Consider the following 55,735-nt stretch of genomic DNA (forward strand, 5'->3'; position numbering starts at 1 on the left):
CGAGTAGATCAGCATCGAGCCGTGGCCGTTGGACAGCACGAACCGGTCACGGTCAGCGAACGACGGGTTGCTCGGGTTGTGCTTCAGGTAGTCACGCCAAAGTACCTCGGCGATATCCGCCATGCCCATCGGGGCACCGGGATGGCCGCTGTTGGCTTTTTGCACGGCATCCATGCTGAGGGCACGAATGGCGTTGGCACGCTCACGACGGCTGGGCATCGCTGATCTCCTGGAGTTTGAGTAGAAGAAACGGAAAAAAGGACCGGCATTTTCCCTCAGCCACCGCCTGCGGGCAATGACAGATAGTCACTTGTAGGTGTTTTTCCTGCGGTTTACCCGGCATTGGCTTGCAGAAACAGCCCACCGGTTCGTCTAAAGGTTATAGCGGCTGCTTATAACTACCGATTATCGACCAATATCAAAACTTTTTGATATTGGCCTTGCGGGGATTTCCACCCGTCACTAGACTGCTGGCCTTATGAACCTACCCGTGCCCTCCCTGCGTCCCGACGACGGCGATGAGCTGGCTGCCTTATGCAAGGCCGCTGGTGATCCGTTGCGCCTGAACGTGTTGCGCGCACTGGCCAACGACTCTTTTGGGGTGCTGGAGCTGGCGCAGATCTTCGCCATCGGCCAATCCGGCATGAGCCACCACCTCAAGGTGCTGGCCCAGGCCGAGCTGGTGGCTACGCGCCGCGAAGGCAATGCGATTTTCTATCGCCGCGCCCTGCCCCACACCGAGCTGCTCGGCGGCAAGCTGCACGCTGCCCTGCTCGAAGAGGTAGACAGTTTGGGCCTGCCCAGCGACGTGCAGTCGCGCATCAGCCAGGTCCACGGGCAACGCGCCGCCGCCAGCCAGGACTTTTTCTCACGGGTAGCCGAGAAGTTTCGCGCCCAACAGGACTTGATCGCCGGTTTGCCCCAATACCGCGAAAGCGTACTGGCGCTGTTGGACAAGCTGAGCTTCAGTGATGAGGCGACGGCGTTGGAAGTTGGCCCCGGCGACGGTGGCTTCCTGCCGGAACTGGCACGTCGCTTCAAGCAGGTGACCGCGCTCGACAACAGCCCGGCGATGCTTGAACTGGCGCGCCAGCTGTGCGAGCGCGAAGCGCTGGGCAACGTCAGCCTGCAGTTGGCCGACGCGTTGAATGACACCAGCCTGCTGGCCGATTGCGTGGTGCTGAACATGGTCTTGCACCATTTTGCGGCCCCCGCCGAAGCCCTCAAGCAGATGGCGAATTTGCTGCAACCGGGCGGCAGCCTGCTGGTCACAGATTTATGCAGCCACAACCAGAATTGGGCCAAGGAGGCCTGCGGTGATCTCTGGTTGGGTTTTGAACAGGACGATCTGGCCCGTTGGGCCACCGCTGCGGGACTCGTTCCCGGGGAAAGCCTCTATGTAGGTTTACGTAATGGTTTCCAGATCCAGGTCCGCCACTTTCAGCGACCGACTGGCGACACTCACCATCGGTAAATATCAGGAAAACATCGAGATGAGCGAATACTCCCTTTTCACCTCCGAGTCCGTGTCTGAAGGGCATCCGGACAAAATCGCCGACCAGATTTCTGACGCGGTGCTGGACGCCATCATTGCTGAAGACAAGTTCGCCCGCGTGGCGTGCGAGACTCTGGTGAAAACGGGCGTGGCGATCATCGCCGGTGAAGTCACCACCACGGCCTGGGTCGACCTGGAGCAGATCGTTCGTGACGTGATCACCGACATTGGCTACAACAGCTCCGACGTCGGCTTCGACGGCGCGACCTGCGGCGTGATGAACATCATCGGCAAGCAGTCCCCCGACATCAACCAGGGTGTGGACCGCGCCAAGCCTGAAGATCAGGGCGCCGGCGACCAGGGCCTGATGTTCGGCTACGCCAGCAACGAAACCGACGTGCTGATGCCGGCACCAATCACCTTCTCGCACCAGCTGGTACAGCGCCAGGCGCAAGCACGTAAATCCGGCGTGCTGCCGTGGCTGCGCCCGGACGCCAAGTCCCAGGTCACCTGCCGTTACGAAGGCGGCAAAGTGGTGGGCATCGACGCCGTTGTACTGTCGACCCAACACAACCCGGACGTGTCCTACGCCGACCTGCGTGAAGGCGTGATGGAGCTGATCGTCAAGCACGTGCTGCCTGCCGAACTGCTGACCAAAGACACCCAGTTCCACATCAACCCGACCGGCCAGTTCATCATCGGCGGCCCAGTGGGCGACTGCGGCCTGACCGGTCGCAAGATCATCGTCGATAGCTACGGCGGCATGGCCCGTCATGGCGGTGGTGCGTTCTCGGGTAAAGACCCATCCAAGGTTGACCGCTCGGCGGCCTACGCCGGTCGTTACGTGGCCAAGAACATCGTCGCGGCCGGCCTGGCCGAGCGTTGCGAGATCCAGGTTTCCTACGCGATCGGTGTGGCCCAGCCTACGTCGATCTCGCTGAACACCTTCGGCACCGGCAAGATCAGCGATGACAAGATCGTCAAGCTGGTGCGTGAGATCTTCGACCTGCGCCCTTACGCAATCACCACCATGCTCGACCTGCTGCACCCGATGTACCAGGACACTGCAGCCTATGGCCACTTCGGCCGTACCCCTGCGCAGAAGACTGTCGGCGACGACACCTTCACCACCTTCACCTGGGAAAAAACCGACCGCGCCAACGACCTGCGCACTGCCGCCGGCCTGTAAGCACGCGTTGCACCAAAAGCCCCGCCGGGTTCGCCCGGCGGGGCTTTTTATTGCCTGCGCGATGACTTTCGTATTTTTTGGATCCAATGCTTGCAGGCCAAATAATGGCCCTCTAGAATCCGCGCCCTCTCGGGCCTCTCACCTTATTTGGATATTGCCTTGCGCCAGCCCGGGATAGACCAGCGCGCAAGCAATCGAACATTGAGGTTTTTCATGCGCATTTCCACGCTCGCTCCTGCCGCCCTGCTGTTCTGCCTGTTCGCCCTGCCGGCCCATGCCGCCGACCTGAGTGCATTGGGTGGCGCCTTGAGCACTCAGCTAGGCGGCAAAACCGGCGACTGTCAGCAGCAAGCCAAAGACCTGCAAGCCAAGATCGATGCGGCGCAAGCCAAGAACGACCTGCTGAGCGTCCAGGCGTTTAAAGCGGCTCAGGAGCAGCTCAACAAAGGTTGTAACAAACTGGCAGAATCCCAGGCCAAGGTCGATGCCAAGCAACAAACACAGGAAGCCAAGATGGAAAAGAACGATGCCGTGAAGGCGTTGGGCGGGCTGTTCAAGTAACTGGTAACACCCGGTAAAAAGCCCCGCACTGCCGGGGCTTTTTTGTGGCTGCCTGGATCACTTAGGCTGAGCGTCCCTTCCGAGCAAGGATGCTCATGATGCATTTACTGATTGCCCTTCTACTCAGCGCCCTGGCGTTTCCAGCCTGGGCCGAAGACTGCCCCGAAGAGGCACGCTCACAGGTCGGCACCCTGGCTGAACAGCTCAAGCTCTGGGATGACAGTTACCACCGGCTCGGTCAGTCCCCGGTCAGCGACGAGCTGTACGACCAGGCCCGACAGCGCCTGGCGCGGTGGCAGGCCTGTTTTGCGCAAACGCAGTCGACGGCTGATAACCCGCTGGCAGGTGCACGCGGTACGCAGCCTCATCCAGTCGCTCATACCGGCCTGGAAAAGCTGGTGGATGAAGGGGCCGTGGGTGAGTGGCTCAAGACACGCCAGGACGTCTGGATCCAGCCCAAGGTCGACGGCGTTGCGGTGACGCTGGTGTATCGCAAAGGCCGCCTGAGCCAGCTCATCAGCCGTGGCGACGGCCTGCTCGGTCAGGACTGGACAGCCGCCGCGCGCAAGATCCAGGGCATTGTCCAGCAACTGCCAGAGCCCATCGACCTGGTGCTGCAAGGCGAACTCTATTGGCGTCTTGACGATCATGTGCAGTCCGAACACGGCGGGCTCAGTGCCCGCAGCAAAGTGGCGGGGCTGATGAATCGCCGACAGTTAAGCGATGCCGAGGCCTCCAGGATCGGGCTATTCGTCTGGGCCTGGCCCGACGGCCCGACAGACTTCAGCACGCGCCTGGCCACCCTGGCGCGCTGGGGGTTCACCGATAGCCGCCGCTACAGCCATCCCGTGCAAAACCTCACTGAAGCCGCGCATTGGCGCAGGTACTGGTACAACCATCCGCTGCCCTTTGCCAGCGATGGCGTGGTGCTGCACCAGGCCCGGCACGCACCTGCCAAGCGCTGGCAGGTCAGCGCGCCGTATTGGGCGGTCGCCTGGAAATACCCGATAACCAGGGCTTTGGCGCTGGTACGCAAGGTGCAGTTCAAGATCGGCCGCACGGGGCGTATCACGCCCATTCTGGAACTGGAGTCGGTGCGACTGGACGACCGGCAAATCCGCCGCGTCAGCGTCGGCTCCTTGAAACACTGGCATGCACTGGATATCCGCCCCGGCGATCAGGTCTCCATCAGCCTTGCCGGCCAAGTGATTCCTCGGTTGGAGCAAGTGATCCTGCGCAACGAGACCAGGGTGGCGGTGCAAGTACCGGATGCGCGCAACTTCCACGCCTTGAGTTGTTGGCAACTGGACCCTGGCTGCGAAGAGCAATTGCTCGCGCGCCTGACCTGGCTGAGCAGCAACCAGGGACTGGCCCTGCCTTATATGGGCCGCGAGACCTGGAACGCATTGATCCAGGCCGGTCTAATCGCAGGCATTCTCGATTGGTTAACACTGGATGCGGCAGAGCTTGCTAACATTGACGGCTTCGGTGATCGCCGCCGTGCCCGGGTGCTCGACAGCCTGCAAAGCGCGCGGCAACGGCCCTTTGCACAATGGCTAAAAGCCCTGGGCGTACCGCCTTCGGCGCGCAACGATCTGGAGGGTGGCTGGCAGGCCCTGGCCGCCAAAGACACGCAAGCCTGGCTGGCCACCGACGGCATTGGCCCGGGCCGCGCGGCGCAATTGAGCGCTTTTTTTCGCGACCCGCAAGTACAAGCGTTAGCTGAAACATTACGCGTGGCTGGAATTGACGGGTTTTAAGCCCAACCCGGCCACTTTTACTCCCGGCAGAATTCACCCTGCCATCCGATTGCGACCTTGGAGCCTCACATGAAATTTCTAGCCCCACTTGCCTTGTTGGCCACCGTAAGCCTGGCGAGCATGCCGCTGCTGGCCGCCGAAGAAGTGCCGGAACTCACCGGCTGCGCCGCCAAGCGCCAGGCCATCAGCGCACAAATCGAACAAGCCAAAACCCATGGCAACAGCGAACAACAAGCCGGCCTGGAAAAAGCCCTGAGCGAAGTCACCGCCCACTGCACCGATGCGTCCTTGCGCAAAGAACGCGAGAACAAAGTGCTCGACGCCAAGCACGAAGTCACCCGCCGTCAGGCGGACCTCGACAAGGCGATGAAAAAAGGCGATGCCGACAAGATCAACAAACGCAAAGACAAGCTGGCTCAGTCGCGCAAAGAACTGCAGGAGGCTGTCGACGAACTCGACAAATAAAACCGGTCAGTGGTCGCGAAACTGTTTATGGCAGGCCGTGCAGGCATCTTCGACTTTCTGCACCGCAGGCCCCAGGTTGCTGGCCTTGTAGGGCTGCACCTGGCTTGCGATTACCAATTCACCGGTAGCCGTTTCAAGGTTTCGGGCCAGCTCCTGGAAGCGTGCCTGCTGTTGCCACACAGTATCCTTGGCGCTGGTGTGATCTTCCTCACGCACACTCGGGAAATGCTTCCACGGTTCGTGGGACAACGCATCGAGCTTGACCGCGCCTTCGGCGAACTTCGCGCCGTCGAACGGGATACGCCCACGCAGCATGCCGCCCAGGTCTTCGCCGGTCTTGAGCATCTGTTTGAAGATGGCCTTGCGTTGGCCCAGCGGCGAATTAGGATCGACACCGCCGCAGGCGGACAAGGTCAGGCAGGCCAGCAATGCCACGGTCAGTTTTTTAAAAGTCATGATGGCTTCAGGGTCACGGGAAACGGCGGCCAGTATCCTCGCCCCGCCCGCAAAGACCAATAGCCCTATTAATAATAAGGGTTGCCCGAATGCGCTGCGGCGCAGGCAACCGCTTCAGGAATTACGTGTATGAATGTCACCTTGAAACGCTGGAGCCGCCGAATGGCATGGGCTCTGCCGATAGTTGCGCTGCTGGCCGGTTGCGATGGCGGCAAAGACACCGGCAAAAAAGATGAAGCGGCCAAGCCCCATGCCGTCGCCACCTATGTCAGTGCACCGTGGGAAGCGCTGCCGGCGGTTTCCGACAGCGACCTGCTGGCCGGGTTTGAATCCTGGCGCAGTGCCTGCCAGCGCCTCAAGGCTGATCCGGTGTGGGGCGCAACCTGTGCCGCCGCCGCCACCGTACCGGGCGATGCCGTAGCCGTGCGCGGTTTTCTCAAGGAGCGCCTGGATGTGTTCGGCCTGCGCTCGGCCGACAACACACCCAATGGCCTGATCACCGGCTACTACGAGCCGGTCTACCCCGGCAGCCTGACCGAAACCGCCACCGCCCATGTGCCGGTGTACGGCGTGCCGGACGACCTGATCATCGTCAACCTGGAAAGCATCTACCCGGAACTCAAGGGCAAGCGCCTGCGCGGCCGCCTCGAGGGCCGTGTACTCAAGCCGTATGACGACGCCAGCACCATCAACGGCCAAGGCTCCACTGCCAAGCCGATTGCCTGGCTGACCAACCCGATGGACCTGCAATTCCTGCAGATTCAAGGCTCGGGGCGTATTCAACTGGCCGGTGGGCGCCAATTGCGCGTGGGCTATGGCGACCAGAATGGTTACCCGTACCGCCCGATCGGCCGCTGGCTGGTGGAGCAAGGCGAACTGAAAAAAGAAGACGTGACCATGGGCGCCATCAGCGCCTGGGCCAAGGCCAACCCGCAGCGCATTCCGCAATTGTTGGCGAGCAACCCCAGCTACGTGTTTTTCAGCGCCCGCCCGGACAGCAACGAAGGCCCGCGCGGCTCACTGAATGTGCCGCTGACGGCGGGTTACAGCGTGGCGGTGGACCGCAAGGTGATTCCGCTGGGCAGCCTGTTGTGGCTGTCGACCACCAAACCCGATGGCTCGCCCATCGCACGGCCCGTCGCCGCGCAGGACACCGGCGGCGCGATCACCGGCGAAGTGCGCGCAGACTTGTTCTGGGGCACCGGTGACGCGGCGGGTGAGCTGGCGGGGAATATGAAGCAGCAGGGGCAGATCTGGATGCTGTGGCCCAAGGGCGCGGCGTTGCCCCACGTGCCGGATGCGCCAGCTGGCACCTGAATAACGCTGAAGATCACATGTGGGAGCTGGCCTGTGTGGGAGCTGGCTTGCCTGCGATAGCATCACCGCGGTGTAACTGACATACCGAGGTGCCCGAATCGCAGGCAAGCCAGCTCCCACACAAGCCAGCTCCCACAGGGGATTACGTCAAACCTCTAGATCGACACAAAAAAGAAACTCGCAATCAACGCCATCCCCACCGCCCACACCAGCGAACGCAGCATCGCCCAGTCGGCCAGGTAGCAAATGATGTACAGCAGGCGACTGGTGATAAACAGCACCGCCAGCACATTGATGGTCACCAGCGACGCCGTACCGGCCAGGTGCGCGATGATTACCGCCGCTGCAAAGGCAGGCGTCACTTCAAAGCTGTTGAGCTGGGCATTGTGGGCGCGCTTGGCGACGCCTTCGACGGTATCCAGGAAGGCACGCGGGTCGTGGTTCTGCCGCGGGCCGAACTTGCCACCGCTGAACTTGGCCACCCCCGTGCACAGGTAAGGCAGGAATATTGCGATCAACACACACCAGAAAGCGGCCGTCATGATGGATTCCTTTTTTTGTTTTAAATAGAAATTAGAGTTTTAGCACTATCACTGCAAAATCGCACTCACCGGCTATGAACCGAGGCGCGCCGAAAGGTTCTATCAGGCTTTTAGCCCGTGCCTTGAAACATCCCGCAGCTGGTGCGGTCCATCCCAGCAATAACGACCTTCCCTCACTTCCAAGGACCTCGGATGCTTGAACTTGTCGCCGCCTTTATTTGCCTTACCACCCTGCTCACCTATGTGAACTACCGATTTATCGGGCTGCCGCCCACTATCGGTGTGATGGTCACGGCCCTGGTGTTCTCCCTGATTTTGCAAGGCCTGAGCCTTATCGGCTACCCAGGCCTCGAAGAACGTATCCAGCAGTTAATCGGCCAGATCGACTTCGGCGACTTGCTGATGAACTGGATGCTGTCGTTCCTGCTGTTCGCCGGCGCCTTGCACGTCAACCTCAACGACCTGCGCAGCTATCGCTGGCCCATCGGCCTGCTGGCGACCTTCGGCGTATTGATCGCCACCGTGGTCATCGGCAGCCTGGCGTACTACATCTTTGCCCTGTTCGGCTGGCACGTCAGCTTCCTCTACTGCCTGCTGTTCGGTGCACTGATTTCGCCCACCGACCCGATTGCGGTGTTGGGCGTGCTGCGAACCGCCAACGCCTCCAAACCACTGAAAACCACCATCGTCGGCGAATCGCTGTTCAACGACGGCACCGCAGTGGTGGTGTTTACGGTACTGCTGGGCATCGCACAATTGGGCGAGACACCGACCGTCGGCGCCACGGCCATGCTGTTCGCCCATGAAGCGATTGGCGGCGTGGTGTTCGGCGGGCTGATCGGCTACCTGGTGTACCTGATGATCAAGAGCATCGAGCAGCATCAGATCGAAGTGATGCTGACTCTGGCGCTGGTGATCGGCGGTTCGGCAATGGCGACCGAACTGCACGTTTCGGCGCCGATTGCGATGGTGGTGGCCGGGCTGATCATCGGCAACCTGGGGCGCAAGCTGGCCATGAACGACATGACCCGCCGCTACCTCGACGGCTTCTGGGAGTTGCTCGATGACATGCTCAACGCCCTGCTGTTTGCACTGATCGGCATGGAACTGCTGCTGTTGCCGTTCAACTGGCTGCACGTACTGGCCGCCAGCTTGCTGGCCGTGGCGATCCTGGCCTCACGCCTGCTGACCGTGGCCCCGGCGATCCTGTTGCTGCGCCGCTGGCGCACGGTGCCACGCGGCACTATCCGCATTCTCACCTGGGGTGGTTTGCGCGGTGGCGTCTCGGTAGCACTGGCGCTGGCCCTGCCGCTTGGCCCGGAACGCGACTTGCTGTTGAGCATCACCTACATCGTGGTGCTGTCGTCGATCCTGTTGCAGGGTTTGAGCATCGGCAAGCTGGTCAAGCATGTGACCAAAGATGAGCCTGCACCGCCAACCGAGGCTCACTGATTGAGGCCGGCGGCGGATTCATTTCGCCGCCGGCGCCTGCGATCAATGGGCCTGCACGATGATCTGGCTTTTGAGGTCATTGAACATCGCCTCGATCATCGGCTGCATACTCTTGAACCACTCAGGGCTGCACACCGCTTCGGGGTGGTTAAAGGCAAGCGTGCGGGAAACCAGCACGGTATTGCCGCTGCGCTCATAACGGGCGTCGTAGGTTACATCCGCGCCCTTGAGCGAAACGGTCTTGGGCAGCGCCAGAATAGTCAACGACGCGGGGAACTCGAAGCGGGCCTTTTCAACGCTCTCGCCGGCAAAGCAGGTGAAGTTCTGCACCCGCTTCTTTTCTACCGACAGGGCCTGCACATCCTGGGCGATATAGCTTCCCAGGCGACTGAGTGCCGGTACACCGATCGGCCCAGGCACGTTGACGAGGTTTTCCGTGCGCCCGGCCAACGTGGTGTTGAAGCCGGACGCATCACCGTCCAGCGCATCTGTTTGCAGGGTGCCGTTGCCCGCCTGGCCTGAGCTGCGCAGCATTTTCTGGATCATCTGATCACGCTCCGCCGGCTGCTGAGACCTGATCCAAAAACGCGTCGCTTCGGTACGCCAACCCTCGGCGAGGGACGTTTGCGTAAAGTCTGCCGCGCCCTTGTCATCGACCTTGAACACCAGTTCACTCGATAGCTTGCTCGGCTGAGTGGCCGGGGTACGTGCCATCTCGCCAGTACGCGTCAACAACACCGGCTTGTCCAAGTCCTGCAGTGGCAAGTAACCGGCAGCGATGAAACTGGCGGTGGAGTCCAGGTAGAGGTCCAGGCTTGGCACATAGGTGATCGCATGGTTGAGCACGCGTAACGCCGCCACCTTGGGCAAAACATAGGCATTGCCGGCGTTGATCAACACCGGTGAGCTGTCGATGCCAACGGCCTTGAGCATGGCTTCCAGCAGGGCCACATGGTCCTTGCAGTCGCCGTAACGGTTGTCCAGCACCGATTGCGCCGGGTGCGGCACCACGCCGCCGGCGTCGATGTACACCGCCACATAACGGATGTTCTTGCGCACCCAATCGCTGAGCACCAGGGCCTTGGCCCGAGGCGTTGGCTGGTCGGCGGTGAGCCTGTGCGCCAATTCGGTGATTTGCGGTGTGACCTCAACCTTGGCACGTGCCTCATAAGCCCTGGCCAGGTCTTTGTAGGTTGCAAAGGTCGAAACAGCGAGGAGTTGGCCATAGTCGGTGTAGGCCACCGCGCCTTGTTCGGGCCGGGTTTTGTCGGCCGGCACGTAGTCCCATCGGTACACCTTACGCCCAACCGCTGCGGCCGAAGTGGAGGCTTTGAAACCCCGGGCCTCGGCGTACAAAGGCTTGTCGGCCGGCAAGTCGTAGATCAGGGAGTAATCCAGCGTGGGGCTCAAGCTCGCCGTGGAGAAGTCGGTAAACTCGCCAGGAAACAGCGCCGTGTGGCGTATTCGCTTGTAACGCAAGCTCAGACGATCACCCACTGCCACCTCAGGAAAAATCACCACCTTGACCCGCGAATCCTGAAACATCGGAGCATTGGCCGAGGCCTGCTCCTGTTGCTCCCTGATCTGCGGCGCGGTGACCATTACCCTGCGCCCATCGGGCTTGAGCGTGAACGCCTCGATAATCTCCAGGCTATCCAATGAGCGGTTATAACTGACCGCTTGCTGGGCACTGGACCTGATGGCCCGCTCTTCGTTGATCAGCACGACCTTATCGGCATCCACCACATAGCTGCCGTCGGTATTGATCACGTAGCGCTGAGTTTGCTTTTCGATGGTCACGGAGCGATCCGCAGCATCATCCTTGGCCTGTGCCACGCCGAAAACGCCCACCGCCAATACCAGCGTGCACCAACTGCGCCCCCGCAAAAAAGGGAAAGTCCGCATAAAGATCCTTCTTTCATGAATGGAAAACCGCGCAGCGACTTTGCCATTCATTTATGACGAATCAGCTTACTCGTCCTTGTTCACCCGCTGGGGATGGCGCGGGTCTGCGGGCTTGCCCGGCAAGCTGCTCTCACTGCGAATCTGCGCATGGCTGATCAGCGCAAAAATAAAACTGCCGCCGATGATATTGCCCGCCAGGGTCGGCCCGGCGAACACCAGCCAGAAGTCCTTCCACGGCAGTTCGCCGGCAAACACCAGGTACGACACTTCCGCCGAACCGACGACGATGTGGGTGAAGTCCCCCAGCGCCATCAGGTAAGTGATCAGGATGATGATGAACATCTTCGCGCTTTCCATGGACGGGATCATCCACACCATGGTGGCGATCATCCAGCCGGAAATAATGCCCTTGGCGAACATCTGGCCGGGGTCGTTTTCCATGACCTTGCGTCCGATTTCGAGAAAGGCCATGTCGGTCTTGGTGTCGAAGATCGGCAGGTGCAGCATCACGTAGGCCACCAGCAAGGTGCCGCACAGGTTGCCCACCAGCACCACCGTCCACAACCGCAACAGGCGGCCGGCATTGGCCAGCGTCGGCTTGCTCATCACCGGCAGCACGGCGGTCAGGGTGTTTTCGGTGAACAGTTGCTGGCGCGCGAGGATGACCGCGAGAAAGCCCGCGCAATAGCCAAAGCTGGCGATCACCTTGAAAGCTTCGCCATCCGGCAGGCGCGAGTTGAGCAACCCCATGCCCATCAGCGACAGGCCCATGGTCAGGCCGGCCGCCAACGCCGACCACCACAACGCAGCCACATTGCGTTCCAGTTCCTGATCGCCCTGGGTGCGGATGATTTCGTGCAGCACCGCCGCGCGGGGCGGCTGGTTGTTGTCGACGTCCTGTTGCTCTTCCTGCGACAGGTTGGGGGTTTTGCCGTCTGCTTGAGTCGCCATGGGTGTACCTGAACAGGTGGGTGTTGTTCAGGTACGACCTGTCGCCAGCCGCCAGCGTTCAATGCCCGCCGCCGCTGGGTTCGCGGTTACTCGGTTTCGTCTTTGAACTGGTCTTTGACGTACCTGATTTCTGTACGCCCGTGCGGTGCCGGCAAACCATCTTCGCCCAGGTTGACGAACACCATTTTCTCTACGGTGAGGATACTTTTGCGGGTGATCTTGTTGCGCACTTCACAGGTCAGGGTGATCGAGGTGCGGCCGAACTCGGTGGCGGTGATGCCCAGTTCGATGATGTCACCCTGGCGCGAGGCACTGACGAAGTTGATTTCGGAGATGTACTTGGTCACCACGCGTTGGTTGCCCAGTTGAACAATCGCGTAGATCGCCGCTTCTTCGTCGATCCAGCGCAGCAGGCTGCCGCCGAACAGGGTGCCGTTGGGGTTGAGGTCTTCGGGTTTTACCCATTTGCGGGTGTGGAAGTTCATGGTCACTCCAAAGCGTCTTGCCGAATGATGGGCAACATCATGGCAGAGCCCGCGCCCAAGCTCTATGCACCATTGCCTATCATGCCCATGCACGATCTGCATGTGGCCGACAGAAAGGCTTGGGAAGTGCCGCGCACACGGCTATAATCGCCACCGCTTCAAAACGGTCATCTTCGATTGATACCGTTCTCCCGCCACCTGTCCGAGGGGCGCTGCAGCAGGTTCAACCTGTCAGGCTCGGATGGGGCGTTGTTCGGCCTGGTTAGCCAGCTGGATACTAAACGCACAACGGCGCCCATTCGCACACTACGAATGGAGGCTCTTCATGAGCGCTGTAATCACGCCTGCAGGTTTTACCGACTACAAAGTCGCCGACATGTCCCTCGCTGCCTGGGGCCGTCGCGAAACCTTTATCGCCGAATCCGAAATGCCAGCCCTGATGGGCCTGCGCCGCAAGTACGCCGCTGAGCAGCCGCTCAAAGGCGCGAAGATCCTCGGCTGCATCCACATGACCATTCAGACTGCCGTGCTGATCGAAACCCTGGTTGCACTGGGCGCCGAAGTACGTTGGTCGTCCTGCAACATTTTCTCGACTCAGGACCAGGCCGCTGCTGCTATCGCCGCTGCCGGTATCGCGGTTTACGCCTGGAAAGGCGAGACCGAAGAAGAGTACGAGTGGTGCCTGGAGCAAACCATCCTCAAAGATGGCGCGCCATGGGATGCCAACATGATCCTCGACGACGGCGGTGACCTGACCGAGCTGCTGCACAAGAAATACCCGCAGATTCTGGACCGCGTTCACGGTGTGACCGAAGAAACCACCACTGGCGTACACCGCCTGCTGGACATGCTGGCCAAGGGCGAGCTGAAAATCCCGGCCATCAACGTCAACGACTCGGTGACCAAGAGCAAGAACGACAACAAGTACGGCTGCCGTCACAGCCTCAACGATGCCATCAAGCGCGGCACCGACCACCTGCTGTCGGGCAAGCAAGCCCTGGTAATCGGCTACGGCGACGTGGGCAAGGGTTCGTCCCAGTCTCTGCGTCAGGAAGGCATGATCGTTAAAGTCTCCGAAGTTGACCCGATCTGCGCCATGCAAGCGTGCATGGACGGTTTCGAAGTGGTTTCGCCGTTCATCAACGGCCAGAACGACGGCACCGAAGCGAGCATCGACAAAGCCCTGCTGGGCAAGATCGACCTGATCGTGACCACCACCGGTAACGTGAATGTTTGCGACGCAAACATGCTCAAAGCCCTGAAGAAGCGCGCTGTAGTCTGCAACATCGGCCACTTCGACAACGAAATCGACACCGCTTTCATGCGCAAGAACTGGGCATGGGAAGAAGTGAAGCCGCAGGTACACAAGGTTCACCGTACCGGCGCTGGCGATTTCGACCCGCAGAATGACGACTACCTGATCCTGCTGGCTGAAGGCCGCCTGGTTAACCTGGGCAACGCCACCGGCCACCCAAGCCGCATCATGGATGGCTCGTTCGCCAACCAGGTACTGGCGCAGATCTTCCTGTTCGGCCAGAAGTACGCCGACCTGTCGCCGGCCCAGAAAGCCGAGCGTCTGACCGTGGAAGTACTGCCGAAGAAACTCGACGAAGAAGTGGCCCTGGAAATGGTCCGCGGCTTCGGCGGCGTGGTGACTCAACTGACCAAGACCCAGGCCGACTACATCGGCGTGACCGTCGAAGGTCCGTTCAAGCCGCACGCTTACCGTTACTGATCGGCCCAGTGCCAGCTGCCATAGGGGAGCTGGCTTTTGTAGGAGCTGGCTTGTCGGATCGCCGCACCGCTGCGATAGCATCGCCTCGGTATTGCTGAAAAACCGAGGTGCCTGCATCGCGGGCAAGCCCGCTCCCACACCGGTATTCTGAGTTTCCATAGGTACGACCATGTCCCAAGACCGTCGCTACAGCTTCGAGTTTTTCCCGACCAAGACCGATGCTGGGCATGAAAAACTGATGGCGACTGCCAAGCAGTTGGCCAGCTACAACCCCGACTTCTTCTCCTGCACCTACGGCGCCGGCGGCTCGACCCGTGACCGCACGATCAACACCGTGCTGCAGCTCGAAAGCGAAATCAAAGTTCCCGCCGCTCCGCACTTATCGTGCGTGGGCGACAGCAAGGCCGACCTGCGCAGCCTGCTGACCCAATACAAACAAGCCGGCATCAAGCGCATCGTCGCCCTGCGTGGCGACCTGCCGTCCGGCATGGGCATGGCCAGCGGCGAGCTGCGCTACGCCAATGACCTGGTGAGCTTCATCCGTGAAGAAAGCGGCGATCACTTCCATATCGAAGTGGCGGCTTACCCGGAGATGCACCCACAGGCGCGTAATTTCGAAGACGATTTGCAGAACTTCGTACGCAAGGCCAATGCCGGTGCCGACAGTGCGATCACCCAGTACTTCTTCAACGCCGACAGCTACTTCTACTTTGTCGAGCGTGTACGGGCCATGGGTGTGAATATCCCTATCGTGCCGGGCATCATGCCGATCACCAACTACAGCAAGCTGGCGCGTTTCTCCGACGCCTGCGGTGCTGAAATCCCACGCTGGGTGCGCAAGCAACTGGAAGCTTATGGCGATGACGTCAAGAGCATCCAGGCGTTCGGCGAGCAGGTGATCACGCAGATGTGTGAACAATTGCTGCAAGGTGGCGCACCAGGGTTGCACTTCTACACCCTGAACCAGACTGAACCCAGCCTGGCTATCTGGAATAACCTCAAGCTGCCACGCTAAGGCTTGTTTGGTAATGCCAAGGCCCTCGTTTATACGAGGGCCTTTTGCTTTTAATGCGCCATATCAACTTGCCCGCGAATGCGTGTGCCAGAGCTTCTCTTTAGCGCAGGAGCATCGTAACCTCAGGGGATGCCCGTCATTCTCAAGCTGTTGACCGCTGTGCTTTTTGCTTGCCTGAGCTTCACCGCTTACGGCGAGAAATTGCGCGTTGTCACCGAGCCTTGGGCACCTTATGTGTACGACGACAACGGCAGCATGCGCGGCCTGGATTACGAAACCACGATGATCGTGTTCCAACGCCTGGGGGTGGAGGTGGAGTGGCAATTCCTGCCCTGGAAACGTTGCCTGGCCATGCTGGACCAGGGCCACGCCGATGGCGCACTGGATATTTTCCACAGCCATGAGCGCGATGCTTTGCTGCTTTACCCCAGCGAACCGTTGTCGGCTGTCGAGTTCGTGCTGTTCTATGCCAACGACCGCCCTCATCCGGCCCATACCCTGGATGACCTGCGCGGGCTGACGGTCGGCACGTCGCCGGGTTATCTGTATGGCGAGGCCTTCAGCGAATCCAGCCTGTTCGACCGCGAGCCGGCGCCCAGCCATGAGGCCAACTTCGGCAAACTGTCGCTGGGCCGCATTGACCTGGTGATTACGGACCGTCGAGTCGGCCAGCATGTGATCAAGGCCATGGGCCTGGAAGGCAAGGTCAGCCAGGCGCCGCTGGTGGTCAGCCGCCAGCCGCAATTTTTAGCCGTGCGCCGTGGCGCCGGCATGGACCTGCTGGTGCAACGCTTCGCCGCCGAGCTCAAGCGCTTCAAGCAAGAGCCTGCCTACGCAGCCTTAAGCGCCAAATATGGCGGAATCCAAGCCAATACAGCCCCTGAACACACCGTTGAGCAGCAGGAAAGCGGCGCGCCGTGATTGCTCTGTTATACTCCGGCCTTTCCGCCAGGCTCACGCCCGGCCGCTGAGGTCTTGAAAAAGGCACCTAACCCAGCTACTGCGCAGCTTTCAGCCCGCGCGAGCCGGTGGAGTGCCCGCCAGACGCAGCAGGACCGGACGGGGTTGCGCTCCCCTAAGCGCCATTCACGCCCGGCAAGATTATCCCTTTGGGCCAAGCCCTAACTAAAACAGGATTACTCATGTCCTTTGCTTCCCTCGGTCTCTCCGAGGCTTTAGTCCGCGCCATCGAGGCAGCGGGCTATACCGAGCCTACTCCGGTGCAACAGCGGGCCATTCCCGCCGTGTTGCAAGGTCGCGACCTGATGGTTGCGGCGCAGACAGGTACTGGTAAAACCGGTGGTTTCGCCCTCCCGATTCTGGAGCGGTTGTTCCCCAACGGTCACCCGGACAAATCCCAGCGTCACGGCCCGCGCCAACCGCGCGTACTGGTCCTGACCCCAACCCGCGAACTCGCCGCCCAAGTGCACGACAGTTTCAAGCTGTACGCCCGCGACTTGAAGTTCGTCAGCGCCTGCATCTTCGGCGGCGTCGGCATGAACCCACAAGTTCAGGCCATGTCTCGTGGTGTTGACGTGCTGGTAGCCTGCCCGGGTCGTTTGCTCGACCTGTGCGGCCAAGGCAGCGTCGATTTGTCCCACGTGGAAATCCTCGTGCTGGATGAAGCCGACCGCATGCTCGACATGGGCTTTGTCCATGACGTGAAAAAGGTCCTCGCCCGCCTGCCGGCCAAACGTCAGAACCTGCTGTTCTCGGCAACGTTCTCCCAAGACATCACCGCCCTGGCCGGCAAGCTGCTGCACAACCCGGAACGCATCGAAGTCACGCCGCCGAACACCACGGTCGAGCGTATCGAGCAACGCGTATTCCGCCTGGCCGCCAGCCACAAGCGTTCCCTGCTGGCGCACCTGATCACCCACGGCGCGTGGGAGCAGGTGCTGGTGTTTACCCGCACCAAGCACGGCGCCAACCGCCTGGCCGAGTACCTGGACAAGCACGGCCTCACCGCCGTCGCCATTCACGGTAACAAGAGCCAGAACGCGCGCACCAAAGCCCTGGCCGATTTCAAGGCCGGCACTGTGCGCATCCTGGTCGCCACCGATATCGCCGCGCGCGGCCTGGATATCGACCAATTGCCACACGTGGTCAACTTCGAGCTGCCGAACGTCGATGAAGATTACGTGCACCGTATCGGCCGTACCGGCCGTGCCGGTCGTTCGGGCGAGGCCATTTCCCTGGTCGCTCCGGACGAAGAAAAGCTGCTGAAAAGCATCGAGCGCATGACCAAGCAGAAAATCGCCGACGGCGACCTGATGGGCTTCGACTCCAGCGCCGTGGAGGCCGAAAAGCCTGAAGCGCGCGAGCGTCCGGACGTGCGTAACCCACGCAACCCACGCGGTCCGAAGGGCGATGGCCCGAACGGCGGCGGTGGTGGCGGTGGCCGTCGCGACAAGGGCAAAGACAAAGGCGGCAAGGAAAAAGCGCCTACCAACGGCCGTGGCGAACGCCCAGCCCGTGAGCAGAAGCCCCGTGAAGGCACCCCGGCCCGCGAACAGCGCCAGCCGAGCCAGCCGCCACGTGCCGCTGCCGACCGCGCCCCGGACGAGTTCCTCGACGACGATGTGGATAACTTCGGTAACCGCGTTGACTACGTGCCTCAGGCCAAGCCGGCCCAGGGCCGTGGCCGCCGTCCTGGTGCCCCGGCACAAGGTGCGGGCGCAGGCACGGGTGCTCCACGTGGCGGCCAGCCACAGGGCGGTCGTCAAAATGGCCCGCGCAACAGCAGCGGCGGTACCACCGGTACGCCACCTGCCAAGCGCAACGGCCCGCGTAATGGCGCCCCCCGTGACGGCCAGGCCCGTCGTGAAGACTCGCGCAGTAACAACCGCCGTCCGGCTCGTGACGACCAGCCACGCTTGTCGGAACCCGCCGTGCAGAACCCGCGCGGTGGTCCGGCGCCGAAGATCATCCACAAGGAGTCGAAAGCGGATCGCTTCCCGACACCTGAGCAGCTGGATCAACTGCCAGGCCGCCCTCGTGGTGAAAAACCAGCGCTGCTGACCCGCAACCGCTGAGTTTTCGACGCTAACAAAAACGCCCCGATTAATCGGGGCGTTTTTGCATCCAGGCGTTAGCTTATTGATCAGCCACTTCACCGGCCTTATGAAAAAGCTTGGCAAAGATCATCCAGCGACCGTCAACTTTCATCAGGTTCAAATAATCAACCATCACGTTATTGAACAAGCGCAAGCGCACTTTGACGATGGCCATTTCCGGCGACATCACGTCAATCATCAATACCTCATCAAGCTGCGGAAAACCGCCTTCCTGCGGCGACTTTCGGCCTTGAACCATGGTCCGGTATTCCTCGAACGGCCGCACGACCACGGTCGAGTTCTGTGCGCTGTATAACACGCAGCCACGATGAAAGACTTGATCGAACGTATTCAAATCCTGAGTTTGCAACACACTAAAGTAATCGTTCAGAAACGCTTGAATCTCATCAATCATGGCGCACAACTCCCGACAGTTTCAACACGGTGTTATTTGAATAAATAACTTGCCGCCATTATTGATAGTCCACTCATTTCACGTATAGCGGCTATTATTAGGCTTTTCTGTGAAAGGAATTCACACTTTGAAACTGCCTCCCCTTGCCGCGCTGCGTGCTTTCGAGGCCTTGGCCCGACTGGGCAAAGTGAACCTGGCCGCCCTCGAACTGCACGTGACCCACAGTGCCGTCAGCCATCAGATTCGCGCCCTTGAAGAGTACCTGGGCCTCGCTTTGGTCATGCGCAACAAGCGCACGCTGATGCTGACGGATGAAGGCCGCGTGTATGCCTACCAGATCAGGCAGGGGCTGGGCGAGATCGCCGGGATCACCGAAAAACTGATGGCAAAAACCAGGCACCCACAGCTGACCGCTTCGGTGCTGCCTTCCTACGCCATGCATTGGTTGTTGCCGCGCCTGCATGATTTCAGGGCGGCTCACCCCGAGCTGCACTTGCGGCTGGAGTCGAGCATGGAGTTCGCCAGCTTCGAGCAAGGCCCGCTTGATTGCGCGATTCGCTTCGGTCATGGCCAGTGGCCGGATGTGCATTGCGAAACGCTGATGGGTGACTCATTGCTGGTGGTCGCCGCGCGCGACTTCAACCACGGCGTGCTGCCGGACACGGCGCAAGCCGTCCTTGAGCAGCCATTGCTGCACGCCAGTGAGAGCTGGCCGATCTGGCTGGGCGCCGCAGGTATCGAGGGGCAACGTCCGCAAGCGCCGCTGGAGTTCACCGATTCCACGTTGATGCTCGAAGCCGTGCGGCTCGGGCACGGCGTCGCGCTGACACGCCGCTCGATTGCCCATGCACTGATTCAACGCGGGGAGCTGGTCCGGCTCACCGACATTGAACCGGCGCACACCTCACGCTATTACATAGTCTGGCCTGCGGGCAGCAAACCGTCGGCGCAGTTGACCTTGTTGCACACTTGGCTCAAGGGCCAAGTGACGACGTATCAAGAAAGCCTTTGAACAGCGCACAGCAAAACGCCGACCCTGAGGTCGGCGCTTGGCGTTTGAAACAGCGAAATAATTACTTCGCTTTTACGCCTTCAAAAGTCACGTACAGCTCAACAGTGTTGGACGCTGGGCCCAGGTCCATCTGCTTGCCGAAGTCCTGACGGTTGAAGCTGGTAGTGCCTTCAAAACCGGCACGGTAGCCGCCCCATGGATCCTTGCCTTCGCCCAGGAAAGTGGCTTTGACCACGATCGGCTTGGTCACGCCATGAAAGGTCAGGTCGCCAGTCACGTCGGCAGTAACTTGGCCTGCAGCATTTTTACCGGTGGTTTTGACACTGGTGGAGACGAACTTGGCATCGGCAAACTTGCCAACGTCCAGGAAGTCTTTGCTGGCAATGTGCTTGTCACGTTCGGCGTGGTTAGTGAACACGCTGGCGGTACGGACGTTGAACTCGATTTTGCTGTCTTCAGGCTTGGCGGCGTCAAAGCTGAACTTGCCGTCCAGATCCTTGAAAGTACCGGTGATGAAGCTATAGCCCAAGTGGCTGATTTTGAAGTCAACGAAGGCGTGCTGGCCTTCCTTGTCGACAACATAATCAGCGGCCATCGCCGAACCTGCGGACAGCAGTGCGGAACCGATTGCCAGAGCGGCGAGAGTCTTTTTCAACATGCTTTCTATTCCTTGTGAGTCGAGGTTGAACATCAGGCTTTGCGTCCCAGCATTCGTGTCAGGGTCGCATCACGATCGATAAAGTGGTGTTTAAACGCGGCCACGCCATGCAAACCGGCGAAGACCACCAACACCCAGGCCAGGTACAAATGCACCAAGCCGGCGTTGTCTGCCTGGTCCGGTAGCCCGGAAACCACAGCAGGAATCTCAAACAGGCCAAACACCGGGATACCGACACCGTCTGCGGTGGAAATCAGGTAACCGGCGATCATCACGGCAAACAGCCCGAGATACAGGAACGCGTGGCCAAACGCAGCGCCAATACGCGTCATTCGGCTGTAGCTGGCCAACGGTGGTGGCGGCGGGCTGACAATGCGCCAGACGATACGCACCAGCATGATGGCGAACAGCGTGATGCCAATGCTCTTGTGCAGGTCGGGCGCGTCTTTGCGCCAGGCGCTGTAGTAGTCGAGGCCGACCATCCACAGGCCCAGCGCGAACAAACCGAACACCACCAGGGCTACGCCCCAGTGCAAAACAATGCTGACCCAGCCATAACGGGCCGATGAATTACGTAGCTGCATGTCCCAAATCCCGTAAGAACTGTGCCCAAGACTAGCGATTTACCTATCGAATTAAAGCGGAAAATTTCGCTTTGAAATATCGAGAAATACGATCAAGAGAGTATGCACAGTACGTTAACAATGGATTAAGGACTATTCCTGATAAACGTGACAGATCGTCCTGCCTTTACTGCCAATTCATCCGTAATGGGTTGTGACGCCGCCTGGCATTGCATAGGCTTGCGCGATTGTTTCGCCTGCGCCGGGCGCAGGGCCGCTTCGAGGAGATAACCGATGGGCTTGAATAACCAGTGGATGCAACGCGACCTCGCGGTGCTGTGGCATCCCTGCACCCAGATGAAAGACCACCAGCAACTGCCGCTGATCCCGATCAAACGTGGCGAAGGCGTATGGCTGGAAGACTTCGAAGGCAAGCGCTACCTCGATGCCGTCAGTTCCTGGTGGGTCAATGTGTTCGGCCACGCCAACCCGCGCATCAACCAGCGCATCAAGGACCAGGTGGATCAGCTGGAACACGTGATCCTCGCCGGTTTCAGCCACCAGCCAGTGATTGAGTTGTCCGAACGCCTGGTGGCGATGACGCCTGAAGGTTTGACCCGTTGCTTCTATGCCGACAACGGCTCGTCGTGCATCGAAGTCGCGCTGAAGATGAGCTTTCACTACTGGCTCAACCGTGGCCTGCCGAACAAGAAGCGCTTCGTCACCCTGACCAACAGCTACCACGGCGAAACTATTGCCGCGATGTCCGTGGGCGATGTGCCGTTGTTTACCGAAACCTATAAAGCCTTGCTGCTCGACACCATCAAGGTGCCAAGCCCGGATTGCTACCTGCGCCCCGAGGGCATGAGCTGGGAAGAGCACTCACGCAACATGTTCCTGGCCATGGAACAGACCCTGGCCGAAAACCACGACAGCGTCGCCGCCGTGATCGTCGAGCCGCTGATCCAGGGCGCCGGCGGCATGCGCATGTACCACCCGGTGTACCTCAAGCTGCTGCGTGAAGCCTGCGACAAATATGGCGTGCACCTGATTCACGACGAAATCGCCGTCGGCTTCGGCCGCACCGGCAGCATGTTCGCTTGCGAGCAAGCCGGCATCCGCCCGGACTTTTTGTGCTTGTCCAAAGCCCTCACCGGCGGTTACCTGCCATTGGCGGCGGTCGTCACCACCGACGATGTGTACGACGCCTTCTACGACGACTACCCGACGTTGCGCGCCTTCCTGCATTCCCACAGCTACACCGGCAACCCGCTGGCGTGCGCGGCAGCCTTGGCGACTTTGGATATTTTCGAAGAAGACAACGTCATCGAAAACAACAAGGCCCTGGCCCAGCGCATGGCCACCGCCACCGCGCACCTGGTGGACCACCCGCACGTGTCGGAAGTGCGCCAGACCGGCATGGTGCTGGCCATCGAGATGGTTCAGGACAAAGCCACCAAAACCGCCTACCCGTGGCAGGAACGCCGTGGCTTGAAGGTGTTCGAGCATGCCCTGGAGCGCGGTGCGCTGCTGCGGCCGCTGGGCAGCGTGGTGTATTTCCTGCCGCCGTATGTGATTACGCCGGAGCAGATCGACTTTTTGGCTGAAGTCGCCAGCGAAGGGATTGATATCGCCACCAACAGCACTGTCAGTGTTGCGGTGCCAAAAGATTTTCACCCAGGCTTTCGGGATCCGGGTTAATTGAGTTCACTCAACTGATCGGGCGTCGGGTCCACCGCCATCGCGGGCAAGCCCGGCTCCCACAGGTTTTGTATGATCGTTCCCACGCTCCGCGTCCGCTCTGCACACCACTTCCAGAGAACAGAAATGAGACTGTCCCGCTTTTTCACCGACACCCCGCTCAGCATCGGCGACCATGAATTGCCCGAAGCCCAGGCGCATTACATCAGCCGCGTATTGCGCATGGGTGAAGGCGACGCCGTACAACTGTTCGACGGCTCCGGCCAGGAATTCCTCGGCACCTTGCTGGAAGTCGGGAAAAAACGCGTTACCGTGCAACTCACGGAACGCTTTGCGGGCCAGACCGAATCACCGCTGCACATCCACCTCGGCCAAGGCCTGTCCCGGGGCGAGCGCATGGATTGGGCGATCCAGAAAGCCACCGAACTGGGTGTGAATGAAATCACGCCGATTTTCAGCGACCGCTGCGAAGTACGCCTGAAGGACGAACGCGCCGACAAACGCCTGCTGCACTGGCGCCAAGTGGCGATCAGCGCCTGCGAGCAATGCGGGCGTTCGACAGTGCCAGTGATTCACCCGCCGCTGTTACTGGCCGACTGGTTGAAGCAAGCCGAGGCGGATTTGAAGCTGGTGCTGCACCCGGTGGCCGAGCCGATGGTCAGCCACGCCAAGCCATCGAGCCTGGCGTTCCTGATCGGGCCTGAAGGTGGGTTGACCGACGCAGAAGTCGCAACCGCCCAAGCTGCCGGCTTCCACGCCGCCCGCCTCGGCCCGCGGGTGCTGCGCACCGAAACCGCGCCAGTCGTGGCATTGAGCGTGGCCCAGCAACTCTGGGGCGACTTCTAACCTCGCCCGATCGTTCCCACGCTCTGCGTGGGAAAGCCTCCTGTGACGCTCTGCGTCACGACCTCAAATTGGGACGCAGAGCGTCCAAGGCTGCATTCCCACGCGGAGCGTGGGAACGATCATTGCGGCTATCACTCCACCGGGTCACTCACCGGCTTGGCAATAATCGCCTTCAACTCGCTGGTCATCGGAAACTCCAGGTTCAGGCCCTTGGGCGGAATCGGCTGTTCAAACCAACGCTGGTAAATCCCGTTGATCTCCCCGGAGCGGTACAGGTCGGCGAGCGTTTCGTTGACCACCGCGAGGAACTGCGGGTCGTCCTTGCGCAGCATGCAGCTGTAGATCTCCCGCGACTGCTCCTTGCCCACCACCACCCAGTGGTGCGGGTCACGGGCCTTGGCACGCTCGCCGTAGAGCAACGCATCATCCATGTAGAACGCCACTGCGCGACCGGTTTCGAGCATCTTGAACGCTTCGCCATGGTCCTTGGCACTGATCACAAACATATTGGCTTTGTGGTCGGCGTTGTAGCGCTTGAGAAAGCGTTCATTGGTGGTGCCGGCCGTGGTCACCACATTCTTGCCCTTGAGGTCTTCAAAACCCTGGATGCCACTGTCCTTGGCGGTCAGCAGTTGGCCCTTCACATAGATAAACCCGTAGGAAAACGCCACCTGCTTCTGCCGCTCGGCGGTGACACCGGTGGAACCGCATTCCAGGTCGACGGTGCCGTTTTGCACCAGCGGAATACGGGTCTGAGAGGTCACCAGGTTGTACTTAACATTCAGCTTGGCCACCCCGATTTTCTGCTGGATGCGCTCAACGATCTTGCTCGCCAACTCCACCGAATAGCCCATGGGCTTGCCACTGTTGTCGCTCACGTAGGAAAACGGCACCGAGGCATCGCGATACCCCAAGGTGATCGACTTGGCATTCGCGATTTTGCTCAAGGTGCCGTCCAGCGGGGCTTCATTGGCCTGAACCTGTGCGCCAAACAGCAGCCCCAGAGTGCAGCCGGTCAACAGGATTTTTTTCATTGTTATTCTCCGTTGCTGGTGATGAATCCAATTATGCAGCGCGGGGCGTGAGGCCCTGCATATCAATGGAAGGCGCGTGCTCGCTGATCAGTTCGGCCAGCAATTGCCCGCTGCCGCAGGCCAGGGTAAAACCCAGGGCACCGTGGCCCAGGTTCAACCACAGGTTTCGATAGGCGCTGGCGCCGATCAGCGGCACGCCGGTGGGCGTTGCCGGGCGCATGCCGGCCCATTCGACCGCGTGGGTGTAATCGCCGGCCGTTGGGAATGTCTCCATGGCCTGGCGTTTCATCAGCGCCAGACGCTTGGGCTCAAGGCCTGCATCAAAGCCGACGATATCCACCATGGCCGCGACCCGCAGTTGCTCGCCGATGCGCGCATACAAGATCTTGCGGTCATAGTCGGTGACACTCACGTTCGGCGCCTGGTGATGCGCGCCAATCGGCACGTTCAGGCTGTAGCCCTTGAGCGGATACAGTGGCAATGACAACCCTGGCAAACCCAATTGCGCGCTGCGATGCCCGGCCGCCAGCACCAGTTGATCCACCGCCATCACCTCGTCACCCAACTCGATGGCCTGCACCGCGCCGTCGGCGTGGCGTATGCGAGTAACCTCGCGGCCCAGCAAAAACCTGCAGCGCCCCGAGGCTTCGAGCCGGGCCGCCAGCCGTTGGCAGAAGGCGTGACAGTCAGCCACCTCCTCGTTCGGCGTGTAGATGCCACCGAGAAAGTCGGCGCCCATTAACGCTGGCTCCAAGTGTGCGCAATCGGCCACGGACAACACTTGCTGCTGCACGTTATTGCTGACCTTGCTGCGCGCATGCTCAAAGGAGACGGCGTTACGAAACGTCACCAGTTTGCCGTTGCGGCGCCAATCGAAGCCCTCCAGGCGATCGCCTTCGCGCCATTGCTCCAGCGTGGCCTGGCTCAAGGACGCCAGGCGCAGCAGGTGCGCGGCATTGCGCGTGTTCACCGAGCCACGGCAGGCGCCGATAAAGGCCGCCATCCAGCGCCATTGCTGCGGGTCGAGACGCGGGCGCAGCTTCAGCGGCGAATCACCGCGCAGCAACCAGCCGATGGCTTGCAGCGGCACACCTTTGTCGGCCAACGGCGCGACATAGCGGTAGGACAGTTGCCCGCCATTGGCGAAACTGGTCTCGCTGCCGAGGCTGTCCCGCGTGTCGATCACTGTCACCTCATGGCCTGCACGCACCAGGGCATAGGCGCTTGCCAAGCCGATAACGCCACCACCGATGATGCAAACCCGCTTGGCCATTGCTGCCACCCGCTATTGAATTGACTGGCACCAAGCCTAGGGCCAGGTGACAGGTCGCCGACAATGAATAAAGATGGGTCATCTATAAACAAAGGTTATGGACTTGCCATGCGCCTGCGTCATATCGAAATCTTCCAGGCCATCCGCCAGACCGGCTCCGTCAGCGCCGCCGCGCAGCTGTTGCACGTCTCGCAACCGGCGGTAACCAAGGTGCTGCAGCACGCCGAGTTGCAGCTGGGCTTTGCGCTGTTTTTACGGGTGCGCGGCAAACTGCAGCCCACACCGGAAGCGCTGGCGCTGGAAAGCGAAGTCGAGAAAGTCACCGAAAGCCTGCAAGGCGTGCGGCGCCTGGCCAAGAGCTTGCGCCGCAAGCCGGGCCAAAGTGTGCGTATTGGTGCGATTCCGGCACTGGCCCTGTCGTTGCTGCCGCCGGCCATTCTGGAATGGAAGCGCGACTACCCGGACATTGCCTGTGAGCTGTCCAGCGACCACAGCCGCGAGCTGGTGCAGAAGCTGTTGATGCGTGAGATTGACCTGGCTCTGACGCTGAACTTCTCCGGCCATCCGGGGCTGACCACGCAGGTGCTGGCCAATGGCGTGTTGGTGGCGCTGGCGTCAAAGGGTTATTGGTCGGATGCCGAGCTGAGCAAGCCCCTGCCATTGGCGGACCTGGCGGGTGCGCCGTTGATTGGCCTGTCGAGTGCCGACCCGTTGGCCGCCAAGCTCGACAGCTACCTGGAAAACGTCGACCCACCGCCACGGGTGAGCATTGCCGTACAGACCTATTCCCTGGCCCGGGCGATGGTGGAGTCAGGTGCCGGGTTGACGGTGATCGACCCGTTTACCGCCCTCGGCGCGTCAACGGCGACCACCTGCATTCGCCCGCTCACGCCGCCGTTGCCGATCACCCTGTACGCCCTCACCCGCGCGGATGAGCCGCCGCCGCATATGTTGGCGAACCTGTTGGACATTTTCGGCAACCGAGCGCGAGAGCTGCTGGAACGCTTGTAATGTGGGAGCTGGCTTGCCTGCGATAGCGGTATTGAATGTGCCGACGCTATCGCAGGCAAGCCAGCTCCCACAAAAGCCAGCTCCCACAGGTCAGAGCACGTAGTGCATGATCGCCACAAAGTGCAGCAAACTGCCGCCGATCACAAACAAATGCCAGATCCCATGGGAATGCCGCAGGCGATCCTCCAGGGCAAAAAAGATGATGCCGACGGTGTACAACACCCCGCCCGACGCCAGCCAGATAAACCCCGCCGTGCCCAGCGCGGCAATCAGTGGCTTGACCGCCACCAGCACAATCCAGCCCATCACCGCATAGATCACAATCGAAAGAATCCGCGCCTCGGAACGCGGCTTGATCTCCTGCAAAATGCCGATCACCGCCAGCCCCCACACGATTCCAAACAGCGTCCAACCCCACGGCCCGCGCAGCGTCACCAGGCAAAAGGGGGTGTAGCTGCCGGCAATCAGCAGGTAGATCGAAAAGTGATCAACCTTCTGCATGATCTCTTTTCGCCGCCCCTGCACGCTGTGGTACACGGTGGACGCGCTGTACAGCACCAGCAGGGTAAAACCATAAATCGCCACGCTGACGATCTTCCAGGGGCTGCCGTCCAGGCTCGCCACCACCAACATCCACACTGCGCCGACAAACGCGGCGACCGCCCCGGCCAAATGGCTCCAGGCGTTGAATCGTTCCCCGTGATACATGTGTCACTCACCTCGAATAACCGTTACCACATGGTTGTGCCAGGACCATTGTGACGCTACCGGCACTGTTACAGGTAACACGCATTTCTGCCTTTGCCCAACGACCCCGTGCCGATGGATCACTCACTGAGTCCTGTGGGAGCTAGCTTGCCTGCTCCCACATACGGCAATCTCCATGGCCCGGCCCCAATATCGCCACCTGCATGGCTTGCCGGGTGCGATTGTGACCGTGCGCGGGCTGTACCTGTTCCCTTCGGTACACCCGCCTGGTGCTGGGCCTGTGCAGCGCATCGCTGGGAGTGAACGGGTTTTAGGGGCACAATCGACAGCATTCGAACCCGAGCCACGGCCATGCTGATCGACGAAGAGTTCACCCTCAAGAAACTGGAAATCTTCCTGGCGTTCATGCGCACCGGCAACCTGGCCCGCGCCGCTGCCGAGCTGCAAACCAGCAACGTCAGCGTGCACCGCGCTATTCACTCGCTGGAAAATGCGCTGCGCTGCCCGTTGTTCAAACACGAAGGGCGCAACCTCACGCCGCTGGAAAGTGCCTACGTGCTCGAAGAACGCGCGCAGAAACTGGTCGCCGATGTGGTCGACAGCGTGCGCCTGACCCGCGAAGCCGCCGGGTTTTCCGCCGAGCGCTTCAAGCTGGGCTCGCTGTATTCGCTGACGGTCAAAACCGTGCCGCAATTGATCATGGGCCTTAAAATCAGGCGCAGCGAACTCAATATCGACCTGATCCTGGGTTCCAACTTTGACTTGCTCTACAAACTCAAGAACATGGAAGTCGACGCGATCCTCATCTCCCTCGATGACCACGCCAACGACCCCGACTGCGAACAGATCGCGCTGTTTTCCGACGACATCTTCCTCGCCACTCCAGCCGATTCACCCTTCGACCGTGAGCAGCAAATCGACTTGGCGGATGTGCGCGACGCTACTTTCATTACCCTCACCCAAGGCTTCGCCACCCATCAGGACGGCAATCGGGTGTTCAAGCAGGCGGGCTTTGAGCCGAAGGTGGCGATGCAGGTCAATGACATTTTCACGCTGCTGAGCATGGTCAGTTCAGGCGTGGGTTATGCGTTGCTGCCAGGGCGGATTGCAGCGGTGTATGAGAACCGCGTGAAGCTCATACCGCTGCAACCGCGGTATCGGTTGCAGCAGCATATTGGCGTGGTGTTTTTGAAGGCCAAGGAGCGTGATCCGAACTTGCTGGCGTTGCTGGCGGAGTGTCGGATGTATGCCAACCGCCAAACCTGACACCGATCGTTCCCACGCTCTGCGTGGTAATGCAGCCCTGGACGCTCCGCGTCTGCTCTTAAAGGCGTGACGCGGAGCGTCACATGAGGCATTCCCACGCGGAGCGTGGGAACGATCATTGATGAGGCCGGCTCAGGTCAGCCCACCAACCCGCGCATCAGCAAAAACAGCAACGACGGTCCCAGCAGACAGCCCAGCGCCGTGTAAAACGCCGCCGTCAGGCAACCATATGGCACCAGCTTCGGATCGGTCGCTGCCAAACCACCGGCCACGCCGCTGGACGTGCCCATCAGCCCGCCGAAAATCACCGCACTGCGTGGGTTATTCAGCCCGATTAACGGCGCTACAAACGGCGTCATCACCATCACCAGAATGGCCTTGATCAACCCTGCGGCAATCGACAGCGCCATGACCTCGGAGCTGGCACCAATCGCCGCGCCCGTCACCGGGCCAACGATGTAGGTCACGGCGCCCGCACCAATAGTGGTGAGGCTTACGGCATCGGTATAACCAAACGCCAGCGCCACTCCAACGCCAGCCACGAACGAGGAACCCACGCCGACAAACAGCGCCAGCACGCCCACATAACCGGCGCGCTTGAGTTCATCCACACTCACGCCAAACGCCGTGGCAACAATGGCAAAGTCCCGCAGCATCGCGCCGCCCAGCAAGCCGATGCCCGACAGCAACGGAATATCCACAACACCCTTGGCGCCGCCGGTAAACGCGCCGCCCACATACGACAGCACCAGCCCGAGCAAAATGGCGATGGCCGAACCGTGCAGCCGGCCTTTGGTGAAGGTGTCGGAGATCCAATAGGACACCCACATGGTCAAGCCGATCACGGCAAAACCACTGATCAGGCCGTAGCCGGTGATCACTTTCATCATGGATTCGTACATGGCGATCACCCGGCTTCTTTAGTGGGAACAACCGCAACAGGCTTGCGGTTGCCGATGCGCACTAACACCGGTACCAGGGCAAAACCCAGCACTACAGCGAGCGTGCCGGCCAGAATCGCCATCGGCCCGCCCTTGATTGCGCCGTACACGTTTTGTTGGGCCGCCATCGCTACCACAATAGGGATATACACCGCCGCCCAGAAGCTCACGCCCTGCTCCGACTTGCCGGTAAACAGCCCACGTTTACTGAGGTAACTGCCCAGGCCGATCAACAGCAACATGGCGATACCCACCCCGCCGACGTTGGCCGGAATACCCATCCACTTGCCCAGCAACTCACCGATAAACAGGCCGATCAACGTACACAGCGCCAGAAACGCCACACCGTAAATAATCATTGTTGTTGTCCTCGAAGTGCTTCATCGAAATTGTTGTTTTTGTGCTTCGAAAGCCTTGGGTGGTGCTTTATCGGTGGCGGCGCTCCTCCTCTTGCAGCAGGGCCTGCAAGGTGTCCAGGCGTGCGCCTTCATAGGCGATTACGCTGCCTTGCTCGAAGACACGGCGGGACAGGCCGGTGAGTACCGCGCCAGGCGGCAATTCGATTTGCAGGCGCACACCACGCTCGTAGGCGCTTTGCACGGTGCCGCGCCAGTCGACGATGCGGCACATGTTGAAAGCCAGGTCGTCGCGCAGTTGCTCGGGGTTGTGGATCGGCCGCGCGCGGGTGCTGCTCAGGTAGGTGATGCGCGGCGCCTTGAGCGTTACAAACGCCTGCGCCAATGCCTCGGCGGGTTCGTTCAGCAGCACGCAATGGGATGGCACGCTCACGGCCAGGCGCTTGGCCACGCCGTTGCCTTTGATCCGTTGCGCGACACGCTGCATGGCTTCGTCACTGCCGGCGATGACGGTCTGGTTGTCGGCGTTGATGTTGGCCAGGTACACCGGGGTTTGCGGGCTGTGGATTTCAGCCAGCAGCGTTTCGACTGTGGATAACTGCGGGCCGAGAATCGCGGTCATGCCAAAGCCTTGTGGATAAGCGTTTTGCATCAGTTCGCCGCGCAGGCTCACCAGCTTTACCGCATCGGCAAACTCCAGCGCACCAGCGATGACGGCTGCCGGGTAGGCGCCGATGGACAGGCCCGCCACGTAATCAGGCGTGCGTTGCAATTGGCGGGCGTGGGCCACACCGGTGATCAACAGGCAGAGTTGCACGGCACGCGTGCTGGCCAGGGCTTGGGCCGAATCGAGCAGGCTTGCGTCTTCGCCCAGTGCATCACTGGCTTCTTCCAGGACGTGGGCAGGCAACCCTTGCAGCATGCCCGTGCGCTGGGCGCCCTGCCCTGGAAATACCAGAAGGCTGCTCATGCCACGGCCTGCCAGGGATCGAGTACAAGGTGCGCGCCGTGGGTGGTTTTAAGCAGCACCCGGGGTGATTCGCCAGCCCATTCACGCAAGGCGACAGCGCCAAACGGGGTTTGCAGTTGCAGGTCGACAGCGCATTCGGCCGAGTCCAACAACGCCAACAGATTGCGTGCGGCGTTGCGCTCAAATGGCTCGGGTGCGCACAGCATCAAATCCAGATCGCTTTGGGCATGCAGTGCTTCAATGCCGCTGGCCAGCTCGAACCCTGCACTGCCGGTGACGCCCCAGTCCTGCTGCGCCAGCACTGGGCGCAGTTGATCAAGCGCGCGCAATGCCGGTAGATCCCGCGACGAGACCACACTGCGCAAATCTTGCGGCGTCACGCGTCGTTGCACTGCCACAAGGGGCATCAGCGCCGCAAAGCGCTGCTCACGCAAGCGCCCGCGCACACCCACAGCCACGTCACCCGGCTCGACCGTGGCGCGACGCACCACCACCGGGTGACCGGCGCTGATCACCTCCAGCACCCAGGCCGGCGCATCAGCGGGCAGATGCGCCGGGGTCATGCCCCAGAGCAAGTCGTGGGCGTTCACCATTGCTCCCGCAGCAGTTGGCGTACGTGGCTTGAGGCGGCGCGATTGCTCGCACCGAGGCGCCCTTTCAGATCCGGGCTGTGGATATCTTCAATGGCCTGCAACAGGCAATCGCTGACCTGCGCTACGTCGCCCGCCGTGGGCTGTTCAATCTGGCTGACCGACAGGGTTTCCGAGAGCAAACCCAGGCTGGCATAGCTGTCAATGTCATAGGCCATGGGCGGCACGCTGGCGGCCAGGACCTCGAGTTCTTCAACACTGCGCAAGGTCACCCGCGCCGCCGAGGCCTTGCCCATGGCGTGCACCATCACGCCAGGGTCACGCAGGGCGATCATGCGGTTAGCCTGATAACCGTGAGCAAGGAATGCACCGGACATGGCTTTGCCCACCAGCAGCGCAATCACCGGGTGCCCGGCCAAGCGAGCACGGGCATAGCTGTCGGCGGCGGCGGCCAGGGCCTGATGGATGCCGAGGGCTTCTTCGCGACGACCATAGGCTTGGCTCGGCACATCGACGATAGCGATGATGGGGCGTTTGTCGCCCTTCTCGATGGCTTCGTCGACAGCCTTGGCAAGACCCCAGCCCTCCAGTAAACCGACTTCGCCGTTGCGCGCACGCGGGAAACGATTTTGCGCATCGGTGACCACGGCAATAAAGCGCACGGCCTGTTCACCCACTACGCCGTCTGCAACCTTCAATGAGTCGGGCAACCCTTCGACAGGCGTTGCGCCGGAGCTCAATGCGTTGAACCACTGCAAGCCTCTCATGGACGTTCTCCTTGATACAGGTCGCACACCGTCGCGGGATCTATTTGCGGCGCAGCGTCCAGCTCAGTGAGGCGCGCCAGGTAGAAATCGATCTGACGGCTACGCTGTTGCTCGGGCAAACCCTGTTGCAGCAAGGCGCTGACGGTCTGTTGGATCTGCGCCACATCGTCGGCCACATAACGGTCGGCCAGGCCGCTGTTAAAACGCTGCTCGCCGCCGGTAAGGCTCCAGATAAACGGCCGGTCGCGGGAGTCGTACTCTTCCAGCCCCGCTTCCTGCTCGATCACTTGCGGGCCATTCAAGCCCAGGCGTGCTTCGCGGGTGACCACCAGATAACTGCACAACCCGGCGGCGATGGACATGCCACCAAAACAGCCGACGCTGCCCGCCACCACGCCGACTACCGGCTGGTACTGGCGCAGGTCGACAATCGCCGCATGGATATCGGCAATCGCAGCCAAACCGAGGTTGGCTTCCTGCAAGCGCACGCCGCCGGTTTCCAGCAGCAGCACGGCACGGGTCGGAACACCGTTGCGGTTGTCTTCAGCCGCCAGTTCGAGGGCACCGGCGATTTTTGCGCCGCCCACTTCACCGAGGCTACCGCCCTGGAAATTGCCTTCAATGGCAGCAATCACCACCGGCAACCCGGCGATGCTGCCTTTAGCGATCACCACGCCGTCATCCGCTTGCGGCACCACGCCTTGGCGGCTGAGCCAGGGCGACATCACGCGTTGGAACGGGTCGATCAGTTCGCGGTAAGTGCCGCTGTCCAGCAACGCCTTGGCTCGCTGCCGCGCACCGAGTTCGACGAAGCTGTGCTTGTTGAGTAAATCAGTCATGGCCGATCTCCTCGAAACCCTGTTCCAGGCGCAAACGCACCACGCCGGGGGTGGCGCCGAAGTCGTGAATATCAATCTTCAAAGCCGGTGGCGTCTGCTCCTGGAAGATCCGTTCGAACAGATGCTGCCAGCGTTGCTCGGCGCCATTCACGGAGGTCTGCACTTGAATGGTCAGCGTGCCGGGCGTGCCCGGTTCCAGCAACACTTCCAGGTCGCCGGAGCCGACGCAACCCACCAGCGCACGGCCTTTGGGCGGCTGCCCGGCGGGGAATTCAAAGGATAAGGTTTCCATCACAACGCTCCGTCGAGGCGGTCGATAAACAGGCAGGCGGCCAACAGGTCGGCGGCGCCGCCGGGGGAGGCATTCAGGGCCAGGAGTTGCTGGTCAAGGTCGTGCAGTTGGCGGCGCCCGGCGAGGCTTGCGCTACCGCCAGCGTCCAGCACCGCCTGGGCGCCGCGTTGCATGGCGCGCAGGCCTTCGGTGCCGGCTCGGTAGAGCACGCAGGTGTCGGCCAGGTCGGTCATGATCGCGAGCAAGGCGTCCAGGCGCGCATTCTGTTCACCGGCGTTTTGCCGGCGGCTTTTGTGCAACTGCGGCAGGCCGCGTTGCACCACGGCAGGGAAGCCCAATTGCGCTTCTTCACGGGCACCGCGTGCGCCGTAGCGTTGCGCGACTTGCGCGCCATGGCTCAGCGGTTGCGGGGCGTAGCGGTCAGTGAGCAAGGCCAGTTTGGCGGCGGTGAGCGTGACAGCGCGTGGCTCCAGAGCCGCTGCGGCAGTGAGCAAACCGAGGGCCCAGATCGCGCCGCGATGGGTATTCACGCCTTGGGTGGTGGCGAGCATGGCTTGCTCACCTTCGCGCCCGATACGCCCGAGGGCTTCGCGCAAGGGCAAACCCACTTCACCGAACTCAAGCGCCGCTTCGGCCATTTCCTTGAACATCGGCCACAACGACAGCGCCGAGGCGTGCATCAGGCCCAGGTGCAAATCGCTATGGGCGCCATTGCCGCGACGGTCTACCAATGCGGGTTTGGGTGACAGGTCAGCCTCATCAATCAAGGCATCCACAGCCATATCCGCCAGGCGATCGGCGAGGCTCAGTTCATGCAGTTTGAGGGCGCGCATTTACCAGCTCCTGAACTTGGCGGGCGGGTTATACAGGCCACCGGACCAGTCCACCAGGTCAGCCACGCTCTTCGCTGCCAACAGCTCGCGGGTGGCGTCGGTGCGGCGAATCCCCAAGTCTTCGGGCAAGGCGATCAAGCCTTCGCGGCGCATGCGCGCAGTGTCCTTGGGGTTGTGGCGCATGCCGATGGCGGTGACGCCTGCAACGGCGGCGATCATCGCCTGGCGCTCTTCCAGCGAGCGTGCCTTATACAAATAGGCGATGCCTTCTTCGGTGAGCAGGTGAGTGACGTCGTCGCCGTAGATCATGATCGGCGCCAGCGGCATGCCGCTTTTGCGCGCGACTTCCACGGCGTCGAGGGTTTCGACGAAGGTGGGTTTGCCACCTTCCTGGAAGGTCTCGACCATTTGCACCACGAGCTTTTTGCCGCGTTCCAGCAAGGCCTCCGGCGCGTCGTCGTGGCGCATATCGAGCCAGGCAGGCGTACCGTGACGGCGGCCGCGTGGGTCGTGGCCCATGTTCGGCGCGCCACCAAAACCAGCGAGACGGCCACGGGTCACGGTGCTGGAATGCCCGTCGCCATCCACTTGCAGCGTGGCGCCGATAAACAGGTCCACCGCGTATTGGCCAGCCAGTTGGCAGAACATCCGGTTGGAGCGCATCGAGCCGTCGCGGCCGGTGAAGAACACATCCGGGCGGGCGGCGATGTAGTTTTCCATGCCCAGTTCGGTGCCGAAGCAATGCACGCTTTCCACCCAGCCGCTTTCAATCGCGGGGATCAGGGTTGGGTGCGGGTTGAGGGTCCAGTTGCGGCAGATCTTGCCCTTGAGGCCCAGGGACTCACCGTAGGTCGGCAGGATCAACTCAATGGCGGCGGTGTTGAAACCAATGCCGTGGTTGAGCGACTGCACATTGTGTTTTTCGTAGATGCCACGGATCGCCATCATCGCCATCAGCACATGCACCGGCTTGATATGACGCGGGTCGCGGGTAAACAGCGGTTCGATGTAGAACGGCTTGTCGGCCACCACCACAAAATCCACCCAGCTCGCCGGGATGTCGACACGGGGCAAGTCAGTGACATCGTCGACCAACTGGTTGACCTGCACGATGACGATGCCATCGCTGAACGCAGCGGGTTCGATCAGCGCCGGAGTGTCTTCGGTACTGGCGCCGGTGTAGATATTGCCGGCGCGGTCGGCCATGAAACCGGCCGAAAGCACCACGTTGGGGATCAGGTCAACCACCAGCCGTGCGTAGAGTTCGATGTAGGTGTGGATCGCGCCGATTTCCAGCAGGCCATCTTCGAGCAACTGGCTGATGCGCAGGGACTGGGTGCCGGCGAAGGAGAAATCCAGCTTGCGCGCGATGCCCTTTTCAAACAGGTCCAGGTGCTCGGAACGGCCGACACTGGGCATGATCATGTGCAAATCGTGGAGCTTGGTCGGGTCGGCCTTGGCCAGTGAGCGCGAGAGAAAATCGGCTTGCTTCTGGTTATTGCCCTCCAGCACCACCCGGTCACCGGGAAGGATCAGCGCTTCCAACGCCTCGACGATTTTGTCACTGGGCAACACTGCCCCGTCTGCGTACTTTTTGACCAGCCCGAGCCGCCGCTGCTTCTCGTCGCGCCGCCGCGTCCAGCGCGAATCGGGGGTGATGGTTGTTGTCATGGTCGCTCCACGGGGTTTGCTGTCGTGGGCTGTACCTTAGGAGTGAATGTGGGGGGCATCAATCAAGCCCGGCGGTGGATCGTTACGGCTGGAGTAACGGAACATCAGTGAATGCTGGATTCAAGCCAAATGAAAATCAAAGGTGGGAGCTGGCTTGCCTGCGATAGCGGTGGGTCAGCAATGAAGTTGTGGGCTGACAGTCCGCTATCGCAGGCAAGCCAGCTCCCACATGTGTTCGGTGGTGTGTGTTAGATAGCGGTTCCAATCAGGGACCGCTTAAGCAGGGCTGACTTGTTCCAGTGCTCTATCGACCAACAGTTGACTCAGCTCTGCCATTTGCTGGATCGCCAACATGCTCGCACGCTGGGCCGGGTCCAGGTCGAAGGCCAAGTTGCAGGTCAGTGCGTTGAGGGAGCACAGGGTTTCACTGGCGTTGGCCAGCAGAGCTTCGGTGTTTTGGTGGGGGTTTACGGTGAAGAGGGGCGGATTTGGGGTAGGTTTGATCATGATGAAGCTCCTAAACAGTTAGTAAGGAGCACCACCGTTCGCTTGCACGCGAATGAGGGTGGCGACCGTGCGCAGGTGTGCAAGACCGGGCCTGTTTAGGACACCCAGCAGGTCCGAAGACCTCCTGCGCGCAGCCGCCATAAAGCAGCAAGCACAAAAAACGCCCGTGGTTGGCTGGGCGTTTGTACGCCTAAACAGTTTCGTCGGACTTGCACGTCCGTGTCACCGTTTTTCGATGACGGGACGAAGACTAGCCGCCATGACTACCCACAACAAGTTCATGCACAGCTCGAAATCTTGCAGGAAAATTCCGAAGGCTGCCTCCTCAAAGCGCCATCACCACCTTGACCGACCCCAAGCCTTCCAGGGCAAAGCTGTGGTACTCGTAGACCTCTCCTTGAATATGAAGAAGTAGAGCGCTTCCCTCATCACTCACCTGAACATCAGGTTTCTTTGTTTTCAGAAAAGGATGAGCAGACACCAATGCAGCGAGTATTTCCTTATCACTCCCCAAATCCTCATGGACGAAGTACCTATAGGAAAAACCCACCGTCGCTCCACCCTGACCGTCTCGAGCACCATAGATGGAGGTACCGTTGCCCAAGGAATGCTTCAACACCACTTCATCCAGATCCGGTGTTCCGGCAGACATGATCCAACTGGCGCCGATATAGAGAAGGCAGACGATGAGCAGGCAATTGCGCAGTAACGGTCCGAGGCGTTTAGTGGCCTTGGGAAATTGCATATTCAATCCCTCTTCTTATCCAATATTGGTCCCGTGGATCATCACCAAAAGGCTCACAGCCCCACCATGTATCGAAATCCGGGAGTGTCGTTTTTGCAACGGTTTGCGCCACGCCGGCAGCCCGCAGCAACACATGCTCGGGAATGCCCAACACCGTACCCGTAGCACCGTAATTGAAGTTACCAAACGCTTCGTACTCGCTCCCTCTCTTCTTGTAGTTCCAAGGTCCGGCTGCCCGAACCTGAGAGTAAAACCATGAGTAGGCGAATGCCGAGCCGGGTTTTAGGTGGGTGCGTTTACATCGAGAAATCGCCATGTTTTCAAAAATTGAAACACCCGGCGGCATTAGCGGAACAGCCATTTGCGGATCCTTGCTGGCAGTGAGGAGCTCAGAAACTAGCCACTCCCCTCAGGCCTGAAAACCCGCTTAATCCAAATGCAGAACTGACCTACAGCAACTCCATCCCATTCCGACATGTGAGCGGTCAATCCGCATCATTAGCAGATCCGAAACGGCGAAAAGATACGGTCATCAAAAACAATTTTTAGTCAAGCCAGCTCCCACATTGGATTGACGGTGCTGCGAGGACTCGCGTCATTCCCACCGATGAATAGCCAACACTTCTTCCACTTTGCCCAGCAGCATCGTCGCGCCGTCCATCAACTGTCCAAGCAACGCCTCATCCTCATCCATATATCCTTCATATTCCGCCAGGTTGCGGCGCTCATGACACAGCGCCAATAACCTCACCTGCACCTTGTTCGCGTCGACGGTGTGGATCAGGCATTGAAAAACCAAATAGCGTTTGTCCGAGCGATAACCGCGCAGGCGCAGAGCTGTGAGCGAGATAGCGTGGGCGGCGTTGTATGCCAAGTCGAAACGACTGGCGAAGGCTAATTGCGGGTTACCTGCATCCCTCAACCGATCTCGCGCCGAGCGCATCAGCCCATCACACTCTTTGCGATCCGGCGGCTCAGCCTTCAAGCCACCGCTACGTTGCAGGTTCTCCAGGTTTGCCTTGCTGTCCATCCATGGACTCCTGAGGGTTGCCCCCCATCAGATTGATCTTGTCCTGCTGCACGACCCGCTGCACAAAACTGTTCCCGGCATTCCATTTGCTGGTCCAGTCGTCAGGGGTGTAAAGCGTCGGGTTGATGGTGCGGCCCAGTTGCTCTTCCAGCGGCATGAGCTGTTCCATGACTTCACTGTAGTTGAGGCTTTGGCCGATCAGCATCAGATCTATGTCACTGGATGAGTGCGCCTCGCCCTTGGCGATGGAGCCGTAGATAAAGGCCCAGGTTATCTGCTCCGCGAACGGTGCCAATGCATTGCGCAAGGGTTCGTCCAGACTGAGGGTTTTGCGCACGATGGCCAACAACTCCGAGTAAATCGGGCATTGGGGGTTGGCCTGGTAGTGGGTCTGATTGCCTTGGCGCGTCATGCTCAAGATGCCCGCCAACTGCAAACGCTCCAGCTCGCGGGTGAGGCTGCCTTTGCCCACTTGAGCCGAGCGTGCGATTTCATTGGTGTAGAAACTTTGACCAGGCTTGCCGAACAGCAGGCCCAGCACTTTTTGCTGGGTGTTGGTGAAGAGTGCGGTGCTAAGCGGCAAGGTTTGCATGGCAGCGGCCAAAGAGTCCCAAAAAGGGAACGATAGGTCCCTTTTTGGGAACGATCAAGTCATCCCCGACCTGCGGCTACTTTCAGGCTGCCGCACAGAGCCCCTGTGGGAGCTGGCTTGCCTGCGATGGCGGTGGGTCAGCTACGAAGGTGTCGGCTGACAGTCTGCTATCGCAGGCAAGCCAGCTCCCACATGTGTTCGGTGATGCTAGTTAGATAGCAGTCCCCTTTTGGGACTACTCAGGCAGGGCTGACGTGTTCCAGTGCTCTGTCGACCAACAGCTGACTCAGCTCTGCCATTTGGATCGTTCCCACGCTCTGCGTGGGAATGCCGCCTGGGACGCTCCGCGTCCCGCCAGGCAGCACAAGACTCAAGACCAGCGCAAGGGTTACGCGGAGCGTCACGGGATGCATGCCCACGCGGAGCGTGGGAACGATCATCTCAAGTAATCCGCGACCTGCGGCTACTTTCAGGCTGCCGCACAGAGCCCCTGTGGGAGCTGGCTTGCCTGCGATGGCGGTGGGTCAGCAATGAAGTTGTGGGCTGACAGTCTGCTATCGCAGGCAAGCCAGCTCCCACATGTGTTCGGTGATGCTAGTTAGATAGCGGTCCCCTTTTGGGACTACTCAGGCAGGGCTGACGTGTTCCAGTGCTCTGTCGACCAACAGCTGACTCAGCTCTGCCATTTGGATCGTTCCCACGCTCTGCGTGGGAATGCCGCCTGGGACGCTCCGCGTCCCGCCAGGCAGCACAAGACTCAAGACCAGCGTCACGGGATGCATGCCCACGCGGAGCGTGGGAACGATCATCGCCGTCAGGCCAGGCCGGACTCGACCAACAACGCTTCCAACCCCATCAAATCCGGCACCTTCGCCACGTGCTCGCCCACCTGCACGGCCGCGAGTTCCAGCGGGCAGAGTGGCACGTCCACGTAGCTCAATTCGCTGTCGAGCTTGTACGAGCGGGGAATGCCCTGGATCACCAGCGCAATAAACTTCAACGTCGGCCGCCCGCCCAGCGCATTCAGCACCACGATGCGCGAGCGCTCGGCGGTCAAGATCGCCTCGCCGCACACCGCTTCAAAGCTGATCAGGGGTATTTGCCGGTCACGCCAGGTCACTTGCCGCAGGTACCACGGCGGCGCATCGCTGGCCGGTTCGCCGCGCTGGAAGTCGATCAGCTCGGCCACGGCCACATTGGGCAGCAGCAGATGGCGGTCAGCCAAGGGCAACAACAGGCCAGTGAGTTGGCTGGTGCGGTGGTCAAGCATGGGACTTGCTCCAGTAGGCGATGCTTTCCAGCAGCACCGACTCCTGGTACGGCTTGCCGAGGTAGTCGTTGACGCCGATGGCCATGGCGCGGTCGCGGTGTTTCTGGCCGGTGCGCGAGGTGATCATGATGATCGGCAGGCGCATCAGGCGCGGGTCGTTGCGCACCTGAATCGCCACCTCGAAGCCGTCCATGCGCGGCATTTCGATGTCGAGCAGCATCAGGTCCGGGGTGTGCTCTTCGAGTACGGCGATGGCGTCGATGCCGTCTTTGGCGGTGAGCACGTTCATGCCGTTGCGCTCCAACAGGCGGCTGGTAACTTTGCGCACGGTGACCGAATCGTCCACCACCAGCACCAGCAGCGGGCGTTTTTTCAGCGGGTCGTTGAGGATCAGCGGCGCGTCAACCGCCTGGGCCGGCGACACGGGTTGACGTGCCCGGATGTGCGCAAGCAGATCGATGATCAGCACCACGCGGCCATCACCCAGGATGGTCGCGCCGGACAGCCCCTGCACGCCCGCGAACTGCGGCCCCAGGCCCTTCACTACAATCTCCCGAGTACCGGCCATGGCATCCACATGCACCGCCACGCGCCGCTCGTTGCATTGCACCAGCAGCACCGGCACGGGCTGGTATTGGCCGAGCAATTTCGGGCGGCTGACGGTATGCAGCAGGTCGCCAAGGTAGAACAACTCATAACGCTGGCCGCCATATTCATAGCGCGGCGGGTCTTGCTGATAGTGCCCAGCCAACTCGTGGGGCAGCACACGCACCACGCCTTCAATGGTGTTGAGCGGGATCGCATATTGATCGTCCGCGCACTGCACCATCAGCGCCCGGTTAACCGACACGGTAAACGGCAGGCGAATGCGAAAGTGCACGCCCGCACCGGGCGTGGAGTCAATCACCATCGAGCCGCCAAGCTGGCGCACTTCTTCGTGCACCACGTCCATGCCCACGCCGCGTCCGGATATCTGGGTGATCTTTTCCGCCGTCGAAAAACCCGGCTGCAGGATAAACTGCAACACGTCGCGGTCGCTGATCTCTTGATGGGGGTCGAGCAGGCCGCGCTTGATCGCCTTGCGCCGCACTGCGTCCAGCGGCACGCCGGCGCCGTCGTCGCGCATATCGAACACGATATCGCCGCCTTCGTGGGTCAGGTCCAGGGTGATACGACCCTTTTCCGGTTTGCCCGCCAGCACACGTGCTTCGCGCGACTCCAGGCCATGGTCGACGGCGTTGCGCAGCATGTGTTCCAGCGGCGCGACCATGCGTTCGAGCACGTTGCGGTCCATCTCGCCTTCGGCATTGCCAACCACGAACTCCACGTCCTTGCCCAATTCCTCTGCCACCTGCCGCACGATGCGCTTGAGGCGCGGCAGCATGCGCTCAAACGGCACCATGCGCGTGCGCATCAGGCCTTCTTGCAACTCGGTGTTGATGCGCGCCTGTTGCTGCAACAGGTTGTGCGCATCCTGGTTGCGGCGGTCGAGGGTTTCCTTGAGGTCCAGCAGGTCGGAAGCGGACTCGGACAGCGCACGGGACAGTTGCTGCAACTGCGAATGGCGGTCCATTTCCAGCGGGTCAAACTCTTCATAACCCAGGCGCTCGGCCTCGGCTTGCTGGCGGCTGAGGATACGACCCTGGGTTTCGCTGTCGAGGCGGCGCAGTTGGTCGCGCATGCGCTCGATAGTGGTTTCGACCTCGCTGAGGGCCGTGCGCGCATCGTTGACCTGCTGCTCGATGCGCCCCCGGAAAATCGAGGTTTCACCGGCCAGGTTGACCAGGTCATCGAGCAAGTCGGCGGAGATTTTCACCATGTCCGCAGCCGGGTCCATAGCCGCTTCGGCCTTACCGGCGGGCAGTGCAACCGGCGCCAGCGGCTCATCGCTCGGGTGTACCAGGCTCTTGATCCGCTCGATCAGCTTGTCCACCGAGCCCACCGGTAAACCGTCTGCCACCGCGTCGATCATCTGCGCCAAGCGGTCGTGGCAACCTTGCAGCAGCGAAAACAGTTCCGGCGACGGCGCGAGCAAACCAGCGGACAGCCCTTCGTAGAGAAACTCCAGCTCATGGGCCAGATCGCCAATCGGCCCGATCTCGACCATGCGCGCACCGCCCTTGAGGGTGTGCAGGTCGCGCAGCAGGGTTTCCACTTCCTGGCGATTGTTCGGCTCGGCCTGCCAACGCACCAGCGCGCTGCCGGAGCTGTCGAGAATATCGGCGGCTTCTTCGAGGAAAATTTCCAGCAACTCGGGGTCGGCGGTCGCCACTTCGGGTGCTGTGGCCGCGGCTGCGGGCGTGCTGCTGTGACGCAACTCGCGCAGTTGCGCGATCAAGTCGCTGGAGTCACTCAGCGGTTGCTGGTCTTGCAGTTGATCCAGTTGCAAGGCCAGCCGCTCGTGACTGGCCATCAACACTTGGGACAACTCGGTGGAGTAGCTGTAACGGCGGTCTACCAGGCCTTCGTAGAGGCCTTCCAGCTCATGGGCCAGGTCGCCAATCGGGCCGATTTCGGCCATGCGCGCGCCACCCTTGAGGGTGTGCAAGTCGCGCTGCAACGAAGACAACGGCGCTGCGCTGCCGGGCTCCAGCAGCCAACGTTTGAGCGACTGGCCGGCGCTGTCGAGGATGTCCACGGCTTCTTCGAGGAAAATCTCGACGATCTCATCGTCCATTGCCGTGTCCTGGTTCAACTGCGCCGTGGCCGCGCCCAATTCAGCGATGCTGAGGGCACGGCTGCCGTCGCTTTTGATCAGGCCGGTGGCCGACGGGTCGAGGGCTTCATCGAGCAATTCGCGCAGGGCCTGCACCCGCGCCGGCGCCGGGCTGATTTCCTGCCCCGCAGCCAACTGGTCGAGCATGTTGATCAGCGCGTCATGGGCCTGTTCGGCTTCTTGGAAAAACCGCTCGCTGACCGCCAGGCTGCTCTCCTCCACCGCCCCGTACAGGTCAAGCAAAGCTTCACAGAGTTCGTCGATGCTGTGCAGGTCGGCGATATGCGCGCCCTCGCCCAAGGTGGTCAACTCGTCCAGCAGTGCGGTGAGTTCCTGACGCTCACCGGGGTGCTGCTGCCAGCGGCGCAACAGGCTTTCGGCGTCGAGCAGAATGTCCATGCCTTGGGCCAGGAAGTTGGCGATCAACTGCGGGTCGCGTTTGATACGCAGGCCCGTGTTCGGCGCGTCGAGCAAGGCTTGCAGTTGTTGGTCGAGCAGGCTTTGAGTGCGGCTGATCAGGTCCGGCGCGCCCTTGATTGGCACCAGCGGGTCACTGTCCAGTTGGTGCAGGCCGCGCTGGAACAAGCCTTCGGCTTCCAGCAACAGCTCCACTTCGTCCAGGTCCAGCGGCAGGCGGTGGGCCTTGTATTCGCGGGTCAGGTGATCCAGCGGCCGCGCCAGTTCGGCAATCGGCAGCACACCGGCCATGTAGGCACTGCCTTTGAGGGTGTGCAGGGCACGTTGCAGCTCATCGCTGACTTGCAGCGGCACATGCTCGGCGGCCTGTTGCAGGAAGCGGTTGATGCTCTCCAGGTGGCTCTGGGCTTCGTTGCGGAAGATCTCCAGCAGCATTGGGTCGTGCGGCTCGGCGGTGGCTGTTGCAGTGCCACTGGCTAGGGCATGGGCACGGGCGGCCAGGGCGTCGACTTCATCGCGCTGGTGTTGGTCGTCGGTGGCGAAGTCGGCGATCAATTCGGGCAGCAGGGCCACCGCTTCATCCAGTACGTGTTGCACATCGGAGCTGAGGGCCACGCTGCGTTCGAGCACGCGATTGAGCAGGTTTTCCACCGCCCAGGCCAGTTCGGCCAGCACCAGGGCACGGACCATGCGGCCGCTGCCTTTGAGCGTGTGAAAAGCCCGGCGCATTTCGCCTTGAGCAGTTTTGTCGGCGCTGTTGGGCAGGTTCCGGTGCAGCACGTCGAGGACTTCGTCGGTTTCTTCGAGGAAGACTTCGCGCAGCTCATCGTCGATAGGTTCTTCATCGGCCGGCGGCGGCAGCAAACTGCCGGGGCGATGCAGCGCCGGCGGGTTCAGGCGCGTGATCGGGCTGGCCAAGGCATCGAACTGGGACTGGCTCGGCGTGCTGTCGGCCGACAATGCGCCATCCGGCGCAACCAGCGCCTGACGCCAGGGCTTTTCGGCGGGCAGGTAACCGAGCGCGGCCAAGCCTTGGGTGGCCAGTTCCAGCACGCGTTCACCAGCGGCGTCAGGGTCCTGGAGCATGCGTTCCAGGTAATACTCAAGGCTGCTGATCACGTCGGCGAAATGCGCCAACTGCGCCTGGGTCGGCGGCGCGTCGTTGACCATCAACTGTTCGTCGACGTAATCGGTGCAACCCCGCATCAGGCTCGCTGCGCGTGGCAGTGGAATCATCGCCAAGGCGCCGCGCACCTGGCTGAGCAGCTCCGGCAGCGATTCCAGGCGTTGGCGGTCCCAGTCGGCTTCAATGCAGTCGATCACCAACTCTTTGGCTTGGCGCAGGCATTGGCAGGACTCGCGGATCACCAGTTGATGAATCTGCGTCAGGTCGGTGGTGGGCAGGCGGCTTTCTTCGCGGCTTTCCGGTTCGACGGTGCCGACCATGCCGGCCAGCGTGGCCTCGACATAGAGCAAGGCGCCGGCGACGTCCATCAGTACGGCGTCGTTGGGTTCGCGGTGACCTTGCACCAGGCTCAACACCACGGCGAGCTGGTCGATGATCACCTTGCGCGGCTGGCCGAAACCCAGCACGGCCAAGGTATCGGCGATCTGCCGCAATGGCGCCAGCAGCGCATCCAGGTCGTCGGTGTGTTGGCGGTCGCTGCGCACGAACAAGTCGAGGCGCTCCTTGACCCGCACCAGTTCCTCACACAATGCGCCAAGCACCGACCCCATGGCATTGCGATCCGGTCCCGCCAGCCGCGCCCGTTCGGCATCGACCACGGCACTGTCGGGCAAGGCCTCATCCAGGCCGTAGCGTTCCTTGAGACTTTGCATGCGCGGCGTCGGACGAGTGACCTTGGCCACATAAAACAGCAGGCTCTTGAGCAGTTCGTCGGGCGCCGGCTGGTTGATACCGCCGATGCCCTGGGCCAGCAGGCGCTTGAGTTGCTTGTCGCTGGCCTTGAGCAGGCTGCGCAGCGCCGGGCTGTTGGCGATCACGCCGGTGAGCATGCCTTCGACCAGCGCCGAGGTGACTTGCCACAACGGCAACAGCGGCGCGCCCTGGCACAGCGCTTCGAGGCGCGCAAACACCCGCGCCATGTCTTCCAGGTTGCTCGGGCCATGGTCTTCGCGCAGCAGGCCAGCCAAGGCTTGTTGGAGCAATTTGTGCCACTGGTGCAATTGTTCGTGCAGTTCTGGCACTGCGCGCTGGGCCAGGGCTTCGTCGGGCAGCGGTGCAATCGACAAGAGCTGTGGGCTGAACAGACTGGTTTCCGACAACAGGCTTTCGCCGCGGGCGCTGCGCAGGTCGTTGAGCAGCGGCAACACCACCAGCGGCAGGTCGCGGCGGGCGCTGTGTACGCGGTCCAGATACAAGGGCAATTGGCTGAGGGCTTGTTGCAGCAGGCGGATGCTTTCATCGCGCTGGCCGACGCGCTCGGCTTGCAGGGCCAGGGTCAATTCTTCGATTTCTTCGGCGAGCAACGCCGCACCGTAGAACTCGACCATTTGCAGCGCGCCATGCACTTGGTGGATGGCGGCCAGGCACTCGGCGATGGCGTCGCTGTCGTGGGTTTCGACAAACGCATCCAGCGCCGAACGGGCCTGCTTCAGGGTTTCGGCAATGTCGCCCTTGACCCATTCAAGGGCCACGTAGTCGTGCCGATCAACCATAACTGCTCCGCTTAAAATTTATGAGTTGCTGGTGTTGCCAAGAACAATCGAGATCACCTGTGGGAGCTGGCTTGCCTGCGCTGGCGGACTGTCAGGTGATACCTGTGCAACTGACCCACCGCTATCGCAGGCAAGCCAGCTCCCACATCAGATAGCATTTCAATCATCGGCCTGTTTAGGCGGCGGCAGGGTGAAACCCGACACCGACCGGCGCAACTGACTGGCCATCTTTGCCAAATTGCCGATGCTCTCCGCCGTGGCCGTAGAACCCGACGACGTCTGCGTGGTGATCTGCTGAATCACATTCATCGTCAGCGAGATCTGCCCCGCCGATGAGGTCTGTTGCTGCGCCGCATTGGAGATGCTCTGAATCAACGCCGCCAGGGTTTTCGACACGCCTTCGATCTCTTCCAACGCCACCCCGGCGTCCTGGGCCAGCCGTGCGCCACGCACCACTTCGGTGGTGGTTTGTTCCATGGAGATAACCGCTTCGTTGGTGTCGGCCTGAATCGCCCGCACCAGGGTTTCGATTTGCCGGGTGGCGGCGGATGAGCGCTCGGCCAGCCGCTGTACTTCGTCGGCCACCACCGCAAAACCGCGCCCGGCGTCACCGGCCATGCTCGCCTGGATGGCGGCGTTGAGGGCGAGGATGTTGGTCTGGTCGGCAATGTCGTCGATCAGGCTGACGATATCGCCAATCTCCTGGGAAGATTCGCCCAGGCGTTTGATGCGCTTGGCGGTGTCCTGGATCTGTTCGCGGATGTTGTCCATGCCATGGATGGTGTTGTGCACCACCTCGTTGCCCTTGTTGGCGATTTCCACCGAGCGCTCCGCCACGGCCGAAGATTCGGCGGCGTTGGCCGACACTTGATCGATGGACTGGGCCATCTGGTTGATCGCCGTGGAGGCTTCGGCGATCTGCTGGGCTTGATGCTCCGAAGCCTGGGCCAGGTGCATGGCGGTGGCCTGGGTGTCCTGCACCGCACCGGCCACTTGCCCGGCGGTGAGGTTGATGGTCGCGACCAGATCGCGCAGTTGGTCGACGGAGTAGTTGATGGAGTCGGCGATGGTGCCGGTGAAGTCCTCGGTGACCGAGGCGGTCACGGTGAGGTCGCCATCGGCCAGGTCTTCGATTTCATCGAGCAGGCGCATGATCGCGTTCTGATTGCGCTCGTTCTTCTCGGCGGTTTCATGCAGTTGGCGGTTGGTTTCGCGCACCATCACCAGGCCGATCAGAATGATCGAGGCCAGTGCCAGCAAACCCAGCACGTAGCCACCAATGGTGTCGAAACTTCGCCCGCTGGCGAGGTTTTCAAAACCGGTGGCCAGGTGCGAGGCCTCATCGAGCAGGGTTTGCGACAGGTTGAAGATATTGCTCGCCGAGGCCCGCACCTGGAACAGCTGCGGCGAGGTTTCGAGGATTTCATCCACGGAGCCGGAGACAAACTCGAACAGCTCCGAAATTTCCGCCAGCCGCGCGCGCGCGTCATGGTCTTCGACCTGGGTAATGCGCAAGCCCGGGTTGCCATTGAGCATGCCGTTGAGCACCACACCGAAGCGGCTGGCATCGCGGCCAAAGGCATCGGCGGCTTGCACGGCGGTTTCGTCGCCCGCCAGCACGGTGTTGACCGCGCCGAGAATACGTTCGGCCAACAGCGATTGGCGTTGAGCCAACGCTACCTGGCTGGCCGGTGCGCCACGTTGCAGCAGGATATCGACGACCTTTTCCGATTCCATCTGCAATTGCGGCACGGTTTCGGCGAGGGTCGCGGCCACTTGATGCAGGGACAACACGGTTTGTTCGCTAGCCAGAATCGCGTCGGTGTTTTTCAGCAGCGCTTCCCAGTCGGTCTGCACCGCGCGCATTTCCGCACGAACCGCACTGGGCGCGGCGGGCAGGCCGGTTTCGGTATCACCTTTTTTCAGGTAGCCCCAGCGCTGGGCAAAGTCGTTGCGCGCATCGCCCAGCAATTTGAACGCGGCGGCCTTGCCGGCAGCGGCCTCGGTGGCGTTTTTGGCGATGCGTTGGGACAGCACACGCAGCTCACCGGCGTGGCCGATGTACTGCTTGTCATAGGTGGACTGAGTGTTGAGGTACGCGAAGTTGGCGAACAACAGCATGATGAACACGATCAGCGCAATAAACAGCACGATGATCTGTGAGCGGCTGCGCGATGCGGCCTGGGGTTTGGGCGTGGTGACGGTGGTCATGCGGCAACATCCATGAAGCCTGGGGCCTGGGCCAGAGCGAAGGGGCTGAAGACCTGCCACAGCGGGTCGCCGTCGAACTGGCCGAGGATAAACGGCGCGCCGGGTGCGGCGCTGGTCAACAAAGCGTCTTGTGCGAAATGCTGCATGCCCACCACCTCGTCTACCAGCAGCCCGACAAACAGGTCGTTGTACTCGACCACCAGCACCCGCCGTTGCTTGCGTGCCTTGGACAATTCAAGGCCAAGAAAGCCGCCCAAGTCCATTACCGGCAGCAAACGCCCACGCAGGTTGGCCACGCCCTTGACCCACGGTTTGACACCGGGCATCAAGGTGCAACGCGGCTCATGCAGCACTTCGGCGACTTCGCCCATCGGCGCCACGTACCAGTGTGGCCCCAGGCGAAAGCCGATCCCGCTCCAGCGTTGCAGGCGAGCTTCCTGGGACGGCAGGTCGGCGGCCAGCAGGCGGCAGCGGCGGTCGATGTCCAGCAGCAGCTCGAAGGCGGTTTGCGACTCGGTCATGATCGCGAGCCTTTAGCCGGCCAGTACCTTGTTCAAGGTGGCGATCAGGGTGTCTTCGTCCACAGGCTTGGTCAGGTAATCCTTGGCACCCTGGCGCGCGCCCCAGATTTTGTCGGTTTCCTGATCCTTGGTGGTGATGATGATGATCGGAATGCCGTTGGTTTCCGGCTCCTTGGACAGTTGGCGGGTAGCCTGGAAGCCGTTGAGGCCCGGCATCACGATGTCCATCAGCACGGCGTCGGGTTTTTCCTGGCGGGCCAGGGCCACGCCGTCCGCGCCGTTTTCGGCCTTGAGCACCACGTGGCCGTGCTTTTCCAGCATGCCGGTGAGTTTGTACATTTCAGTCGGCGAATCGTCGACGATCAGAACGCGTGCCATGGTTTTCCCCACTACATTGGTCGGCGCCAGCCCTTGTGAGGCGGCGTCAGTGTGCTTGTTCTACTGCGGCAAACCCAGGCACGTAAGCCTTGATTGCGCCCAGCAGTTCTTCCTTGCTGAAAGGCTTGGTCAAAAACTGATCGACACCAACGATGCGCCCCTTGGCCTTGTCGAACAGGCCGTCTTTAGAAGACAGCATGATCACCGGGATCGACTTGAACGCCGGGTTGTTCTTCACCAGGGCGCAGGTCTGATAGCCATCCAGGCGCGGCATCATGATGTCGACAAAGATAATGTGCGGGTGATGATCAACAATCCGGGCCAGGGCATCGAAACCGTCGATAGCCGTGATCACATCGCAGCCCACGTTCTTCAACAGCGTCTCGGCGGTGCGGCGGATCGTTTTTGAATCATCGATCACCATCACTCTCAAGGCGTTGGAATGCTGTTCCATATCTGCTCTACCATCGCCACAGCGAATCGGTTTTCGGTGTGTACTGCCTGATGTTGCACAGGATGAGCGCCGCAAGCCTTGGAATTCAAGGGCTGCTGCGCCGTGGCAGTCTTTTTAGCACAGTCTCCGGGCGCAATCTATCGAGCAACCGGCCAGGTGGTTTTTCCTTGACCCACAACAGCCGCAGCGCCACTCTGACGCCACTTTTATGCGCCCTAATTTGCTAGAGGAAATCCCCCATGAGCGTTCGCGTCGGCATTGTCATGGACCCTATCGCCAGCATTTCCTATAAAAAGGACAGCTCGCTGGCCATGCTCCTGGCCGCCCAGGCCCGCGGCTGGAACCTGTTCTATATGGAGCAGCGCGATCTTTACCAGGGCGACGGCGAGGCCCGCGCGCGCATGCGCCCGCTGCAGGTGTTTGCCAACCCTGAGAAGTGGTTTGAGCTGGCGGACGAGATCGACAGCCCGTTGAGCGATCTGGACGTGATCCTGATGCGCAAGGACCCGCCGTTCGACATGGAATTCGTCTACTCCACTTACCTGCTGGAACAGGCCGAGCGCGCCGGCGTGCTGATCGTCAACAAGCCGCAGAGCCTGCGCGACTGCAATGAAAAGCTGTTCGCCACGCTGTTTCCGCAGTGCACGCCGCCGACCGTGGTCAGCCGCCGCGCCGACGTGCTGCGTGAATTCGCCGCCAAACACGGTGATGTGATCCTCAAACCGCTGGACGGCATGGGCGGCACGTCGATCTTCCGTCACCGCGCCGGTGACCCGAACCTGTCGGTGATCCTGGAAACCCTGACCGCGCTGGGCACCCAGCAGATCATGGGCCAGGCTTATATTCCGGCGATCAAGGATGGCGACAAGCGCATCCTGATGATCGACGGCGAACCGGTGGATTACTGCCTGGCGCGTATTCCAGCAGCCGGCGAGACCCGTGGCAACCTGGCGGCCGGTGGTCGCGGTGAAGCACGCCCGTTGTCGGACAAAGACCGTTGGATCGCCTCTCAGGTTGGCCCAACCCTGCGGGAAAAAGGCCTGCTATTTGTAGGACTAGACGTAATTGGTGAGAACCTCACCGAAATCAACGTCACCAGCCCGACCTGTATTCGCGAGATCGACAATGCATTTGGCACGAACATCGGCGAAATGCTGATGGCGGCCATTGAGCGCAAGCTACAAGCCAAGTGACATAGAACAGCCGGACATAAACCAACATTGCGTTATCATGCGCCACCTGTGAAACGCGCGATGTTGGTTTTTTTGTCATGACACTCCCGTCCGATCTGCCCTACGAACTCTCCCATAGCGGCGTGCGCCCGGCTGATCGGCTCGGATTTACCCTGTTCCTGGCCGCCTTGATCCACCTTGCCCTACTGCTCGGCCTGGGCTTCACCTACGTCGAGCCCAAGCAGATCAGCAAAACCCTGGAAATCACCCTCGCCACGTTCAAGAGCGAAAAGAAGCCCGAAAAGGCCGATTTTCTTGCCCAGGACAACCAGCAAGGCAGCGGCACCCTCGACAAGAAAGCCGTGCCCAAGACCACCGAAGTGGCGCCTTTCCAGGACAACAAGGTCAATAAAGTCACGCCCCCACCCGCCCCCAAGCCCGAGGTCAAGCAGGCCGCACCCAAGGCCGCCGTGACCACCGTTGCGCCCAAACCGCAAAAAGCTGCGACCCAGCGCGAGAAAGCCAAGACCGAACCTACGCCTGAGCCGGTGAAGCCTGCGCCGACGTTCGACAGTTCGCAGCTCTCTGACCAGATCTCCAGCCTCGAAGCGGAACTGGCCAATGAGCAACAGCTGTATGCCAAGCGCCCGCGCATCTACCGCCTGAATGCCGCGTCAACCATGCGCGACAAAGGCGCCTGGTATAAAGACGAGTGGCGCAAGAAGGTCGAGCGCATCGGCAACCTCAACTACCCGGATGAAGCGCGGCGTCAGCAGATTTACGGCAATTTGCGTCTTCTGGTGTCGATCAACCGCGACGGCTCGCTTTATGAAGTGCAGGTGCTGGAGTCCTCCGGCCAGCCACTGCTGGACCAGGCCGCCCAGCGCATCGTGCGCCTGGCTGCGCCTTTCGCGCCGTTTACCGGTGACTTGAACGACATCGACCGCCTGGAAATCATCCGCACCTGGAAGTTTGCCAGGGGCGATCGGCTGTCGAGCAACTGAGGATCGTTCCCCCTCGCCACAGGTACGAAGTACATCCTTTAATGCAGGATAAGGATCGTTCCCACGCTCTGCGTGGGAATGCATCTCAGGACGCTCCGCGTCCACTTTTAAGAGCGCGACGCGGAGTGATCACTAACTCCAGCTTGTCAGTTCGCCCCTCCAACGCCACACTAGTGGGCATGAAAAATGTCAGCCCGACCTACCTCAAGCACCAATTCCTGATCGCCATGCCCCATATGGCCGACCCGAACTTTGCGCAGACCTTGACCTACATCGTCGAGCACACGGCCAATGGTGCAATGGGGTTGGTGGTCAACCGCCCGCAAGAGCTGAACCTGGCCGATATCCTTGAGCAACTGCGCCCCGAGATCGACCCACCGGCGCGTTGCCAGGGCGTGCCGATCTACATCGGCGGGCCGGTGCAGACCGATCGTGGCTTTGTGCTGCACCCCACCGGGCCGAAGTTTCAGGCCACGGTAGACCTTGAAGGCGTGTCGCTGTCGACCTCCCAGGACGTGTTGTTTGCCATCGCCGACGGCGTCGGCCCCGAGCAAAGCGTGATCACCCTCGGCTATGCCGGTTGGGAAGCCGGGCAACTGGAAGCCGAACTGGCCAGCAATGCCTGGCTGACCTGCCCGTTTGACGCCGACATCCTGTTCAACACCGCCAGTGAGCTGCGCCTGGAAGCAGCTGCCGCCAAGCTTCGGGTCAACCTCAGCCTGCTGACCAGCCAGGCGGGGCACGCCTGATGGCTTTGCGCTTGATCCTCGGTTTTGACTACGGCACCAAACAGATCGGCGTAGCGGTCGGCCAGGTGATTACCGGCCAGGCCCGCGAGCTGTGTACCTTGAAAGCCCAGAACGGCGTGCCGGACTGGAACCAGGTCGAAGCCCTCATTAAAGAGTGGAAGCCCGACGCCGTCGTGGTCGGCCTGCCGTTGAACATGGACGGCACCCCCAGCGACATGTGCCTGCGCGCGGAAAAATTCGCCCGCCGCCTCAATGGCCGCTACAACCTGCCCTTCTATACCCACGATGAACGCCTGACCACCTTTGAAGCCAAGGGTGAGCGCCGCGACCGTGGCGGGCAAAAAGGCAGCTACCGCGACAACCCCGTGGACGCCATTGCCGCCGCCCTGTTGCTGCAGGGCTGGCTGGATGAAAACACCGCTTTATTTGAATCCTGACTGACGCGGCTTGCCGCGTCTTTTTACGTTTGAGTCCGGACCTTGCTGCGCCCACGCCGCGCAAGCCCTTGAAGGAGCCACCATGAGCCTGCCCAATCCCGCCGAACTGATCAGCCAGATGGCGATTCGCCTTAAGGCCCACTTGGAACACCGCGCCATCAGCGAGCCGCGTTTTATCGGCATCCGCACTGGTGGTGTGTGGGTGGCCCAGGCGCTACTGGAAGAGCTGGGCAGCGATTCGCCGCTGGGCACCCTGGACGTGTCCTTTTACCGCGACGACTTCAGCCAGAATGGCCTGCACCCGCAAGTGCAGCCCTCGGCGCTGCCGTTTGAGGTCGAAGGCCAGCATCTGGTGCTGATCGACGACGTGCTGATGAGCGGCCGCACCATCCGCGCCGCCCTTAACGAGCTGTTCGACTACGGCCGCCCGGCCAGCGTGACCCTCGTATGCCTGCTGGACCTGGACGCCGGCGAATTGCCGATCAGCCCGGACGTGGTTGGTGCAACGCTGTCGCTGCAAGCCCATCAACGGGTAAAATTGTCCGGTCCCACGCCGCTCGAACTCGAACTGCAAGACCTTGCCCTTTAAACCGCCTTGTACAGAGTCCCCGCGATGACGCCTCTAGATGCCAAGCGCCCGCTGCAGCTCAATGCTCAGGGCCAGTTGCAACACTTCTTGTCCCTCGACGGTTTGCCCCGCGAACTGCTCACCGAAATCCTCGACACCGCCGACTCGTTCCTCGAAGTCGGTGGCCGGGCGGTGAAGAAAGTCCCGCTGCTGCGTGGCAAAACCATCTGCAATGTGTTCTTCGAGAACTCCACGCGCACCCGCACCACCTTTGAACTGGCGGCCCAGCGGCTGTCGGCCGACGTGATCACACTGAACGTGTCCACCTCGTCGGCTAGCAAGGGCGAAACCCTGCTCGACACCCTGCGCAACCTGGAAGCCATGGCCGCCGACATGTTCGTGGTACGCCACGGCGACTCCGGCGCCGCGCATTTCATCGCCGAACATGTGTGCCCGCAGGTGGCAATCATCAACGGCGGCGACGGCCGCCACGCCCACCCGACCCAGGGCATGCTGGACATGCTCACTATTCGTCGGCACAAGGGCAGCTTTGAAAACCTCTCGGTGGCCATCGTCGGCGACATCCTGCACTCGAGGGTGGCGCGCTCGAACATGCTGGCCCTGAAAACCCTCGGCTGCCCGGACATTCGCGTGATCGCGCCGAAAACCCTGCTGCCGATCGGCATCGAGCAATACGGCGTGAAGGTCTACACCGACATGACCGAAGGCCTCAAGGATGTGGACGTGGTGATCATGCTGCGCCTGCAACGTGAGCGCATGTCCGGTGGCCTGCTGCCGAGCGAAGGCGAGTTCTACCGCCTGTTCGGGCTGACTACCGCGCGTTTGGCCGGCGCCAAGCCGGATGCCATCGTGATGCACCCAGGCCCGATCAACCGTGGCGTGGAGATTGAATCGGCGGTGGCCGATGGCCCGCAGTCGGTGATCCTCAACCAGGTGACTTATGGCATCGCCATCCGCATGGCCGTGTTGTCCATGGCCATGAGCGGGCAAACCGCGCAACGTCAATTCGAGCAGGAGAACGCCCAGTGAAGCTCAGCATTCTAGGCGCTCGCGTTATCGATCCAGCCAGCGGGCTGGATCAAGTCACCGACCTTCACCTGGAAGCCGGCAAGCTCATCGCCATTGGCGCCGCGCCCGCCGGCTTCAGCGCCAGCCAGAGTATCGATGCCAACGGCCTGGTGGCCGCGCCTGGCCTGGTGGACCTGAACGTCGCCCTGCGCGAGCCGGGTTACAGCCGCAAAGGCAGCATCGCCAGCGAAACCCGTGCCGCTGCGGCCGGTGGCGTCACCAGCCTGTGCTGCCCGCCACACACCAAGCCGATCCTGGACACTTCGGCGGTGACCGAGTTGATCCTCGACCGCGCCCGTGAAGCCGGTAATTGCAAGGTGTTCCCCATCGGCGCCCTGAGCAAAGGCCTGGAAGGCGAACAACTTGCCGAGCTGATCGCCCTGCGTGACGCCGGTTGCGTGGCGTTCGGCAATGGCCTGGAGAGTTTTCGCAGCACCCGCACGCTGTGCCGTGCGCTGGAATATGCGGCCACGTTCGATCTGACCGTGATCTTCCACTCCCAGGACCGCGACCTGGCCGAAGGTGGCCTGGCTCATGAAGGCGCCGTGGCCAGCTTCCTCGGCCTGCCGGGCATTCCGGAAACTGCCGAGACCGTGGCCCTGGCCCGTGACCTGTTGTTGGTGGAACAAAGCGGCGTGCGCGCGCACTTCAGTCAGCTCACCAGCGCACGCGGTGTGGCCTTGATCGCTCAGGCCCAGGCACGTGGCCTGCCGGTGACGGCGGATGTGGCGTTGTATCAGCTGATTTTGACCGATGAGGCGCTGATCGACTTCTCCAGCCTGTATCACGTGCAGCCACCGCTGCGCACGCTGGCCGACCGTGAAGGTTTGCGGGCGGCGGTGAAGTCGGGTGTGGTTTCGGCGATTTCCAGCCATCACCAGCCCCACGAACGGGATGCCAAGCTGGCACCGTTTGGCGCAACAGAGCCGGGCATCAGCAGCGTAGAGCTGTTGTTGCCACTGGCGATGACGCTGGTGGAAGACGGCTTGCTGGACTTGCCGACACTGCTCGCCCGCCTGAGCGCTGGCCCTGCCGAGGCCCTACGCCTTCCAGCGGGCAAGTTGGC

55 protein-coding genes and 1 riboswitch (2 of these 56 only partly in view) are annotated in these 55,735 nt (G+C 61.2%); of the genes, 23 read left to right on the forward strand and 32 right to left on the reverse strand.

Features of this window, described 5'->3' with window-relative positions; all coding sequences use genetic code 11:
- A protein-coding gene (gene tkt, locus GIW48_RS11290) for a transketolase (RefSeq protein WP_138453924.1) crosses the window boundary here: on the reverse strand, positions 1-219 show its 5' portion. Its footprint begins 1,779 nt before the window's first position; the window shows 219 of its 1,998 coding nt (coding positions 1-219); its start codon is at positions 217-219; its stop codon lies beyond the left edge, outside the window.
- A gap of 259 nt (positions 220-478) precedes the next feature.
- Between tkt and GIW48_RS11295 the strand changes: the two genes are divergently transcribed.
- From GIW48_RS11295 to GIW48_RS11315, 5 genes are all read left to right on the forward strand, one after another.
- Positions 479-1,474, forward strand: a complete 996-nt coding sequence (locus tag GIW48_RS11295) for an ArsR/SmtB family transcription factor (protein ID WP_017139399.1) — start codon at positions 479-481, stop codon at positions 1,472-1,474.
- Positions 1,475-1,493: 19 nt separating this feature from the next.
- On the forward strand, positions 1,494-2,684 hold the full coding sequence (gene metK, locus GIW48_RS11300; RefSeq protein WP_099550362.1) for a methionine adenosyltransferase: 1,191 nt from the start codon (positions 1,494-1,496) through the stop codon (positions 2,682-2,684).
- Positions 2,685-2,897: 213 nt separating this feature from the next.
- Positions 2,898-3,245, forward strand: a complete 348-nt coding sequence (locus GIW48_RS11305) for a hypothetical protein (RefSeq protein WP_017139401.1) — start codon at positions 2,898-2,900, stop codon at positions 3,243-3,245.
- Positions 3,246-3,340: 95 nt separating this feature from the next.
- Complete coding sequence (gene ligB / locus GIW48_RS11310; protein ID WP_099550361.1) at positions 3,341-5,005, forward strand: NAD-dependent DNA ligase LigB; 1,665 nt, start codon at positions 3,341-3,343, stop codon at positions 5,003-5,005.
- A 69-nt stretch (positions 5,006-5,074) separates the two neighbouring features.
- Positions 5,075-5,470, forward strand: a complete 396-nt coding sequence (locus GIW48_RS11315; RefSeq protein ID WP_017139403.1) for a DUF1090 domain-containing protein — start codon at positions 5,075-5,077, stop codon at positions 5,468-5,470.
- A gap of 6 nt (positions 5,471-5,476) precedes the next feature.
- On the opposite strand, the gene GIW48_RS11320 is transcribed toward GIW48_RS11315, so the two are convergent.
- Entirely contained in the window at positions 5,477-5,926 is a 450-nt protein-coding gene (locus tag GIW48_RS11320) for a c-type cytochrome (protein WP_170036841.1), read from the reverse strand.
- 129 nt (positions 5,927-6,055) lie between these two features.
- Here GIW48_RS11320 and mltA point away from each other — a divergent pair, with 129 nt between their 5' ends.
- Positions 6,056-7,243 (forward strand): murein transglycosylase A, encoded by a 1,188-nt coding sequence (gene mltA / locus GIW48_RS11325; RefSeq protein WP_170036839.1) that lies wholly within the window; start codon positions 6,056-6,058, stop codon positions 7,241-7,243.
- A 155-nt stretch (positions 7,244-7,398) separates the two neighbouring features.
- Here the strand turns inward: mltA and GIW48_RS11330 are convergent, their stop codons facing one another.
- A complete protein-coding gene (locus GIW48_RS11330) occupies positions 7,399-7,785 on the reverse strand; it encodes an MAPEG family protein (RefSeq protein ID WP_017139406.1) in 387 nt (128 codons plus the stop codon).
- 192 nt (positions 7,786-7,977) lie between these two features.
- Here GIW48_RS11330 and GIW48_RS11335 point away from each other — a divergent pair, with 192 nt between their 5' ends.
- Positions 7,978-9,237 (forward strand): cation:proton antiporter, encoded by a 1,260-nt coding sequence (locus tag GIW48_RS11335; RefSeq protein WP_017139407.1) that lies wholly within the window; start codon positions 7,978-7,980, stop codon positions 9,235-9,237.
- A gap of 42 nt (positions 9,238-9,279) precedes the next feature.
- On the opposite strand, the gene GIW48_RS11340 is transcribed toward GIW48_RS11335, so the two are convergent.
- The 3 genes from GIW48_RS11340 to GIW48_RS11350 form a co-directional block, all read right to left on the reverse strand.
- A complete protein-coding gene (locus GIW48_RS11340; RefSeq protein ID WP_236460529.1) occupies positions 9,280-11,142 on the reverse strand; it encodes a DUF3857 domain-containing transglutaminase family protein in 1,863 nt (620 codons plus the stop codon).
- A 66-nt stretch (positions 11,143-11,208) separates the two neighbouring features.
- Positions 11,209-12,093 carry a formate/nitrite transporter family protein gene (locus GIW48_RS11345; protein WP_017139409.1) on the reverse strand — a complete coding sequence of 295 codons (885 nt, stop codon included), beginning with the start codon at positions 12,091-12,093 and terminating at the stop codon, positions 11,209-11,211.
- 86 nt (positions 12,094-12,179) lie between these two features.
- A complete protein-coding gene (locus GIW48_RS11350; protein ID WP_017139410.1) occupies positions 12,180-12,578 on the reverse strand; it encodes an acyl-CoA thioesterase in 399 nt (132 codons plus the stop codon).
- Positions 12,579-12,776: 198 nt separating this feature from the next.
- A riboswitch (S-adenosyl-L-homocysteine riboswitch) is annotated at positions 12,777-12,882 on the forward strand.
- Between the two features lie 21 nt (positions 12,883-12,903).
- Here GIW48_RS11350 and ahcY point away from each other — a divergent pair.
- From ahcY to GIW48_RS11370, 4 genes are all read left to right on the forward strand, one after another.
- Positions 12,904-14,313 (forward strand): adenosylhomocysteinase, encoded by a 1,410-nt coding sequence (gene ahcY, locus GIW48_RS11355; RefSeq protein WP_017139412.1) that lies wholly within the window; start codon positions 12,904-12,906, stop codon positions 14,311-14,313.
- A 169-nt stretch (positions 14,314-14,482) separates the two neighbouring features.
- Entirely contained in the window at positions 14,483-15,328 is an 846-nt protein-coding gene (gene metF, locus GIW48_RS11360) for a methylenetetrahydrofolate reductase [NAD(P)H] (protein WP_169987548.1), read from the forward strand.
- A gap of 129 nt (positions 15,329-15,457) precedes the next feature.
- A complete protein-coding gene (locus tag GIW48_RS11365; RefSeq protein ID WP_236460528.1) occupies positions 15,458-16,249 on the forward strand; it encodes a substrate-binding periplasmic protein in 792 nt (263 codons plus the stop codon).
- A 221-nt stretch (positions 16,250-16,470) separates the two neighbouring features.
- Entirely contained in the window at positions 16,471-18,363 is a 1,893-nt protein-coding gene (locus GIW48_RS11370) for a DEAD/DEAH box helicase (protein WP_017139415.1), read from the forward strand.
- Positions 18,364-18,424: 61 nt separating this feature from the next.
- Here the strand turns inward: GIW48_RS11370 and GIW48_RS11375 are convergent, their stop codons facing one another.
- Entirely contained in the window at positions 18,425-18,799 is a 375-nt protein-coding gene (locus GIW48_RS11375) for a nuclear transport factor 2 family protein (protein ID WP_017139416.1), read from the reverse strand.
- Between the two features lie 127 nt (positions 18,800-18,926).
- Between GIW48_RS11375 and GIW48_RS11380 the strand changes: the two genes are divergently transcribed.
- Positions 18,927-19,811 (forward strand): LysR substrate-binding domain-containing protein, encoded by an 885-nt coding sequence (locus tag GIW48_RS11380; RefSeq protein ID WP_099550356.1) that lies wholly within the window; start codon positions 18,927-18,929, stop codon positions 19,809-19,811.
- A gap of 61 nt (positions 19,812-19,872) precedes the next feature.
- Here GIW48_RS11380 and GIW48_RS11385 read toward each other — a convergent pair whose 3' ends face one another.
- Together GIW48_RS11385 and GIW48_RS11390 are read right to left on the reverse strand one after the other, a co-directional pair.
- Entirely contained in the window at positions 19,873-20,469 is a 597-nt protein-coding gene (locus tag GIW48_RS11385) for a YceI family protein (protein WP_026013867.1), read from the reverse strand.
- Between the two features lie 32 nt (positions 20,470-20,501).
- Complete coding sequence (locus GIW48_RS11390) at positions 20,502-21,053, reverse strand: cytochrome b (protein ID WP_017139419.1); 552 nt, start codon at positions 21,051-21,053, stop codon at positions 20,502-20,504.
- A 273-nt stretch (positions 21,054-21,326) separates the two neighbouring features.
- Between GIW48_RS11390 and GIW48_RS11395 the strand changes: the two genes are divergently transcribed.
- Both GIW48_RS11395 and GIW48_RS11400 read left to right on the forward strand, forming a co-directional pair.
- On the forward strand, positions 21,327-22,733 hold the full coding sequence (locus GIW48_RS11395; protein WP_236460527.1) for an adenosylmethionine--8-amino-7-oxononanoate transaminase: 1,407 nt from the start codon (positions 21,327-21,329) through the stop codon (positions 22,731-22,733).
- Positions 22,734-22,859: 126 nt separating this feature from the next.
- Complete coding sequence (locus tag GIW48_RS11400; protein WP_017139421.1) at positions 22,860-23,579, forward strand: 16S rRNA (uracil(1498)-N(3))-methyltransferase; 720 nt, start codon at positions 22,860-22,862, stop codon at positions 23,577-23,579.
- Positions 23,580-23,710: 131 nt separating this feature from the next.
- Here the strand turns inward: GIW48_RS11400 and GIW48_RS11405 are convergent, their stop codons facing one another.
- Together GIW48_RS11405 and GIW48_RS11410 are read right to left on the reverse strand one after the other, a co-directional pair.
- A complete protein-coding gene (locus GIW48_RS11405) occupies positions 23,711-24,613 on the reverse strand; it encodes a transporter substrate-binding domain-containing protein (protein WP_236446073.1) in 903 nt (300 codons plus the stop codon).
- A gap of 31 nt (positions 24,614-24,644) precedes the next feature.
- Complete coding sequence (locus GIW48_RS11410; RefSeq protein ID WP_236460526.1) at positions 24,645-25,886, reverse strand: D-amino acid dehydrogenase; 1,242 nt, start codon at positions 25,884-25,886, stop codon at positions 24,645-24,647.
- Positions 25,887-25,994: 108 nt separating this feature from the next.
- Between GIW48_RS11410 and GIW48_RS11415 the strand changes: the two genes are divergently transcribed.
- Complete coding sequence (locus GIW48_RS11415; RefSeq protein WP_236460525.1) at positions 25,995-26,897, forward strand: LysR family transcriptional regulator; 903 nt, start codon at positions 25,995-25,997, stop codon at positions 26,895-26,897.
- Positions 26,898-26,987: 90 nt separating this feature from the next.
- Here the strand turns inward: GIW48_RS11415 and trhA are convergent, their stop codons facing one another.
- Positions 26,988-27,605, reverse strand: a complete 618-nt coding sequence (gene trhA, locus GIW48_RS11420; protein WP_017139425.1) for a PAQR family membrane homeostasis protein TrhA — start codon at positions 27,603-27,605, stop codon at positions 26,988-26,990.
- A gap of 351 nt (positions 27,606-27,956) precedes the next feature.
- Here trhA and GIW48_RS11425 point away from each other — a divergent pair, with 351 nt between their 5' ends.
- Positions 27,957-28,871, forward strand: a complete 915-nt coding sequence (locus GIW48_RS11425) for a LysR family transcriptional regulator (protein ID WP_017139426.1) — start codon at positions 27,957-27,959, stop codon at positions 28,869-28,871.
- A 137-nt stretch (positions 28,872-29,008) separates the two neighbouring features.
- On the opposite strand, the gene madM is transcribed toward GIW48_RS11425, so the two are convergent.
- The 20 genes from madM to pilG form a co-directional block, all read right to left on the reverse strand.
- Entirely contained in the window at positions 29,009-29,773 is a 765-nt protein-coding gene (gene madM / locus GIW48_RS11430; RefSeq protein WP_026013868.1) for a malonate transporter subunit MadM, read from the reverse strand.
- A 5-nt stretch (positions 29,774-29,778) separates the two neighbouring features.
- On the reverse strand, positions 29,779-30,171 hold the full coding sequence (madL, locus tag GIW48_RS11435) for a malonate transporter subunit MadL (RefSeq protein WP_017139428.1): 393 nt from the start codon (positions 30,169-30,171) through the stop codon (positions 29,779-29,781).
- Between the two features lie 67 nt (positions 30,172-30,238).
- Positions 30,239-31,138, reverse strand: coding sequence for a malonate decarboxylase subunit epsilon (mdcH, locus tag GIW48_RS11440; RefSeq protein ID WP_177033851.1), 900 nt, complete (start codon positions 31,136-31,138; stop codon positions 30,239-30,241).
- Positions 31,135-31,731: a malonate decarboxylase holo-ACP synthase gene (locus tag GIW48_RS11445; protein WP_177033850.1), complete on the reverse strand. Its 597-nt coding sequence runs from the start codon at positions 31,729-31,731 to the stop codon at positions 31,135-31,137. The genes mdcH and GIW48_RS11445 overlap by 4 nt, the downstream gene beginning before the upstream one ends.
- Positions 31,725-32,495, reverse strand: a complete 771-nt coding sequence (gene mdcE / locus GIW48_RS11450) for a biotin-independent malonate decarboxylase subunit gamma (protein WP_236460523.1) — start codon at positions 32,493-32,495, stop codon at positions 31,725-31,727. The genes GIW48_RS11445 and mdcE overlap by 7 nt, the downstream gene beginning before the upstream one ends.
- Complete coding sequence (locus GIW48_RS11455; protein ID WP_236460522.1) at positions 32,492-33,334, reverse strand: biotin-independent malonate decarboxylase subunit beta; 843 nt, start codon at positions 33,332-33,334, stop codon at positions 32,492-32,494. Before GIW48_RS11455 ends, mdcE begins: the two co-directional genes overlap by 4 nt.
- A complete protein-coding gene (locus tag GIW48_RS11460; protein WP_017139433.1) occupies positions 33,327-33,626 on the reverse strand; it encodes a malonate decarboxylase subunit delta in 300 nt (99 codons plus the stop codon). Before GIW48_RS11460 ends, GIW48_RS11455 begins: the two co-directional genes overlap by 8 nt.
- Entirely contained in the window at positions 33,626-34,459 is an 834-nt protein-coding gene (locus tag GIW48_RS11465; RefSeq protein WP_099550345.1) for a triphosphoribosyl-dephospho-CoA synthase, read from the reverse strand. The genes GIW48_RS11460 and GIW48_RS11465 overlap by 1 nt, the downstream gene beginning before the upstream one ends.
- A complete protein-coding gene (mdcA, locus tag GIW48_RS11470) occupies positions 34,460-36,130 on the reverse strand; it encodes a malonate decarboxylase subunit alpha (protein WP_170036813.1) in 1,671 nt (556 codons plus the stop codon).
- Between the two features lie 276 nt (positions 36,131-36,406).
- Positions 36,407-36,637 carry a DUF6124 family protein gene (locus GIW48_RS11475; protein ID WP_110620276.1) on the reverse strand — a complete coding sequence of 77 codons (231 nt, stop codon included), beginning with the start codon at positions 36,635-36,637 and terminating at the stop codon, positions 36,407-36,409.
- A gap of 325 nt (positions 36,638-36,962) precedes the next feature.
- Positions 36,963-37,382 carry a hypothetical protein gene (locus GIW48_RS11480; protein WP_219269838.1) on the reverse strand — a complete coding sequence of 140 codons (420 nt, stop codon included), beginning with the start codon at positions 37,380-37,382 and terminating at the stop codon, positions 36,963-36,965.
- Positions 37,360-37,743 carry a polymorphic toxin type 44 domain-containing protein gene (locus tag GIW48_RS11485; protein WP_236460521.1) on the reverse strand — a complete coding sequence of 128 codons (384 nt, stop codon included), beginning with the start codon at positions 37,741-37,743 and terminating at the stop codon, positions 37,360-37,362. Before GIW48_RS11485 ends, GIW48_RS11480 begins: the two co-directional genes overlap by 23 nt.
- Before the next feature lie 234 nt (positions 37,744-37,977).
- Positions 37,978-38,412, reverse strand: a complete 435-nt coding sequence (locus GIW48_RS11490; RefSeq protein WP_169987568.1) for a hypothetical protein — start codon at positions 38,410-38,412, stop codon at positions 37,978-37,980.
- Positions 38,375-39,004 (reverse strand): nucleotidyltransferase domain-containing protein, encoded by a 630-nt coding sequence (locus GIW48_RS11495; RefSeq protein WP_169987570.1) that lies wholly within the window; start codon positions 39,002-39,004, stop codon positions 38,375-38,377. Before GIW48_RS11495 ends, GIW48_RS11490 begins: the two co-directional genes overlap by 38 nt.
- A gap of 814 nt (positions 39,005-39,818) precedes the next feature.
- Positions 39,819-40,274 (reverse strand): chemotaxis protein CheW, encoded by a 456-nt coding sequence (locus GIW48_RS11500; protein WP_017139437.1) that lies wholly within the window; start codon positions 40,272-40,274, stop codon positions 39,819-39,821.
- Positions 40,267-46,086 carry a hybrid sensor histidine kinase/response regulator gene (locus GIW48_RS11505; RefSeq protein WP_236460520.1) on the reverse strand — a complete coding sequence of 1,940 codons (5,820 nt, stop codon included), beginning with the start codon at positions 46,084-46,086 and terminating at the stop codon, positions 40,267-40,269. The genes GIW48_RS11500 and GIW48_RS11505 overlap by 8 nt, the downstream gene beginning before the upstream one ends.
- 159 nt (positions 46,087-46,245) lie before the next feature.
- Positions 46,246-48,297, reverse strand: a complete 2,052-nt coding sequence (locus GIW48_RS11510) for a methyl-accepting chemotaxis protein (RefSeq protein ID WP_017139440.1) — start codon at positions 48,295-48,297, stop codon at positions 46,246-46,248.
- On the reverse strand, positions 48,294-48,818 hold the full coding sequence (locus GIW48_RS11515) for a chemotaxis protein CheW (protein ID WP_017139441.1): 525 nt from the start codon (positions 48,816-48,818) through the stop codon (positions 48,294-48,296). Before GIW48_RS11515 ends, GIW48_RS11510 begins: the two co-directional genes overlap by 4 nt.
- Before the next feature lie 12 nt (positions 48,819-48,830).
- Positions 48,831-49,196, reverse strand: a complete 366-nt coding sequence (gene pilH / locus GIW48_RS11520) for a twitching motility response regulator PilH (protein WP_017139442.1) — start codon at positions 49,194-49,196, stop codon at positions 48,831-48,833.
- Positions 49,197-49,242: 46 nt separating this feature from the next.
- On the reverse strand, positions 49,243-49,650 hold the full coding sequence (gene pilG, locus GIW48_RS11525; protein WP_010564379.1) for a twitching motility response regulator PilG: 408 nt from the start codon (positions 49,648-49,650) through the stop codon (positions 49,243-49,245).
- A gap of 239 nt (positions 49,651-49,889) precedes the next feature.
- On the opposite strand from pilG, the gene gshB reads away from it, so the two are divergent.
- The 7 genes from gshB to GIW48_RS11560 all read left to right on the forward strand — a co-directional run.
- Positions 49,890-50,843: a glutathione synthase gene (gshB, locus tag GIW48_RS11530; RefSeq protein WP_236460519.1), complete on the forward strand. Its 954-nt coding sequence runs from the start codon at positions 49,890-49,892 to the stop codon at positions 50,841-50,843.
- A 77-nt stretch (positions 50,844-50,920) separates the two neighbouring features.
- Positions 50,921-51,826, forward strand: coding sequence for an energy transducer TonB (locus GIW48_RS11535; protein WP_017139444.1), 906 nt, complete (start codon positions 50,921-50,923; stop codon positions 51,824-51,826).
- Between the two features lie 179 nt (positions 51,827-52,005).
- Positions 52,006-52,575, forward strand: coding sequence for a YqgE/AlgH family protein (locus tag GIW48_RS11540; RefSeq protein WP_017139445.1), 570 nt, complete (start codon positions 52,006-52,008; stop codon positions 52,573-52,575).
- Positions 52,575-53,012: a Holliday junction resolvase RuvX gene (gene ruvX, locus GIW48_RS11545; RefSeq protein WP_003195067.1), complete on the forward strand. Its 438-nt coding sequence runs from the start codon at positions 52,575-52,577 to the stop codon at positions 53,010-53,012. The genes GIW48_RS11540 and ruvX overlap by 1 nt, the downstream gene beginning before the upstream one ends.
- 82 nt (positions 53,013-53,094) lie before the next feature.
- Positions 53,095-53,601 carry a bifunctional pyr operon transcriptional regulator/uracil phosphoribosyltransferase PyrR gene (pyrR, locus tag GIW48_RS11550; protein WP_017139446.1) on the forward strand — a complete coding sequence of 169 codons (507 nt, stop codon included), beginning with the start codon at positions 53,095-53,097 and terminating at the stop codon, positions 53,599-53,601.
- A gap of 24 nt (positions 53,602-53,625) precedes the next feature.
- Positions 53,626-54,630, forward strand: coding sequence for an aspartate carbamoyltransferase catalytic subunit (locus GIW48_RS11555; RefSeq protein WP_056857699.1), 1,005 nt, complete (start codon positions 53,626-53,628; stop codon positions 54,628-54,630).
- Positions 54,627-55,735: the 5' portion of a dihydroorotase gene (locus tag GIW48_RS11560; protein ID WP_099550338.1), read on the forward strand. 163 nt of this gene lie beyond the right edge of the window; only the first 1,109 of its 1,272 coding nucleotides appear in the window; the start codon lies at positions 54,627-54,629; its stop codon lies beyond the right edge, outside the window. Before GIW48_RS11555 ends, GIW48_RS11560 begins: the two co-directional genes overlap by 4 nt.

It is taken from the genome of Pseudomonas sp. PA-6-3C, from assembly GCF_021605825.1.
GTDB classification, from domain to species: domain Bacteria; phylum Pseudomonadota; class Gammaproteobacteria; order Pseudomonadales; family Pseudomonadaceae; genus Aquipseudomonas; species Aquipseudomonas edaphica.

Excerpts from the sequence above, each read along its gene's own strand:
- ruvX (WP_003195067.1), top strand. The coding sequence starts at position 52,575 with ATGGCTTTGCGCTTGATCCTCGGTTTTGACTACGGCACCAAACAGATC.
- GIW48_RS11395 (WP_236460527.1), top strand. The coding sequence starts at position 21,327 with ATGGGCTTGAATAACCAGTGGATGCAACGCGACCTCGCGGTGCTGTGG.
- GIW48_RS11330 (WP_017139406.1), bottom strand. The coding sequence starts at position 7,785 with ATGACGGCCGCTTTCTGGTGTGTGTTGATCGCAATATTCCTGCCTTAC.
- GIW48_RS11400 (WP_017139421.1), top strand. The coding sequence starts at position 22,860 with ATGAGACTGTCCCGCTTTTTCACCGACACCCCGCTCAGCATCGGCGAC.
- GIW48_RS11315 (WP_017139403.1), top strand. The coding sequence starts at position 5,075 with ATGAAATTTCTAGCCCCACTTGCCTTGTTGGCCACCGTAAGCCTGGCG.
- GIW48_RS11515 (WP_017139441.1), bottom strand. The coding sequence starts at position 48,818 with ATGACCGAGTCGCAAACCGCCTTCGAGCTGCTGCTGGACATCGACCGC.
- ahcY (WP_017139412.1), top strand. The coding sequence starts at position 12,904 with ATGAGCGCTGTAATCACGCCTGCAGGTTTTACCGACTACAAAGTCGCC.
- GIW48_RS11375 (WP_017139416.1), bottom strand. The coding sequence starts at position 18,799 with ATGATTGATGAGATTCAAGCGTTTCTGAACGATTACTTTAGTGTGTTG.
- mltA (WP_170036839.1), top strand. The coding sequence starts at position 6,056 with ATGAATGTCACCTTGAAACGCTGGAGCCGCCGAATGGCATGGGCTCTG.
- GIW48_RS11535 (WP_017139444.1), top strand. The coding sequence starts at position 50,921 with ATGACACTCCCGTCCGATCTGCCCTACGAACTCTCCCATAGCGGCGTG.
- GIW48_RS11500 (WP_017139437.1), bottom strand. The coding sequence starts at position 40,274 with ATGCTTGACCACCGCACCAGCCAACTCACTGGCCTGTTGTTGCCCTTG.
- metK (WP_099550362.1), top strand. The coding sequence starts at position 1,494 with ATGAGCGAATACTCCCTTTTCACCTCCGAGTCCGTGTCTGAAGGGCAT.
- madL (WP_017139428.1), bottom strand. The coding sequence starts at position 30,171 with ATGATTATTTACGGTGTGGCGTTTCTGGCGCTGTGTACGTTGATCGGC.
- GIW48_RS11455 (WP_236460522.1), bottom strand. The coding sequence starts at position 33,334 with ATGACTGATTTACTCAACAAGCACAGCTTCGTCGAACTCGGTGCGCGG.
- GIW48_RS11410 (WP_236460526.1), bottom strand. The coding sequence starts at position 25,886 with ATGGCCAAGCGGGTTTGCATCATCGGTGGTGGCGTTATCGGCTTGGCA.
- GIW48_RS11385 (WP_026013867.1), bottom strand. The coding sequence starts at position 20,469 with ATGTTGAAAAAGACTCTCGCCGCTCTGGCAATCGGTTCCGCACTGCTG.
- GIW48_RS11405 (WP_236446073.1), bottom strand. The coding sequence starts at position 24,613 with ATGAAAAAAATCCTGTTGACCGGCTGCACTCTGGGGCTGCTGTTTGGC.
- mdcE (WP_236460523.1), bottom strand. The coding sequence starts at position 32,495 with ATGAGAGGCTTGCAGTGGTTCAACGCATTGAGCTCCGGCGCAACGCCT.
- trhA (WP_017139425.1), bottom strand. The coding sequence starts at position 27,605 with ATGTATCACGGGGAACGATTCAACGCCTGGAGCCATTTGGCCGGGGCG.
- GIW48_RS11425 (WP_017139426.1), top strand. The coding sequence starts at position 27,957 with ATGCTGATCGACGAAGAGTTCACCCTCAAGAAACTGGAAATCTTCCTG.
- GIW48_RS11365 (WP_236460528.1), top strand. The coding sequence starts at position 15,458 with ATGCCCGTCATTCTCAAGCTGTTGACCGCTGTGCTTTTTGCTTGCCTG.
- pyrR (WP_017139446.1), top strand. The coding sequence starts at position 53,095 with ATGAGCCTGCCCAATCCCGCCGAACTGATCAGCCAGATGGCGATTCGC.
- GIW48_RS11445 (WP_177033850.1), bottom strand. The coding sequence starts at position 31,731 with ATGGTGAACGCCCACGACTTGCTCTGGGGCATGACCCCGGCGCATCTG.
- GIW48_RS11475 (WP_110620276.1), bottom strand. The coding sequence starts at position 36,637 with ATGATCAAACCTACCCCAAATCCGCCCCTCTTCACCGTAAACCCCCAC.
- GIW48_RS11350 (WP_017139410.1), bottom strand. The coding sequence starts at position 12,578 with ATGAACTTCCACACCCGCAAATGGGTAAAACCCGAAGACCTCAACCCC.
- GIW48_RS11540 (WP_017139445.1), top strand. The coding sequence starts at position 52,006 with ATGAAAAATGTCAGCCCGACCTACCTCAAGCACCAATTCCTGATCGCC.
- mdcA (WP_170036813.1), bottom strand. The coding sequence starts at position 36,130 with ATGACAACAACCATCACCCCCGATTCGCGCTGGACGCGGCGGCGCGAC.
- GIW48_RS11390 (WP_017139419.1), bottom strand. The coding sequence starts at position 21,053 with ATGCAGCTACGTAATTCATCGGCCCGTTATGGCTGGGTCAGCATTGTT.
- gshB (WP_236460519.1), top strand. The coding sequence starts at position 49,890 with ATGAGCGTTCGCGTCGGCATTGTCATGGACCCTATCGCCAGCATTTCC.
- GIW48_RS11415 (WP_236460525.1), top strand. The coding sequence starts at position 25,995 with ATGCGCCTGCGTCATATCGAAATCTTCCAGGCCATCCGCCAGACCGGC.
- GIW48_RS11305 (WP_017139401.1), top strand. The coding sequence starts at position 2,898 with ATGCGCATTTCCACGCTCGCTCCTGCCGCCCTGCTGTTCTGCCTGTTC.
- GIW48_RS11510 (WP_017139440.1), bottom strand. The coding sequence starts at position 48,297 with ATGACCACCGTCACCACGCCCAAACCCCAGGCCGCATCGCGCAGCCGC.
- GIW48_RS11485 (WP_236460521.1), bottom strand. The coding sequence starts at position 37,743 with ATGGCTGTTCCGCTAATGCCGCCGGGTGTTTCAATTTTTGAAAACATG.
- GIW48_RS11555 (WP_056857699.1), top strand. The coding sequence starts at position 53,626 with ATGACGCCTCTAGATGCCAAGCGCCCGCTGCAGCTCAATGCTCAGGGC.
- GIW48_RS11320 (WP_170036841.1), bottom strand. The coding sequence starts at position 5,926 with ATGACTTTTAAAAAACTGACCGTGGCATTGCTGGCCTGCCTGACCTTG.
- GIW48_RS11345 (WP_017139409.1), bottom strand. The coding sequence starts at position 12,093 with ATGGCGACTCAAGCAGACGGCAAAACCCCCAACCTGTCGCAGGAAGAG.
- mdcH (WP_177033851.1), bottom strand. The coding sequence starts at position 31,138 with ATGAGCAGCCTTCTGGTATTTCCAGGGCAGGGCGCCCAGCGCACGGGC.
- GIW48_RS11505 (WP_236460520.1), bottom strand. The coding sequence starts at position 46,086 with ATGGTTGATCGGCACGACTACGTGGCCCTTGAATGGGTCAAGGGCGAC.
- pilH (WP_017139442.1), bottom strand. The coding sequence starts at position 49,196 with ATGGCACGCGTTCTGATCGTCGACGATTCGCCGACTGAAATGTACAAA.
- madM (WP_026013868.1), bottom strand. The coding sequence starts at position 29,773 with ATGTACGAATCCATGATGAAAGTGATCACCGGCTACGGCCTGATCAGT.
- GIW48_RS11295 (WP_017139399.1), top strand. The coding sequence starts at position 479 with ATGAACCTACCCGTGCCCTCCCTGCGTCCCGACGACGGCGATGAGCTG.
- GIW48_RS11340 (WP_236460529.1), bottom strand. The coding sequence starts at position 11,142 with ATGCGGACTTTCCCTTTTTTGCGGGGGCGCAGTTGGTGCACGCTGGTA.
- ligB (WP_099550361.1), top strand. The coding sequence starts at position 3,341 with ATGATGCATTTACTGATTGCCCTTCTACTCAGCGCCCTGGCGTTTCCA.
- GIW48_RS11370 (WP_017139415.1), top strand. The coding sequence starts at position 16,471 with ATGTCCTTTGCTTCCCTCGGTCTCTCCGAGGCTTTAGTCCGCGCCATC.
- GIW48_RS11465 (WP_099550345.1), bottom strand. The coding sequence starts at position 34,459 with ATGCGCGCCCTCAAACTGCATGAACTGAGCCTCGCCGATCGCCTGGCG.
- GIW48_RS11480 (WP_219269838.1), bottom strand. The coding sequence starts at position 37,382 with ATGCAATTTCCCAAGGCCACTAAACGCCTCGGACCGTTACTGCGCAAT.
- GIW48_RS11495 (WP_169987570.1), bottom strand. The coding sequence starts at position 39,004 with ATGCAAACCTTGCCGCTTAGCACCGCACTCTTCACCAACACCCAGCAA.
- GIW48_RS11335 (WP_017139407.1), top strand. The coding sequence starts at position 7,978 with ATGCTTGAACTTGTCGCCGCCTTTATTTGCCTTACCACCCTGCTCACC.
- metF (WP_169987548.1), top strand. The coding sequence starts at position 14,483 with ATGTCCCAAGACCGTCGCTACAGCTTCGAGTTTTTCCCGACCAAGACC.
- GIW48_RS11490 (WP_169987568.1), bottom strand. The coding sequence starts at position 38,412 with ATGGACAGCAAGGCAAACCTGGAGAACCTGCAACGTAGCGGTGGCTTG.
- GIW48_RS11460 (WP_017139433.1), bottom strand. The coding sequence starts at position 33,626 with ATGGAAACCTTATCCTTTGAATTCCCCGCCGGGCAGCCGCCCAAAGGC.
- pilG (WP_010564379.1), bottom strand. The coding sequence starts at position 49,650 with ATGGAACAGCATTCCAACGCCTTGAGAGTGATGGTGATCGATGATTCA.